General features: G+C 70.3%; 54 protein-coding genes (1 of these 54 only partly in view). 23 read left to right on the top strand and 31 right to left on the bottom strand.

What is annotated here, in order from left to right; genetic code table 11:
• Positions 1–246, bottom strand: partial view of a YidC/Oxa1 family membrane protein insertase gene (locus ACWEFB_RS31735; RefSeq protein ID WP_452291332.1) — the beginning only. Its footprint begins 507 nt before the window's first position; 246 of the gene's 753 nt are visible here — the first part of the coding sequence; it begins with the start codon at positions 244–246; its stop codon lies beyond the left edge, outside the window.
• A gap of 139 nt (positions 247–385) precedes the next feature.
• On the bottom strand, positions 386–682 hold the full coding sequence (locus ACWEFB_RS31730) for a DUF6412 domain-containing protein (RefSeq protein WP_452291330.1): 297 nt from the start codon (positions 680–682) through the stop codon (positions 386–388).
• Positions 683–862: 180 nt separating this feature from the next.
• Here ACWEFB_RS31730 and ACWEFB_RS31725 point away from each other — a divergent pair, with 180 nt between their 5' ends.
• From ACWEFB_RS31725 to ACWEFB_RS31700, 6 genes are all read left to right on the top strand, one after another.
• Entirely contained in the window at positions 863–2,755 is a 1,893-nt protein-coding gene (locus ACWEFB_RS31725) for a DUF1800 domain-containing protein (RefSeq protein ID WP_452291328.1), read from the top strand.
• Positions 2,756–2,764: 9 nt separating this feature from the next.
• Positions 2,765–4,138, top strand: a complete 1,374-nt coding sequence (locus tag ACWEFB_RS31720; protein ID WP_452291326.1) for a DUF1501 domain-containing protein — start codon at positions 2,765–2,767, stop codon at positions 4,136–4,138.
• A gap of 384 nt (positions 4,139–4,522) precedes the next feature.
• Positions 4,523–5,830, top strand: coding sequence for a carboxylate-amine ligase (locus tag ACWEFB_RS31715; protein WP_452291324.1), 1,308 nt, complete (start codon positions 4,523–4,525; stop codon positions 5,828–5,830).
• 9 nt (positions 5,831–5,839) lie between these two features.
• A complete protein-coding gene (locus ACWEFB_RS31710; RefSeq protein WP_452291322.1) occupies positions 5,840–7,216 on the top strand; it encodes an FAD-dependent oxidoreductase in 1,377 nt (458 codons plus the stop codon).
• A 91-nt stretch (positions 7,217–7,307) separates the two neighbouring features.
• Complete coding sequence (locus ACWEFB_RS31705) at positions 7,308–8,732, top strand: WGR domain-containing protein (protein WP_452291320.1); 1,425 nt, start codon at positions 7,308–7,310, stop codon at positions 8,730–8,732.
• A 101-nt stretch (positions 8,733–8,833) separates the two neighbouring features.
• Positions 8,834–10,024, top strand: coding sequence for a low temperature requirement protein A (locus tag ACWEFB_RS31700; RefSeq protein ID WP_452291318.1), 1,191 nt, complete (start codon positions 8,834–8,836; stop codon positions 10,022–10,024).
• Here ACWEFB_RS31700 and ACWEFB_RS31695 read toward each other — a convergent pair.
• From ACWEFB_RS31695 to ACWEFB_RS31685, 3 genes are all read right to left on the bottom strand, one after another.
• Complete coding sequence (locus ACWEFB_RS31695; protein WP_452291316.1) at positions 9,975–11,174, bottom strand: low temperature requirement protein A; 1,200 nt, start codon at positions 11,172–11,174, stop codon at positions 9,975–9,977. The genes ACWEFB_RS31700 and ACWEFB_RS31695 overlap by 50 nt on opposite strands.
• Before the next feature lie 110 nt (positions 11,175–11,284).
• On the bottom strand, positions 11,285–12,094 hold the full coding sequence (locus ACWEFB_RS31690) for an Fpg/Nei family DNA glycosylase (RefSeq protein ID WP_452291314.1): 810 nt from the start codon (positions 12,092–12,094) through the stop codon (positions 11,285–11,287).
• A 201-nt stretch (positions 12,095–12,295) separates the two neighbouring features.
• On the bottom strand, positions 12,296–12,919 hold the full coding sequence (locus ACWEFB_RS31685; protein WP_452291312.1) for a TetR/AcrR family transcriptional regulator: 624 nt from the start codon (positions 12,917–12,919) through the stop codon (positions 12,296–12,298).
• 271 nt (positions 12,920–13,190) lie between these two features.
• Between ACWEFB_RS31685 and ACWEFB_RS31680 the strand changes: the two genes are divergently transcribed.
• Together ACWEFB_RS31680 and ACWEFB_RS31675 are read left to right on the top strand one after the other, a co-directional pair.
• Positions 13,191–13,580: a hypothetical protein gene (locus ACWEFB_RS31680; protein WP_452291310.1), complete on the top strand. Its 390-nt coding sequence runs from the start codon at positions 13,191–13,193 to the stop codon at positions 13,578–13,580.
• Positions 13,581–13,628: 48 nt separating this feature from the next.
• Positions 13,629–14,480 (top strand): DUF4262 domain-containing protein, encoded by an 852-nt coding sequence (locus ACWEFB_RS31675; protein ID WP_452291308.1) that lies wholly within the window; start codon positions 13,629–13,631, stop codon positions 14,478–14,480.
• A 39-nt stretch (positions 14,481–14,519) separates the two neighbouring features.
• On the opposite strand, the gene ACWEFB_RS31670 is transcribed toward ACWEFB_RS31675, so the two are convergent.
• Positions 14,520–14,891, bottom strand: a complete 372-nt coding sequence (locus ACWEFB_RS31670) for an MmcQ/YjbR family DNA-binding protein (protein WP_452291306.1) — start codon at positions 14,889–14,891, stop codon at positions 14,520–14,522.
• A 100-nt stretch (positions 14,892–14,991) separates the two neighbouring features.
• Here ACWEFB_RS31670 and ACWEFB_RS31665 point away from each other — a divergent pair, with 100 nt between their 5' ends.
• The 3 genes from ACWEFB_RS31665 to ACWEFB_RS31655 all read left to right on the top strand — a co-directional run bounded on the left by ACWEFB_RS31665 (position 14,992) and on the right by ACWEFB_RS31655 (position 17,121).
• Positions 14,992–15,519 carry a DinB family protein gene (locus tag ACWEFB_RS31665; RefSeq protein WP_452291305.1) on the top strand — a complete coding sequence of 176 codons (528 nt, stop codon included), beginning with the start codon at positions 14,992–14,994 and terminating at the stop codon, positions 15,517–15,519.
• Between the two features lie 37 nt (positions 15,520–15,556).
• Positions 15,557–16,045: an isochorismatase family protein gene (locus ACWEFB_RS31660; protein WP_326562775.1), complete on the top strand. Its 489-nt coding sequence runs from the start codon at positions 15,557–15,559 to the stop codon at positions 16,043–16,045.
• Positions 16,046–16,365: 320 nt separating this feature from the next.
• Positions 16,366–17,121 (top strand): hypothetical protein, encoded by a 756-nt coding sequence (locus ACWEFB_RS31655; RefSeq protein WP_452291303.1) that lies wholly within the window; start codon positions 16,366–16,368, stop codon positions 17,119–17,121.
• Positions 17,122–17,153: 32 nt separating this feature from the next.
• On the opposite strand, the gene ACWEFB_RS31650 is transcribed toward ACWEFB_RS31655, so the two are convergent.
• Positions 17,154–17,822: a YceI family protein gene (locus tag ACWEFB_RS31650; RefSeq protein ID WP_326562773.1), complete on the bottom strand. Its 669-nt coding sequence runs from the start codon at positions 17,820–17,822 to the stop codon at positions 17,154–17,156.
• 441 nt (positions 17,823–18,263) lie between these two features.
• Between ACWEFB_RS31650 and ACWEFB_RS31645 the strand changes: the two genes are divergently transcribed.
• Together ACWEFB_RS31645 and ACWEFB_RS31640 are read left to right on the top strand one after the other, a co-directional pair.
• Complete coding sequence (locus tag ACWEFB_RS31645) at positions 18,264–19,238, top strand: sigma-70 family RNA polymerase sigma factor (protein ID WP_452291300.1); 975 nt, start codon at positions 18,264–18,266, stop codon at positions 19,236–19,238.
• Between the two features lie 65 nt (positions 19,239–19,303).
• The gene (locus tag ACWEFB_RS31640; protein WP_452291298.1) at positions 19,304–20,071 is read left to right on the top strand and encodes an alpha/beta fold hydrolase; all 768 of its coding nucleotides are present in this window, start codon (positions 19,304–19,306) and stop codon (positions 20,069–20,071) included.
• Between the two features lie 74 nt (positions 20,072–20,145).
• On the opposite strand, the gene ACWEFB_RS31635 is transcribed toward ACWEFB_RS31640, so the two are convergent.
• Positions 20,146–21,339, bottom strand: a complete 1,194-nt coding sequence (locus ACWEFB_RS31635; protein WP_452291296.1) for a low temperature requirement protein A — start codon at positions 21,337–21,339, stop codon at positions 20,146–20,148.
• Positions 21,340–21,595: 256 nt separating this feature from the next.
• On the opposite strand from ACWEFB_RS31635, the gene ACWEFB_RS31630 reads away from it, so the two are divergent.
• The 3 genes from ACWEFB_RS31630 to rocD all read left to right on the top strand — a co-directional run bounded on the left by ACWEFB_RS31630 (position 21,596) and on the right by rocD (position 24,724).
• On the top strand, positions 21,596–22,366 hold the full coding sequence (locus ACWEFB_RS31630) for a thrombospondin (RefSeq protein ID WP_452291294.1): 771 nt from the start codon (positions 21,596–21,598) through the stop codon (positions 22,364–22,366).
• A gap of 325 nt (positions 22,367–22,691) precedes the next feature.
• Positions 22,692–23,513 carry a dimethylargininase gene (ddaH, locus tag ACWEFB_RS31625; RefSeq protein ID WP_452291292.1) on the top strand — a complete coding sequence of 274 codons (822 nt, stop codon included), beginning with the start codon at positions 22,692–22,694 and terminating at the stop codon, positions 23,511–23,513.
• Between the two features lie 11 nt (positions 23,514–23,524).
• Positions 23,525–24,724, top strand: a complete 1,200-nt coding sequence (rocD, locus tag ACWEFB_RS31620) for an ornithine--oxo-acid transaminase (RefSeq protein WP_442792170.1) — start codon at positions 23,525–23,527, stop codon at positions 24,722–24,724.
• 138 nt (positions 24,725–24,862) lie between these two features.
• On the opposite strand, the gene ACWEFB_RS31615 is transcribed toward rocD, so the two are convergent.
• The 11 genes from ACWEFB_RS31615 to ACWEFB_RS31565 all read right to left on the bottom strand — a co-directional run bounded on the left by ACWEFB_RS31615 (position 24,863) and on the right by ACWEFB_RS31565 (position 36,685).
• Complete coding sequence (locus ACWEFB_RS31615; RefSeq protein WP_452291290.1) at positions 24,863–26,020, bottom strand: FHA domain-containing protein; 1,158 nt, start codon at positions 26,018–26,020, stop codon at positions 24,863–24,865.
• Positions 26,017–26,310, bottom strand: a complete 294-nt coding sequence (locus ACWEFB_RS31610; RefSeq protein WP_452291288.1) for a 4a-hydroxytetrahydrobiopterin dehydratase — start codon at positions 26,308–26,310, stop codon at positions 26,017–26,019. The genes ACWEFB_RS31615 and ACWEFB_RS31610 overlap by 4 nt, the downstream gene beginning before the upstream one ends.
• Before the next feature lie 75 nt (positions 26,311–26,385).
• On the bottom strand, positions 26,386–27,417 hold the full coding sequence (locus ACWEFB_RS31605) for a fatty acid desaturase family protein (protein ID WP_452291286.1): 1,032 nt from the start codon (positions 27,415–27,417) through the stop codon (positions 26,386–26,388).
• A gap of 169 nt (positions 27,418–27,586) precedes the next feature.
• The gene (locus ACWEFB_RS31600; protein WP_452291284.1) at positions 27,587–31,324 is read right to left on the bottom strand and encodes an SCO7613 C-terminal domain-containing membrane protein; all 3,738 of its coding nucleotides are present in this window, start codon (positions 31,322–31,324) and stop codon (positions 27,587–27,589) included.
• A gap of 104 nt (positions 31,325–31,428) precedes the next feature.
• Positions 31,429–31,749, bottom strand: a complete 321-nt coding sequence (gene cutA, locus ACWEFB_RS31595; protein WP_326562763.1) for a divalent-cation tolerance protein CutA — start codon at positions 31,747–31,749, stop codon at positions 31,429–31,431.
• 10 nt (positions 31,750–31,759) lie between these two features.
• Positions 31,760–32,806, bottom strand: coding sequence for a 1-acyl-sn-glycerol-3-phosphate acyltransferase (locus ACWEFB_RS31590; RefSeq protein WP_452291282.1), 1,047 nt, complete (start codon positions 32,804–32,806; stop codon positions 31,760–31,762).
• Positions 32,806–33,642, bottom strand: coding sequence for a patatin-like phospholipase family protein (locus ACWEFB_RS31585; protein WP_326562761.1), 837 nt, complete (start codon positions 33,640–33,642; stop codon positions 32,806–32,808). The genes ACWEFB_RS31590 and ACWEFB_RS31585 overlap by 1 nt, the downstream gene beginning before the upstream one ends.
• A gap of 74 nt (positions 33,643–33,716) precedes the next feature.
• Positions 33,717–34,460: an SDR family NAD(P)-dependent oxidoreductase gene (locus ACWEFB_RS31580; protein WP_452291279.1), complete on the bottom strand. Its 744-nt coding sequence runs from the start codon at positions 34,458–34,460 to the stop codon at positions 33,717–33,719.
• Between the two features lie 128 nt (positions 34,461–34,588).
• A complete protein-coding gene (locus ACWEFB_RS31575; protein WP_452291277.1) occupies positions 34,589–34,846 on the bottom strand; it encodes a helix-turn-helix transcriptional regulator in 258 nt (85 codons plus the stop codon).
• A 13-nt stretch (positions 34,847–34,859) separates the two neighbouring features.
• Positions 34,860–35,717, bottom strand: coding sequence for an ABC transporter permease (locus tag ACWEFB_RS31570; RefSeq protein WP_452291275.1), 858 nt, complete (start codon positions 35,715–35,717; stop codon positions 34,860–34,862).
• Positions 35,714–36,685, bottom strand: coding sequence for an ABC transporter ATP-binding protein (locus ACWEFB_RS31565; protein ID WP_452291273.1), 972 nt, complete (start codon positions 36,683–36,685; stop codon positions 35,714–35,716). The genes ACWEFB_RS31570 and ACWEFB_RS31565 overlap by 4 nt, the downstream gene beginning before the upstream one ends.
• Positions 36,686–36,920: 235 nt before the next feature.
• Here ACWEFB_RS31565 and ACWEFB_RS31560 point away from each other — a divergent pair, with 235 nt between their 5' ends.
• Positions 36,921–38,102, top strand: coding sequence for a hypothetical protein (locus ACWEFB_RS31560; RefSeq protein ID WP_452291271.1), 1,182 nt, complete (start codon positions 36,921–36,923; stop codon positions 38,100–38,102).
• 135 nt (positions 38,103–38,237) lie between these two features.
• Entirely contained in the window at positions 38,238–39,800 is a 1,563-nt protein-coding gene (locus tag ACWEFB_RS31555) for a protein kinase domain-containing protein (RefSeq protein ID WP_452291269.1), read from the top strand.
• Between the two features lie 153 nt (positions 39,801–39,953).
• Here the strand turns inward: ACWEFB_RS31555 and ACWEFB_RS31550 are convergent, their stop codons facing one another.
• From ACWEFB_RS31550 to ACWEFB_RS31535, 4 genes are all read right to left on the bottom strand, one after another.
• On the bottom strand, positions 39,954–40,535 hold the full coding sequence (locus tag ACWEFB_RS31550; protein WP_452291267.1) for a hypothetical protein: 582 nt from the start codon (positions 40,533–40,535) through the stop codon (positions 39,954–39,956).
• 101 nt (positions 40,536–40,636) lie between these two features.
• Positions 40,637–41,236 carry a matrixin family metalloprotease gene (locus ACWEFB_RS31545; protein WP_452291265.1) on the bottom strand — a complete coding sequence of 200 codons (600 nt, stop codon included), beginning with the start codon at positions 41,234–41,236 and terminating at the stop codon, positions 40,637–40,639.
• Positions 41,237–41,362: 126 nt separating this feature from the next.
• Complete coding sequence (locus ACWEFB_RS31540; RefSeq protein WP_452291263.1) at positions 41,363–41,674, bottom strand: hypothetical protein; 312 nt, start codon at positions 41,672–41,674, stop codon at positions 41,363–41,365.
• Entirely contained in the window at positions 41,671–41,964 is a 294-nt protein-coding gene (locus ACWEFB_RS31535) for a hypothetical protein (protein ID WP_452291261.1), read from the bottom strand. The genes ACWEFB_RS31540 and ACWEFB_RS31535 overlap by 4 nt, the downstream gene beginning before the upstream one ends.
• A 456-nt stretch (positions 41,965–42,420) precedes the next feature.
• Between ACWEFB_RS31535 and ACWEFB_RS31530 the strand changes: the two genes are divergently transcribed.
• The 4 genes from ACWEFB_RS31530 to ACWEFB_RS31515 all read left to right on the top strand — a co-directional run bounded on the left by ACWEFB_RS31530 (position 42,421) and on the right by ACWEFB_RS31515 (position 44,384).
• Positions 42,421–43,287 carry a helix-turn-helix domain-containing protein gene (locus tag ACWEFB_RS31530; RefSeq protein ID WP_452291259.1) on the top strand — a complete coding sequence of 289 codons (867 nt, stop codon included), beginning with the start codon at positions 42,421–42,423 and terminating at the stop codon, positions 43,285–43,287.
• Positions 43,284–43,478: a DUF397 domain-containing protein gene (locus ACWEFB_RS31525; RefSeq protein ID WP_452291257.1), complete on the top strand. Its 195-nt coding sequence runs from the start codon at positions 43,284–43,286 to the stop codon at positions 43,476–43,478. Before ACWEFB_RS31530 ends, ACWEFB_RS31525 begins: the two co-directional genes overlap by 4 nt.
• A 263-nt stretch (positions 43,479–43,741) precedes the next feature.
• The gene (gene cutA / locus ACWEFB_RS31520) at positions 43,742–44,077 is read left to right on the top strand and encodes a divalent-cation tolerance protein CutA (protein WP_452291255.1); all 336 of its coding nucleotides are present in this window, start codon (positions 43,742–43,744) and stop codon (positions 44,075–44,077) included.
• Positions 44,078–44,216: 139 nt separating this feature from the next.
• Positions 44,217–44,384 (top strand): DUF397 domain-containing protein, encoded by a 168-nt coding sequence (locus ACWEFB_RS31515; RefSeq protein ID WP_452291253.1) that lies wholly within the window; start codon positions 44,217–44,219, stop codon positions 44,382–44,384.
• A gap of 136 nt (positions 44,385–44,520) precedes the next feature.
• Here the strand turns inward: ACWEFB_RS31515 and ACWEFB_RS31510 are convergent, their stop codons facing one another.
• Positions 44,521–46,101 (bottom strand): chitinase, encoded by a 1,581-nt coding sequence (locus ACWEFB_RS31510; RefSeq protein ID WP_452291251.1) that lies wholly within the window; start codon positions 46,099–46,101, stop codon positions 44,521–44,523.
• A 239-nt stretch (positions 46,102–46,340) separates the two neighbouring features.
• Between ACWEFB_RS31510 and ACWEFB_RS31505 the strand changes: the two genes are divergently transcribed.
• Positions 46,341–47,555 carry a hypothetical protein gene (locus tag ACWEFB_RS31505; protein ID WP_452291249.1) on the top strand — a complete coding sequence of 405 codons (1,215 nt, stop codon included), beginning with the start codon at positions 46,341–46,343 and terminating at the stop codon, positions 47,553–47,555.
• 17 nt (positions 47,556–47,572) lie between these two features.
• Here the strand turns inward: ACWEFB_RS31505 and ACWEFB_RS31500 are convergent, their stop codons facing one another.
• From ACWEFB_RS31500 to ACWEFB_RS31470, 7 genes are all read right to left on the bottom strand, one after another.
• Entirely contained in the window at positions 47,573–48,910 is a 1,338-nt protein-coding gene (locus ACWEFB_RS31500) for an ABC transporter ATP-binding protein (protein WP_452291247.1), read from the bottom strand.
• A 103-nt stretch (positions 48,911–49,013) separates the two neighbouring features.
• On the bottom strand, positions 49,014–50,120 hold the full coding sequence (locus ACWEFB_RS31495; protein WP_452291245.1) for a glycosyltransferase family 4 protein: 1,107 nt from the start codon (positions 50,118–50,120) through the stop codon (positions 49,014–49,016).
• A gap of 220 nt (positions 50,121–50,340) precedes the next feature.
• Positions 50,341–52,065 carry a trypsin-like peptidase domain-containing protein gene (locus ACWEFB_RS31490; RefSeq protein ID WP_452291243.1) on the bottom strand — a complete coding sequence of 575 codons (1,725 nt, stop codon included), beginning with the start codon at positions 52,063–52,065 and terminating at the stop codon, positions 50,341–50,343.
• Positions 52,066–52,156: 91 nt separating this feature from the next.
• Positions 52,157–53,725 carry a sensor histidine kinase gene (locus tag ACWEFB_RS31485; RefSeq protein WP_452291241.1) on the bottom strand — a complete coding sequence of 523 codons (1,569 nt, stop codon included), beginning with the start codon at positions 53,723–53,725 and terminating at the stop codon, positions 52,157–52,159.
• Positions 53,722–54,420: a response regulator transcription factor gene (locus tag ACWEFB_RS31480; RefSeq protein ID WP_326562744.1), complete on the bottom strand. Its 699-nt coding sequence runs from the start codon at positions 54,418–54,420 to the stop codon at positions 53,722–53,724. Before ACWEFB_RS31480 ends, ACWEFB_RS31485 begins: the two co-directional genes overlap by 4 nt.
• Before the next feature lie 119 nt (positions 54,421–54,539).
• Entirely contained in the window at positions 54,540–55,145 is a 606-nt protein-coding gene (locus ACWEFB_RS31475; protein ID WP_452291239.1) for a PadR family transcriptional regulator, read from the bottom strand.
• Positions 55,142–55,984 (bottom strand): DUF4097 family beta strand repeat-containing protein, encoded by an 843-nt coding sequence (locus ACWEFB_RS31470; protein WP_452291237.1) that lies wholly within the window; start codon positions 55,982–55,984, stop codon positions 55,142–55,144. The genes ACWEFB_RS31475 and ACWEFB_RS31470 overlap by 4 nt, the downstream gene beginning before the upstream one ends.
• Positions 55,985–56,202 lie beyond the last annotated feature (218 nt).

Raw genomic sequence — 56,202 nt, 5'->3', positions numbered from 1 at the left:
GGCCCGGTCCTTGCCGTAGCGCCGCTGGAGTTCACGAATCTGCGGGGCGAGTTCGGCCCGGCGCCGCTCGCCGCGTACCTGGGCCCAGGTCAGGGGCGTGATCAGCAGCCGTACGGCGATGGTGAACAGCACAACGGCGGCGGCGGTCGCAGCGGTGCCGGCCAGTGGCGCGACCGCCGTGGCGAGCGCGTCGAGGACGGTGGCGGCGACGCCGACGGCGCCGTCGAGTGGTGCGAAGGCAAACATGGTGAACCCCTCGGTCCGATTCCGGGAAGGCACGGCACCGGGTGCGTGTGGTCAGCACCGGGTGCGGAGCCTGGAGACAACGTCCGATGTGGACGGTGAAGGACGGAACCGGCCGCGTGGCGGCGGGGAGGTGAAGCCGCTACGCGGCCGAGAGGAGCACCGTCGGTGCTCGGGGACGGGGCCGACCGGCCGCGTCCGGGTCGAGCTGGCGGGGAACACGCGCCCGGCGCGCCCGGTCCCGGATGGTCAGCCCACGGGTGGCCGCACCGGCCGTCCCGGGTGGGCCGTTGACCAGGTGCAGGGCGATCGCGACCGCCAGCAGGGTGGCCACCGCCACCGCACCGGCGAGCAGCTCGGACGGGCGGGTGGCCACCGTGGCGACGTGCGCTAGGGCGTACGCCCACCAGCTCACGACAACCATCAGCGACTCCGGCACCGGCCCAGTGTAGCCACCCGCGCCACCCCATCGGACGTGTCCCGCCACGGTTCCTTTGGTACGGCTTAACAATCCGCCTCGATGGTTGAGCGACAACTCAGAGGCTGGCTAGGGTGCGCCTGGGGCGCTGGCTGCCGGACGCCCGACCGACCCCCGGATCGACGAAGAGGTGCGCCCAGAATGGCCGAGCGGGAACAGCCGGGCCCGGCGGAGCGCGACGGCCGGGCGGCCGGAGTGGGAGCCCCCAACGGGGAGTCCCGGCACCGGGCACCGTCGCGGCGGGACACCGGCACCGGCGAACGCCGGGGCGCGACCAACCGCCTGGCCCCGGTGCTCGGCACGATGGCCCGGGCCGCCCGAGCCGGCGAACCGGCCCTGTTCAACCTGCTGCGCAACCGCCGCCAGGTGGTCATCGGGCTCGGCGCCGCCGCGGTCGCCACCGGCGCGGTCGGCTCGGCTGCCGCCGTACTCGGTGGGGGTGGTGGGATCGCCGCGGCCGTGAGCGACCAGGCGACCTCGACCCGGTCGCCCCGGGACGCGGGCTCCTTCGCCGACCGCGACGCCAGCTACAGCCAGTCGCTCGGGGAGTCGATCAACTTCGGCGCCTCCGGGCTGGCCGAGACCCCGGCCAAGGCCGCCGAGGCGGCCCTGAAGGCGACCCCGGTCTTCCCCAACCCGCTCAGCCGCGATCCGGTCCTGCACCTGCTGCGCCGGGCCTCCTTCGGACCGACCCGGACCGAGGCGGACGCGGTCCGAGCCGTCGGCATCGACGCCTGGATCGACCGGCAGCTCGAACCGGGCAGGGTCGAGGACCCGATCGGCGACCAGGTGCTCGCCTCGTTCCCCACCGTCGGCATGTCGACCGCGCAGATCCGGCGTGCGGTCAAGGAGTTCGACTGGGCCGCCCAGTACGAGCTGGGGCACGCCACCCTGGCCCGCCAGTTCTGGAGCAGCCGCCAGCTCTTCGAGGTGATGGTCGACTTCTGGTCCAACCACCTGAACGTGACCAACCCGTTCGACGGCGGCTGGGACGTACGGACCTCGTTCGACAGTCAGGTGATCCGCAAGCACGCCCTCGGCAAGTTCTCCGACATGCTCGCCGCCAGCGCCCGCAACCCGGCGATGCTGCGCTACCTGAACAACAACGAGTCGCACCGCAGGTCGGTCAACGAGAACTACGGCCGGGAGTTGCTGGAGCTGCACACGGTCGGGATCGACGGCGGCTACACCGAATCCGACGTACGCAACAGCGCGTACATCATGACGGGCCGGACCGTGACGAACGAGGGCGAGTTCCGGTACGAGAACGACCGGCACTGGATCGACCCGGTCAAGGTCCTCGGCTTCACCGACAAGAACCCGTCCCGCCCCAAGGGACTCGCACTCGGCGACCGCTACCTGCAGTACCTGGCCACCCACGAGGCGACGGCGAAGAACATCGCCCGCAAACTGGCGGTCCGGTTCGTCGCCGACACCCCGCCGCACCACCTGGTGCAGCGGCTGGCCGAGGCGTACCTGGCCAACGGGACGGCGATCGCCCCGGTGCTGCGGGTGCTGTTCCGCTCGCAGGAGTTCTGGATCTCCACCGGGCTCAAGGCCCGCCGCCCGCTGGAGAACTTCGTCGCCACCGCCCGCTCGCTCGGCGTGGCACCCGGCGCGGACACCCGGGCCGGGATCGAGGGGCTCTACCGGCTCACCCAGCGGTTCGGGCAGCCGCCGCTGGGCTGGGTGCCGCCGAACGGCTACCCCGACGTGGCGGCGGCCTGGCGCTCGGCGCACGCCACCCTGGCCATCTGGAACAGCCACCGGGCCCTGGTGCAGGGCGCGCAGAAGGGGTTGTCGTACCCGAAGCCGGAGGGGCTGGTGGGCAAACGGCCGCCCACCACCGGCCAGTACCTGGACGCCCTCGCCGCCCGGTTGCTGCAACAGCCGCTCACCGCCAAGGACAAGCAGGCGATGCTGACCTTCCTCGGCTCGAAGGAGGGTACGGCGGTCAAGAACGCCACCCTGGGCGGCAAGATCGAACACCTGGCCCCGCTGTTCCTCGACTCGATCTACCACGCGCTGCGCTGAGGAGAGACCATGACGCAGGACAACTCTCCCGGTACGCGCGACGACGTCGCGCCGCGTCCGCGTACGGCCGAGGAACTGCGCCGGCACGGGCCGAACCTGCCCGAGGCGGCGATCCGGGTGCACGCCGAGGCGGTCACCGAGGAACTCGCCGGGCAACGCGACCGCTGGCGGCACGGCTTCACCCGGCGTCGGGTGATGGCCGGTGCGGGTGCGGTCGGCGTGGCCAGTCTCGCCGGCCAGATCGCCACCACCCGGGTCGCGTTCGGTGCGCCGGCCACCACCAACCGCACCCTGGTGGTGGTCTTCCTGCGCGGCGGCATGGACGGCCTCTCCGTGGTGGTGCCGCGCGGTGACCGGAACTACCTCAACGCCCGCCGCAACATCGCGGTGCAACCCGGCGCCCTGATCGCCGGGGACGACCGGTTCGGCCTGCACCCGGCCCTCGCGCCACTGGAACCGTTCTGGAAATCGGGCAAGATGGCCGCCGTCCACGCGGTCGCCTCGCCCGACGCCAGCCGCAGCCACTTCCAGGCGCAGGACTGCCTGGAACGCGGCGCCGCCTCGACCGGCGTACACACCGGCTGGCTGGACCGGGTCCTGACCGCACTCGGTCCGGGCACCACGTTCCGGGCCATCGCCGAGGGCGCGGCGCTGCCCCGCTCGCTGGTCGGCGGCGAGAACAAGCTGGTGCTCCAGGGCATCCGCGAGTTCGACCTGCAGGGCTTCAGCGGCGTACGGGCAAGCACGCTCACCGCGTTGAAGGCGCTCTACACCGGTCTGGACGACCACCCGCTGGCGACCCAGGCCACCGAGACCCTGGCGTCGATCGCGGCGGCACGCAAGATCGCCAGCAAGGACTACAAATCGACGGCACAGTGGCCGGGCGGTGGCTTCGCCGACCAGCTACGCGACGTGGCCCGGCTGATCAAGGCGAAGGTGGGGTTGCGGGTGGCGGCGGTCGACATCGGCGGCTGGGACATGCACACCAACATCGGCGGGCCGGACGGCGGCGACATGCGCAACCGGTTGAACGAGCTGGCGGGCGCACTCGGTGCCTTCGCCACCGACCTCGGGCCGGCGCTGGACGACGTCTCGGTGGTCACCATGAGCGAGTTCGGCCGCCGGGTCGAGGCGAACGGCAGTTCCGGCACCGACCACGGGCACGGCGGGCTGATGCTGATGCTCGGCGGCGGGATGAACGGCGGCAAGGTGCACGGCCGGTGGCCGGGGCTCGCCACCTCGGCCCTGGACCAGGGCGACCTGGCCGGCGCCAACGACTACCGCGACGTGCTGACCGAGCTGCTCAAGACCCGGATGGGCGTGGCCGACCCGAAGACCATCTTCCCCGGCCTCAAGCCCCGGGAGATCGGGGTCTTCCGCTAGCCGACCGAGCGCCGGTGCGCCCCCGGTCCTGCGCCGCTGCTCCTGCGCCCCGCCCATGCACCCCGGTCCTGCGCCCCCGGCCGCCCTCGCAATGCGGCCACTTCCCTACGGTGCGTAATGCCACTGAAAGTGGTAACGCAATTTTTCTCTACATACCCAGACGGGTATTCACATCATCTTTGATGTACGTCCTGATCGACTATCCGCTCCGGGCCGGCTACTTACGCCCGAATTGAACCTTTCACGCCTGCGGGTGGTCGGTCCACACCCCGATCGTGCCCGGAGACCCGCTGGTCGGGTGCGGAGTGGGTGGCGCCACGCCAATTCGGCGTTTTCCGGAATGACTCCGCTGGGTAACGAGGTTCGGTAGGCGCCGATCTCGGCGTGACGGCAACCGATGGACGGCGGGTGGTGGCGATGGCCGGCAGCGTGGCGATGGCCCAGGGCGCAACGGTTCCCGAGGGCACGGCCAGTCAGGGCACGACGGTTTCCCAGGGCAGCCGGGGCACGGCGGACCGGGAGGGCGCGGCAGCCCGGGGCGGTGCCGTCCCGGAGACGGCCGGACAACCGGCACCGGTCGGGGTGGCCGGACTGCGTACGGTCGGAGTCGAAGAGGAGTTCCTGCTCGTCGACCCGGAGACCGGGCAGGGCGTACCCGCGGTGGACCGGGTGTTCGAGCACGTGCCGGACGACCTGCGGGGGCAGGTGCAGCACGAGTTCCAGACCAGCCAGATCGAGATCGGCAGCCCGCCTGGACTGGAACTGGGCGCGCTGCGGCACTCGCTCGGGCTGCTCCGCGCAGGGCTCGCCAACGCGGCCGACGCGGCCGGCGTACGCCTGGTCGCGGTCGGCGCCGGGCTGGTCGACGGACCGATACCACCGGTGTTCGACAACCCCCGGTTCCACCGGATGGTGGAGCAGTTCGGTCCGCTGGTCGACGGTCCCGGCAACAACGGGATGCACGTGCACGTCGGCATCCCCGACCCCGAGACCGGGGTGCAGGTGCTCAACCACCTGCGGCCGTGGCTGCCGATCCTGCACGCCGTGACCACCAACTCGCCGTTCCACAACGGCCAGGACACCGGGTACGCGAGCTGGCGTTCGGTGCTCTGGGAGCGCTGGCCCTCGGTCGCGCCCACCCCCTGGCTGGAGTCGTACGCGCACTACCAGTGGCTGGTCGACCAGCTCGTGGCGACCGGCATGCTCCTCGACGAGGGAATGGTCTACTGGTACGCCCGCCTCTCCGCCCACTATCCGACGGTGGAGATCCGGATCGGTGACGTGTGCCCGAGTCTGGACGACACCATCCTGGTGGCGGGGCTGGTCCGGTCGCTGGTCGGCACCGCGCTGACCGACATCGAACAGGGCCGGGAACCGATCCGGATCGATCACCACCTGCTCACCGCCGCGCACTGGCGGGCGGCGCACGACGGACTGGACGGCCTCGCCGTCGACCCGGTACGCGGCGGCACCCTGCCTGCCTGGCAACTCCTGGACAGGCTGGTCGAGAAGGTCACCCCGGAACTGGAGCGGCACGGTGACCTGTCGGAGATCTCCGACCTGCTGGACCGGCTGCGCAAGGAGGGTACCGGCGCGACCCGGCAGCGGGCGGCGTACGCGCGCCGGGGTGAACTCTCCGACGTTGTCGCCGACCTTGCGCGGCAGACCCGCGGCGACGCCTTCGAGCGGTGACAATAAGCCATGGCTGATCGGCTGATCGTGATCGGTGGGGATGCGGCAGGGATGTCCGCCGCATCCCAGGCACGGCGTCGGCGGGACCGGGACGACCTGGAGATCATCGCGTTCGAGCGGGGACACTTCACGTCGTACTCGGCCTGCGGCATCCCGTACTGGATCAGCGGGTTGGTCGACTACGAGGAGTTGATCACCCGCGATCCGGAGACGCACCGCAGGGACCACCAGATCGACGTCCGGATCCGGCACGAGGTCACCCGGATCGACCTGGAGCGCCGCGAGGTGGTCGCGCGGGACCTGGAGAACGGCGGGCGCGAGGTCCGGGAGGGCTTCGACGACCTGGTGTACGCGGCCGGGGCGGTGCCGACCGTTCCCCACTGGGCGCGTACCGAAGCGGGCGGGGTGTTCGGGGTGCAGACCCTGGACGACGGCAAGGCCCTGCGCCACTGGCTGGACGGTGACCCGAAACCGAAGCGGGCCGTGGTCGTCGGCGGCGGCTACATCGGGGTCGAGATGGCCGAGGCGATGATCGAACGCGGGCTCTCGGTGATCCTGGTCGAGCGGGGCGAGCAGCCGATGTCGACCGTCGACCCGGACATGGGCCGGCTGGTCCGCGACGCCCTGGTCGGGCTCGGGATCGACGTCCGTACCGGGGTGGGCATCACCGGGCTCAGCACCGAACAGGGCCGGGTCACCGGCGTACGGACCGACGACACCACGATCCCGGCGGACGTGGTCGTGCTCGGCACCGGCGTACGGCCGAACGTCCGGCTCGCCGCCGATGCCGGGCTGCCGATCGGCCCGACCGGCGGAATCCGTACCGACCTGCGGATGCGGGTCATCGGCGTACCCGGGGTCTGGGCGGCCGGCGACTGCGTCGAGACGCTGCACAAGACGACCGGCCAACCGGTCTACGTCCCGCTGGGCACCCACGCCAACAAGCAGGGCCGGGTGGCCGGCATCAACATCGGCGGCGGGTACGCCACCTTCCTCGGGGTGGTCGGCACCGCCGTGACCAGGGTGTGCGACCTGGAGGTGGCCCGGACCGGCCTGCTGGAGCCGGAGGCCCGGATCGCCGGGTTCGAGTTCATCACGGTCACCGTGGAGTCGACCAACACCGCCGGCTACTTTCCCGACGCCGCCCCGATGACGGTCAAGCTGACCGCGGAGCGGGGCACCGGACGGCTGCTCGGCGCGCAGATCGTCGGCCGGTCCGGGTCGGCGAAGCGGATCGACACCCTGGCCGTGGCGCTGTGGAACAAGATGACGGTGGACGAGATGTCGATGCTCGACCTCGGTTACGCACCGCCGTACTCCCCGGTCTGGGACCCCGTCCTGGTCGCGGCCCGCAAGGCGGTCGACAAGCTGCACCCCCTGCGCTGACTTTGTCGGTCCCCGTCTCTACGGTGTGGTCGGTCGATGCGCCCGGTGCCCCCGCCGGCGCCAGTCACGCCACCCCCGGAGGTAACGGCCGATGCCGCAGGAGACGACGTATCTCGAGCTGTCCGAGACCGACGGCGCCTCGCACAAGTTCTACGAGGTGACCGTCGACGGACCGGACCTGACGATCCGGTACGGCCGGATCGGCGACACCGGGCAGGTCAAGCGGAGCAGTTTCGCCAGTGCCGAGCGGGCCCGCCTGGAGGCGTCCCGCAAGGTCGGCGAGAAGGTACGCAAGGGTTACGCCCCGGCCGTCCCGGGGCAGCGGCAGAAGCGCAGCGTCTCGCGCCGCCAGATCGCCAGTGTCCGGTCCACCGCCCGGCGGGCCCCGGTGCTGTGGCGTTACGACTCCGGCGCACCGGCGTTCGGCATCTTCGTCGACCGGTACGGCTGCCTGGTCGGCAACGAGCACGGGGTGATCACCGCGTTGAACCACGACGCCGAGGTGATGCAGCAGTACCGGCTGCCGGACGGGGTGAAGTGCATCGTCGCCGACGACGACTGGCGGTACGCCGGCTGCGACGACGGCAACGTGTACGACATCTCCGGCAAGGTGCCCCGGTTGGCGTACCGGATCGCCGACGACATCGACATCTACTGGCTGGACATCCACGACGGGGTGCTCGGTGTCTCCGATTCCGGCGGCGGGATCGCCAGCATCGACCACGAGGACGAGTTCCTCTGGCGGCGGCAGGGCAACGGGTCGTCCGGTTGGATGGTCCGCTGCGACGCGGACGCCGTACATCACGGGCACTCCCGCGGGGTGACCAGCTACGACTGGCGTACCGGGCGCGAGGTGTGGCACCAGTCCACCGGGGCGGTGCTGTTCGGCTGGCAGGAGCCGGACAGCCTCTACGCGGGCACCGCCACCAACCAGGTGGCCCGGTTGAGCAAGACCGGCCGGTTCGAGCGGACCTACCGCTGCGACGCCCCGGTCTACTCCTGCGCCACCTCGGCCGACGGCGAGTTCGTCTTCGCCGGGGACAGCCACTCGTCGATCTACTGCTTCGACGCCGCCGGCAACCGGCTGTGGAAGCTCGGCACCGGGTGCGGGTCGGCCTACTCGATGCAGTACCACGAGCAGCGGCTCTACCTGGTCACCACCAGCGGGACGCTGGCCTGCGTCGACGCGAGCGAGGCGGCGATCCGGGCGGCCGAGCAGGGCACCGTGCCGACCGTGGTGGACGTGAAGGCGCCGCCCCGGATGCCCGCCGTGGCGGTGTCGACCACGGTCGAGGTGACCCACGACGCGGGCGACGGGGTCCTGGTGGAGTGCGTCGAGGAGGGCGGGCGGCTGCGTATCCACGTACTCTCGCCGGGTTTCCGGCGGGACTGGCTGGTGCAGTTCCCGAAGGGCATCCGGGAGCCGCGGGCCCGCTATCTGGTCCCGGAGGTCCGGGAGTCCGGCCGGGGCGGCTTCTACCGGGCGTACGGAGACATCCGCCGCCTGGGCGACTAGCCGATCCCCCAGCCCGGACCGGTTCGCCCCACACCGACACTCTTCTCCCCTTATCGTCGGGTTGCTGGGACGGCGGCGGACCGGACGGGCGGGGGTGGTCGATGGCGACGGATGGCAGCACCGAGGCGGAGACGTCCGCGCAGGAAGCGGAACGGCCGGCGTTCCTGGAACTCTTCTTCGACCTGGTCTACGTCTTCGCGCTGCTCTCGCTCGCCGACAAGCTGGTGCACCGGATGACCTGGGCGGTGGCCGGTCAGGTCCTGGTGCTGCTGCTGGCGTTCGCGCTGATCTGGGTGCTGACCGCGTGGACGGGCAGCACGGCCGATTTGAGCCGGCCGATGGCACAGCCGCAGGTGATCTGGGCGATGGCCGGCAGCCTGCTGCTGGCGGCCACGGTGCCCGACGCGTACGGCAGCCGTGGTCTGTTGTTCGCGATCACCTACGTGCTTATCCACCTCGGGTCGATCCTCTACAACCTGAGCACGGGCGCGCCCGGCCCGGAGCTGAGGGATTCCCGTCGCTGGATCCTTCTCTGGGAGGGCGTCGCCGGGATCGGCTGGATCATCGGCGGTCTGCTCACCGGTACGGCCCGAGCGGTGCTCTGGGCGGTCGCGGTCGGAATCGAGTACACCGGTGTCGTGCTCGGCTGGCCCGGCCTCACGTCGCGCACCCGTCGCCACCGGAGACGGCGGCTGGCCGGGGAGCGGCTGGCCGAGCGCTACCGGAGGTTCGTCATCATCGCCCTCGGAACATCGATCTTCGTGGCCGGAGCCTCCTTCAGCGAGCCGAGGACGCAAAGCATCGACCAGGCATGGTCGCTCGTGGTCGTCTTCGTGATCACGGTGCTCCTGTGGCGGATCTACATCTACCGCGCCGGTGAGATGATGACCGTCGCCATCGCCCGGTCGGACGACCCCTCACGGCTGAGCCAGTTCACCGCGGTCGCGCACCTGATCATGGTGGCCGGCATCGTCGGTACGGCCGCCGCCGGGCAGTTCGTCATCGAGCACCCCTTCGAGGAGACCCCGGCGCCCTGGGCGGCGTCCATCCTCGGCGGTTCGGCCCTGTTCCTGATCGGCCGCGGGATGCTCGACTACATCGTGTTCCGGCGGGTGTCCCGGTCCCGGCCGGTCGGCCTGGTCCTGCTCGTCGCGGCGGCCCCCGTGGTCCAGTTGCTGTCGATGATCGAGACGGCCCTCCTCGTCATGGTCATCCTGTCCCTGATCGCGGTGGCGAACCTCGTCATGAACCGGGCCCACCCCCGCTCCCCGACGCCGCCGGTACTGGGCTGACCCGCCGGGCCACCGTCTCGACGAGCAGCGTCAGCAGCAGGACCAGGTTGGCCACGATGGTGATGGCGAGCGGCGGCAGGAGCGGCATCGCCGGCCCGACGGCGCCGAGTACGACTATCGCGATCGCACGGGACCAGAGGATCGCGCCGGTCACCACGAAATCGAACAGACAGCCGCCGAGCAGGAACAACGCGGGTCCGCTGAGGATCATGACGATCCAGCTCGTGGGGGCTTCGCCGAACGGGCGTCCGATGACGAGGATGTTGCCGGCCGAGATGACCACGACCCCCGCCACCATGACCAGGTGGGTGTACGAGGTGGAGGTGCCGGACCGGACCCGCTCCACCAGGCCGACGTTGCGCGGCGCCAGGAGCTGCCGGACGCGGTGGAAGTACATCTGGAACAGCAGCACCGCGGTGGCGAACGCCACCGCGCAGGCCACCACACGGCCGACCTCGTAGTCGCTGGCCGAGAGCTCTATCCCGATGCTCAGGATCAGCTCACCGAGCGCGATGATGCAGATCTCCCGGTGCCGCTCGGCGAGGTGGGTGCCGGTGAAGATCTGGCTGGCCAGTTCCGTCCGCCCGAGTCTCGGCGTCGGCCAGCCGATCCGGGCCGAGCCGAGATCCAGCGCCACCGCGACGGCCCAGAGCACCAGTCGGGCCGTACCGTCGACCAGCACCCCTGCCACCCAGAGCGGGCCGGTGACGCCGAACCAGAAGAACACCCGGATGCTCCGGGCCTGGATCGCCCGGTTCACCCGGGTGCCGGGGATCAGCACCGCGTCCCGCACGATGTGGATGCCGAAGTAGCCGATAACGAAGATCCATCCCTGCTCGCCGAACGCGCGCGGTGTGGTGACCGCCATGACCAGGGTGCCGAACATGACCAGCAGGACGGTGGCCTGGATGATCGGCAACTGCGGGTTGAACAGGTCGGTCAGCCACGCGGTCAGCACCCAGACCCACCACACGGCGAGCAGCACCACCGCCATCTGCGCCCCGGTGGTCGGGGTGGGATCGGCGGCCAGGGCTCCCGCGATCCGGGAAAAGATGAAGATGTAGACCAGGTCGAAGAAGAGTTCCAGGAACGTCGGGTACTTGGGCTCGTCACCCTTGCGGAGGATCCGGGGTAGCGGGCTCGACGTCACGGCGTACGCCTCCTAGGCACGCCGGACCGGAAGAGGAGGCGCTGGCACCCTGGCTGTCTTGGTATCACCTCATAACATACAAAATCCGGCGTGATCAGACAGCCGAACGGCTAGCCGGGCTGGCAGGTCGGGCACCAGTACAGGTTGCGACCGACCAGTTCGGCCTGGTGGACGGGCGTACCGCAGACGTGGCAGGGCTGGCCGGCGCGGCGGTAGACGTACACCTCGCCACCGTGCCGGTCGACCCGGGGCGGGCGGCCCATCGCCTCCGGCAGGTGCCGGTCGTGCACGGTGTCGATCCGGCCGGTGCCCACCGCCGTACGCATCAGCCGGCCGAGGTCGGTCCAGAGCGCCGCCCAGCCGGTAGGGGTCAACTGCCGGCCCGGCGTACGCGGATGTGTCCCGGCCCGGAAGAGCGCCTCGGTCACGAAGATCAGCCCGGTGCCGGCCACGATCGTCTGGTCCAGCAGCAGCGCGGCGAGTGGCGTCGGGCTCCGAGCGATCCGCGCGTACGCCGGATCCGGGTCGGCGTCGGCCCGCAGCGGGTCGGCGCCGAGCCGGTGTCGCAGCGCGTCGACCTCGGGCGGGGTGAGCAGTTCGCAGGCGGTCGGACCACGAAGTTCCAGCCAGTGCCGGTCGGTGGTCAGCCGGAGCCGGACCTGCCCCACCGGTGCCGGCGGCTCACCGTCGCCGTCGGCGAACTTGCCGTAGAGCCCCAGGTGCACGTGCAGGCTGACGCCGCTTGCGTAGTGGTGCAGCAGGTGCTTGCCGTACGCCTCGGTCTCGTCCAGGACCGTGCCGGAGAGCAGGGCCGCGCCCTCGGCGAACCGCCCCTGAGGGCTGTCGACCAGCACCTTGTCGCCCGCGAAGAGCGTCCGGTGACGCGCCGCGAGCCGGTGGATCGTGTGTCCCTCGGGCATGACCAGCAAGCCTAGACGCCTGGTGCCGGACCCGGCCCATCCCCCGGGTCGGGACGAACCAGTGTCCCCCCGGCCATGGCGGAGGCGCGAGGGGACACTGGGGTTCATCGACTTTGACTGTACGTCCGTCCAGTCCATTGTCGACTCGACCCTACGAGCCTGATCATCAGCTAGTCAACAACCCGTTGGCAAGTCCACTGCTCAGCCGGGGGCGCGCAACCGCTCCCCGCCCCGGAAAGCGTTTGGCGGCAACGGTAGTGGACCGGGCTCCCCGAGCTGGTAGATCGCGTACAGCCGGCTCCGGACCTCGGCCAGCGGATAGGTGTCCTCGTATACGGCGAGCTTGTAGATCGCACCTTCGAGCAGGCTGCGCAACAGCACCTCCTCGACCGCCGGGTCGGCCGCCCCGCGAGCCGCGAAGATCGCCCGCAGCCGGTCCTCGAACGCCCGTACGGCGACCTCCCGCGACCGCTCCACCCGGGCGAAGACCTCTCGGGTGCCGGGCTGGAGCATCAGGCAGAGCATCAGCCGCTGGGTGTCGAGGCTGCCCCGGGCGCCGTACACCGCCCGGTCGATCACCGTGGCGAGCAGCTCGTCGGGCGACGCCTCGGGACCCTGGTCGTCCAGCATCCCGAGGGTGGCGTCCAGCCAACGGCCGAGCACCGCCTCCAGCAGGTCGCGTTTCGAGGCGAAATAGTAGGAGATCAACCCTCGGGACACCGCCGCACGCTCGGTGATCTGCGAGATGGTCGCGCCCTCGTACCCGTGCGCGGCGAAGACCTCCAACGCCGCGCCGATGATCCGCTCCTGGGACCGATGACGCATCTGTACGTTCACCCGGGGGGAACGAGGGGACACCGGTGACCTCCAGTTGGGAGCGCGCAACAACATAGGCATCATTGCGTACCCCGCGGTAACGGCTGCTCGGCGGTGCTCCGGTGCCGTATGAAACTCGTCGTAGTATCCGGCTCGCCCGCCACCCGCGACAGGTACGTACGGTCAGAGCCGGGGCACGCGAGAGCTCGGACCCGGTCGCCCCCACCCACGCCGAAACCCGACGTAGCCCTTTGCCGACCCGATCGGGCAGGATGCGTTCATGCCAGTGATCGAAGGCGCACAGAACGTACGCGAGATCGACGTGATCGCGGTCCGCCTCGACCGCGACGCGCACTGGGGCGGGTGGGACGAGGTTCCCGGCGACATCATCGGCACCTGGGACGACGAGCGGGTCAACGAGGTGCTCGGACTCGTGGCGGCCCTGCCCGAGTCGGATCAGATGCGGTGTTTCATGCCCGTGTACGGGATCCGCCTGCGCCGGGGGCGGACCGTGCTCGCCGAGGCGGCGTTCTGCTTCCAGTGCCACAACGGGCTGCTGCTCTCCCCGGCCGTGGCCGACACCGAAATGTTCACCTTCGACCCGGACAGCAAGCCCGCGCAGGAACTGCTCCGCCGGTTCCAGTCGCTCAACCCACCGGCCGGCACCTGACAAGCGGTCGCGGGGCGGCGACCTGCCGGCCATCGGTAGAGTCGGCCGGTGCTCGAATCCCCGTGCCCCTGCCTGATCTGCGCCGACGATCCCGCGGCCGGGGACGGTCGGATCCTCGACACGATCCGCAAGCACGGCTGGTCGGCGCTGCGGATCGGCGGTGGCGCGGTCGAGTTCGCGTACACGGTCGGGCTGTGGCACACGTTCCGGCGGCCCGAGATCGTGATGTTCGGCCTCGACGGCGAGGGCATGCAGCACTGGCTCAACGCCTGCGTGGCGCTGGGGCGGGACCGGGGCTGGCCGGAGCCGGGAGAACCCTTCGAAGGTGTGCTGGAGGGCTTCGCCACCCAGTTGCGGCCGGTCGACGACTCGTGGCGGGATTCGCTGTTCGGCACCGCACACCGCTTCTACGGCGGCGTCGCCGTGCCCGTACAGCAGTTGGTCTGGCCGGACCGGGAGGGACGGTGGCCGTGGGACGACCGGGCGACCCCGAGCAGCCGCAACCGGCAGGCGTTCGCGTGGCTGCCCGTCTCCGAACACCCGGCCGGGGCGTGGCGGCTGGTCGGCGAGTTGGAACCGGGATTCCCCTTCCCCGTCGGCCCGGACTCGTGGGCGTTGACCACCAGGGCGGTCCTGGACGGGGTACGGCCGGTGGCCCGGGTCAGCCTGGACGAGGGCGCCTACGACGTGCTGGACGGGCGCGGCTACGACGCCGACGATCTCTGCCTGGCCTTCCTCGGTGACCTGGTGATCGCGTATCCGGATCTGGCCATGTGCGCCGATCTCGGCGAGGGGCAGGTGGCGATCACCGGCGACGACCGGGTCTGGCTCCGGGCGCAGCTCGCCGAGCACGAACGCCGGGAGAGCAGCCGGGTCTGGGAGTCCGCCAAGCCCCGGTAGTCGCAGCCCAGATGGGTTGCGTCTGCCGTGTGGAGGAGGTCAGACGGTGGTCGGACGTTCGATGCGAGGGAGCTTCGCGACCACCACGTCGTAGGAGGCGTCGATCGCCTCGAACAGCTCGTCGCAGGGGATCACACCGCCGATCCGCAGGCTGTTCCAGCCGTACCGCCCGATGTACGGCATGACGGTCGCGTCGTGCGGGTAGCGCAGCAGCCACTCGTCGGCCACCTCCCGGTTGGGGCCGCACTTCACCCCGACGGTCGATCCCGACTCCCCGCCGAGAAACGCGAAGATCTTGGAGCCGACCTTCGCCACCACGTCGGTCTCCCACGGCTCGTCCCGCCACGCGCCCGGCTTGGCCAGGCAGTAGTCGAGCACGTCATCCCACTTCACCCGGAACCCCACTGTCATCCGAACCCCACTTCCGGCGACCAGGCTCTCCCCCTGGTACGACATTACGTGCGAACGGAACCCGTTCGACCGGCGCTCACGTTGGTGCAACGATCGCCGGGTGCCGGTAACCCGTGTTGGTCTTCTACGTTGGCAGTTCGACCTGACCTGGTCGCTGTTCGAATACCACCTGGAACGGCTGGAGCCGGCGGACTTCCTCTGGGAGCCCGCCGCACACTGCTGGACGGTTCGGCCGACCGTCGACGGCCGCTGGGTGCCGGACTGGGCGGACGCCGAGCCGGATCCGATCCCGGTCCCGACGATCGGCTGGCTCACCTGGCACATCGGCTGGTGGTGGACCACGGCCATCGGACACGCCCGAGGCGACACCCCACCCGACCGCACCGAGATCCACTGGCCCGGCGCGGGCGAGCCGACGGTGACGTGGTTGCGCGATCTGCGTACGGAGTGGCTGTCCGTACTCGACGGGCTCACCGAGGCCGACCTCGACCACACCGCACCGTTTCCCTGGCAGCACGACCCCGAGCACACCCTCGCCCACATGCTCGCCTGGCTCAACGCCGAACTCATGAAAAACGCCGCCGAGATCGGTCAACTCCGACTCCTCCGCGCCGCCGTCCCACGGTGACGCCGGACGAACGGCGGCAGGTGGAAAGATCTACTCCATGACGTCCGCGTTGGTGCTGATCGACCTGATGCCACGAATCGTCGCGCTGCCCGTGGCGCCGCACACGGGTGAGGAGGTGCTGGCCCGCTGCCGTCGGCTGGCCGACGTTTTCCGGGCCAACGGACTTCCGGTGGCGCTGGTACGGGTTGAACGGCCGAACGTGGCCGAGCAGCCGCCGGGCAGCGACCTGGTGGACGGGCTGGTACAGGACGGCGACATCGTGGTGGTCAAGCGCACCGTCGGCGCGTTCCACAACACCGACCTGGACGCGCAGTTGCGGGGCCGTGGCGTCGACACGTTGGTGTTCGCCGGACTGGTCACGACGATGGGGGTGGAGTCCACCGCGCGGGCGGCCAGCGATCACGGATACGAGGTGGAATTCGTCGCCGACGCGATGTCCGCCCTCGACGCCGACGAGCACAACTTCACCGTCGAGAGGATCTTCCCTCGGTTCGGCAAGGTACAGAACACCGACGCCTACAACTGATCACCGGTCGGGTCGCTCGTCGGGTCGCGGGTTGTGTCCACTGTCTGACTACAAGCGGTGACCGTAAGGGCCATTGACCGATGTGGCATGCCCCTGACCTGGACAAACGTCCGGCGGGAGGTACCGTCTAGTTAAGGCACGGCTCCTGGTCCCATACGACCGACCCACGGAACAGCCCCGGCTCGCCGGGCGCGCTTCGCGATGGCGGTCTCCACGGTCGATCGCCAGCAGCCGAGGTACCTCGATCAGCACGACGGTGCCATCGGCCGGCACGTAACGACGTGCCGGCCCATGCGTTCATCGGCCTCTTAGGAGAAGTCATGTCCGTACTACCGAACTCGTTGACCTACTGGCCGGGCCCCGCCACCACCGGCGTCCCCGCCGGCACCGCACTCATGCCCTCGGGCCCGCTGGATCTGACCGTGGACGGTCAGATCCTGTCGAACCTCGATATCACCGGGCCGGTGAACGTCCACGCGAACGATGTCGTGATCCGGCGATCGAGGATCACCTGCACGGGACGTCCGGCGATTCGAACCTTCGGCGGGGCCACGAACCTCCTGGTCGAGGACGTCGAGATCGACGGCCAGGGACAGGGTGGGGGCAGCACCTACGGCGACAACTACACCCTCCATCGGGTCGACGTCCACGACGTGGTCGACGGGCCCAAGCTCGGATCCCAGACCACCGTGGTCGACTCCTGGATCCATGACCTGGCGAAACTACCGGGCTCCCACAACGACACCCTGGCGACCACCGGAGGGTCAGGGATCCTCGTACGACACAACCGCTTGGACGCCTATCGGGAAAGCAGGGACGACGCGATGAACGCCTGCCTGTCCCTCAGTTCCACGAGTGGGCCGGTGAGCGACCTGCTCTTCGAGGACAACTACTGCAACGGCGGAAACTACGCCATCGACGTGCCCCCCGACCTGGACGCGGAGAACATCGTGTTCCGTCGGAACAGCTTCGGCCGCGACAGCGTCTTTGGCGTCATCGCACGACTCGACCACCGAGGGCTGACCTGGGAGCGGAGCAACGTGTGGATCGACACCGGCCAGGCGGTGTTCGAGTAGCACGGGTCGGTGCGGCGACCGAGTCGGGCGGTTCAGGACTGGCGGATGGCCTCGCCGGCGATTTCGATCCGTACGGTCTTGCCGACCAGAACTCCACCACTTTCGAGTGCCACATTCCACAGCAGGCCGTAGTCTTCGCGGTTGATTTCCGCGGTCGCGCTGAATCCGAAGATGTCCTGCCCGTACGGATCACGACGGGCACCGCCGAACTCCACCTGGAGATCGACCGCACGAGTGATTCCCTTGACCGTCAACTCGCCGGTGAGCCCGAACCGTCCGGGTGTGTTCGCGGACTGCTGCGGTACGTTCTGGGTTCTGCCCCGCTGGCCCAGCCGGTGGTTTCTCAATCGGGCCCATTGGAAGATCGGATCCTCGTTGCCCTGCCACCTGATGCCCGTACTCCGGTATTCGAGCGTCGGGTAGCGCTCCACGTCGAGAAAATCGGCACTACTCAGGTGCGTGTCCCGGTCGACGCTCCCGGTGGTGATGCTCGCCGCCCGGATGGTCGCCGTCACGGAGGAGGTCAACGGGTCGTCGCCCACGAAAATCTGCGCGGTCGCCTCGCTGAACTCACCGCGTACGGGGCTCACCATCATGTGTCGGGCCAGGAAACCGATCCGCTTGTGCGCCTGATCGAGTAGATAGGTGCCGGCAACCGGGATGGTCATGCCGTCCCAGGTACGTGTGGCGAAATCGGTCATCGTGTTGCCTTTCCCCCCGGATGGTGCCCGGGTGTTTACCAGTGTGCTGCTGGAGCGCGCGGAGTCTGCGCAGCAGTCGCCCGCCCGCACTCCCGCCCCAGCATAGGGACGCTGCGGGGCCGCTCCCCGACCTCCACCGTACGGTGGATCTTGACTGACCGCTCGCCGACGAGGTGGGTGCGTACGGTGATGATCTTGTGCCGCATTTCGGTCATTCCCCCACTGGAGTCGACCCTTTCGGGAAGTGACTCGGTCCCTAATTCGACAGGACTCGATCGCGAGTCGACGCGGGCACGACGGATGATCCCCGTGACAACGCTCACCATTCGGCGAATGGTTCGAAGTCCACGCCCGGACATTCCGCCCGCCGGAACCGCCTACCGGGGTGTAGGACCATCGATCGGATTTCGCAGCCGGGGGTGCTGGTCTATTGTCGCCAAGGTGCGGACCGGACCGGAACCGATGACCGTCGAGCTGCGGCTGGAGCAGTTCCGGGTGCCCCTGACCGGCTACTGCTACCGGATGCTGGGCTCGGCGTTCGAGGCCGAGGACGCCGTGCAGGAGACCCTGCTGCGGGCCTGGCAACACCGTGACCGGTACGACGAGGATCGCGCACCCCTGCGGTCGTGGCTCTACACCATCGCCACCAACGTGTGCCTGGACATGCAACGCAGCAGCCAGCGCCGGGCCCGTGCGATGGACCTCAACCCCCCGGCGTACGCGGGCGCCCCGCTCGGCGTACCGCTGCCGGAGCAGGCGTGGGTGCAGCCGGTGCCCGACCACCGGGTACTGCCGGACGGGGGCGATCCGGCCGAGGTGGCCGTCGGGCGGGAGACGATCCGGCTGGCCTTCGTCGCCGCCCTGCAACGGCTTCCGCCCCGGCAGCGGGCGGTGCTGATCCTGCGCGACGTGCTCTGCTGGAGGGCCGACGAGGTCGCCCACCTGCTCGACAGCAGTGTCGCCTCGGTCAACAGCGCCCTGCAACGGGCCCGTACGACCCTGGCCGGGCAGACGGCACCGCCACGTCCCGCCGACCCGGCGGACCGGGACCTGCTCGCCCGCTACTGCGCCGCCTTCGAACGGTATGACGTGGAAACCCTGGTCGCGCTCCTGCACGAGGACGCGACCATGTCGATGCCGCCGTTCGCCTGGTGGCTGCGTGGTCGGGACGAGATCCGTCGGGTGCTGCTCGCCGCCGGTGCGCCCTGTGCCGGCGCACGACTGGTGCCGACGGTGGCGAACGGGTCACCGGCCTTCGGCCAGTACCAGCCGACCGACCCGGATGGCGCGTACCGGCCGTTCGCCCTGCTCGTCCTCGAGGTCTCCGCCGGGCTGATCACCGAGACCACGACCTACCTCGACCCAGACCGGCTGTTCCCGCTGTTCGGCCTGCCCGGACAACCGTCCGCGCGCTGACCGATGAATCCCGCCCCGCCGCGTCGTACTACCCGGTGAATCGACAGTAGGAGAGGCGGCACCCGATGGCGAACCACGCGGACTGCAACGGCGTCAAGACCTGGTACGACGAGCGCGGCAACGGTGAACCGGTGCTGCTCCTGCACGGTGGGCTGACCGACAGCCGGAGCTTCACCGGCAACCTCGACGCCCTGGCCTCGCGGTTCCACCTCTTCCTGCCCGATCGCCGGGGGCACGGCCACACGGCGGACGTGCTCGGCCCGATCACCGCCGAGCTGATGGCGCAGGACATGATCGCCTTCCTCGACCGGGTGGTGGGTGGCCCGGCCCGGCTGGTCGGGTACAGCGCCGGGGCGAGCGTCGCGCTGCTGGTCGCGCTGAGGCGCCCGGATCTGGTCGAGCGGCTGGTGCTGGTCAGCGCCGCCTTCCACGCCGACGGGCTGATCTTCCGGCCGACCGCCGGTGGCGAACCGCCGGCGCAGCTCGTCGAGGCGTACGCCGAGGTTTCCCCCGACGGCGCGGACCACTTCCCGGTGGTGATCGACAAGATCGCGCGGGCGGTGGCCGACGAACCCGGCCTGACCGTCGCCGACCTGGGTGAGGTGACGTGCCGGACCCTGGTGCTGGCCGGTGACGACGACCTGGTGACCCTGGACCACACCGTCGAGTTGTACCGGGGGCTGCGCCACGGCGAGTTGGCGATCGTCCCGGCCGCCTCGCACCTGCTCCTGTTCGAACACCCCGACCTGTGCCTGCGCCTGATCACCGGCTTCCTGACCACCGATCGGCCGCCGACCTTCATGCCGATCCGCCGCGCCGACAACCAGCCCTGAGCGGACGGTTCACGGCGCCGGTGCCTGCGCGTGGGCGCTGCGGCGCTCAGGTGGTCGCGGGGGCGCTGCGGCGCTCAGGTGGTCGCGGGGGCGTGGTGGGCCGGCAGGAGCGAGTCCCAGACCCCGACGCCCGCCACGACCAGGGTGGCGAGCAGGGACAGGACCAGGGGCGGAACCACCAGGCCCACCGGCACCAGGGCCGCCAGCACAGCGAACGCGACCACCCGGGGCTTCGACACCCCGCCGAAGACGGAGTGTTTGAACAACGCGTGACCGGCGAGGAACAGGGCCGGTCCGCCGAGCACGGTGACGATCGTGGCCCACCCGGAATGGCCGTCCGGGTGGGCGATCACCAGCTCGTCCCCGACCGCCGCGACGATGATGCCGGCGACCATCGGCAACTGGAAGTAGGTGAACGCGGATCGGCCGATCCGCCCCGGATCCTCGGATTGGTCGATCGCCGCACTGGCCGCCTCGGCGCTGCGGTCGAAATAGAGCCACCAGAGCGCCACGCTGCCGAGGAACGACACGACAAAGGCAAGCAGGTGCGGCGCCACGGCGGGCCGTTCGCCGAATACCGTACCGGTGATCAGAATGGATTCGCCGAGCGCGATCAGGATGAACAGTTGGCCGCGTTCGGCCAGGTGCCGACCGCTGATGGGCCAGTCGGCCGGGGTGGATCTGCCCAGCCGGGGAACGTAGAAACCGGCGGCGGCGCCACAGTATTCGATCACCACCGCGATCGCCCAGAACATGAGTCGCACCGAGCCGTGCGAAAGACCGCCCGCCACCCAGAGCGCGCTGGACACCGACTTCCACAACAGCAGGCGCTCGAAGTTCAGCCGTAGTCCGAGTCGCTGGCTTCTCTGCTCGGGCGACTCGTTCGCCCCCGCGCGGCCGAGCGCGAGTACGACAAAAACGTTCCGCCCCACCTGGATCGCCGCGTACGCCCCGGCGACCCAGATGCCCCGCTCTCCGTACGCCTCCGGCACCGACGCCGAGATGATCAGGCTGAGCAGCATCAGGACCACCAGCATCAGCCGTACGCCGAGCTGGTTCGGGTCGAACCAGTTGGTCACCCAGGAGGTGTCCACCCAGGCGAACCAGAGCGCGAGCAACAGCAGCAGGGTCTGCAACACCCCGAGCGGGGTCAGGTGCGTGATGAGCAGGTGGGTCAACTGCGTGACCCCGAGTACGTAGATCAGGTCGAAGAACAACTCCACGAACGTGACCTGCCCACGCCCCGCCGCCCCCCGCAAAACCCGCACACTCTCCCCAACATCCCCCACCCACCCCACCCCCCAAACAACCCCACCCTCCCCCACCCACCCCTCCCCACCCTCCAATTTGGTGCGTTGATCATGAAGTTAGCGACGAATTCACGCAAGAAAATGGTCGCTAACTTCATGATCAACGGGCTGGTGGGGTTGGGGGGTTGGGGGTTGGGGTAATTCGAGTGACGTAGACCGCGTGGGTGCCGGGCTGATGGGTTTGGGTAGCCGCGCTACGACCAGGAGGTGTGTTGTGGTCAGAATTCCTTCGCTCTCGCGGCGCGCGGAGAAGGCACCCGAACCGGTGACCGTACCGACGCGGGACGAGAACGCAGACGGCCGGATCGACGAACGCGATACCGCGCCGCTCGGCACCGATCGACCGACGGATCGGGCGGTCGCACACAGCGACGCCGTCCTGCCGGCGAGCGAGCGGGCGCGTACCGGTGAGGTGACTCCGCCGAGCGAGCGGGCGACGTACCGCAGCTCGTCCGCCGGGACGGCCACCGCGCCGGTGCTCGACCGCCCGCGCGGCGACGACACCACGGTCGACGGCCGCCCGGTCCGCGACGACCTCGACCGGACCGACATCAGGACCGACCGGACCGACGGCCGGACCGGGGACAAGATCGATGACGGTACGACAACCGACACCGAACGGACCGACCGCGAACCGCCGGTGGTGGTGCCCGCAGGGCCCCGCCCGCGCGCCAGCCTGCTCGCCACCCTCAGCCTCGTCCTCGGCGTCGCCTCCGTCCTCTTCGTGCTCACCGGCACCCTCGCCGGGTACGGCATCGCGGTCGGCGCCCTCGGCGCGCTGCTCGGTGTCGGCGGCATCTCGGCCACCAGCCGGCGGCACGTGGCCGGCAAGTCCGACGCGCTGCTCGGCCTGGGGCTCGGCCTCACCGCGGTGGTCATCGGCATCCTTGCGATGACCGGCCAGTTCACCTGGCCGACCACGGACGGCGACTGGGTCCTGCGCTTCCGGGAGTGGCTTGACGCACAGTTTGTGGACCGGTTCTAGGGGGCACATATGACGCCGGAGCGGTGGTTCACCGCTCCGGCCTGGCTCACCGGCGGTGGTTCACCGCCAGGGCTCATTCGGTGACGGGGGCGGCGATGCGCCGCCCCCGCAACGGTGCACCACCAACCCGCATCCGGGCGACCTCGGGCGGCGGCGATCACAGGACGCAACGAATCGCCGCTCGTACCCCGTCCAGACGCAACGATCGACGGTACGACGCAAGTTCCACCAGTGGTTTCCGCCGGGTCCTGCCGCATAGCGTTGGGTATCGCGCCAGCCCGTGAGCCGACCTTGGCCGGGCGCGCCCGACCACTGGGAGCAGGGCATGACGCTGGATGCCACCCGCCGCCACTACCTGATGTGCCGGCCCACATATTTTGCCGTCGAGTACGCGATCAACCCATGGATGGACCCGAGCGCCCCGGTCGACCCGGCGCTCGCCATCGCGCAGTGGGAGACGCTCCGCCGAACGTTCCTCGATCTCGGGCACACGGTCGAGGAGATCGAGCCGGTGCCCGGCCTGCCCGACATGGTCTTCGCCGCGAACGGGGCGACCGTGGTGGACGGGGAGGTTCTCGCCGTACAGTTCCGTGACCCGCAGCGGGCCGATGAGGCGCCGGCGTACCGGTCGTGGTTCGAGCGGGCCGGGTATCCGGTGCACGAGGCCAAGTACGTCAACGAGGGCGAGGGCGACATCCTCCTCGTCAACGGGATACTCCTGGCCGGCACCGGGTTCCGTACGGCGCATGCCGCGCACGCCCAGTTGCAGGAGGTGTTCGGCCGGCCGGTGGTGACGCTGCAACTGGTCGACCCGCGCTTCTATCACCTGGACACCGCGCTCTGCGTACTCGACGACCGGACCGTGGCGTACCTGCCGGAGGCGTTCTCGCCGGGGAGTCGGGCCGTACTGCGTCGGCTCTTTCCGGACGCGGTCCTGGCCGACCTCGCGGACGCCGAGGTGTTCGGTCTGAACGCGGTCAGCGACGGTCGGAATGTCGTGCTTCCGGCCCAGGCCACCGGCCTGGCAACTAAGCTGCGCGAGCGCGGATACACCACAATTGGTGTTGATTTGTCGGAGCTGCTCAAGGCAGGTGGCGGGCCGAAGTGCTGCACGCTGGTGCTGCGGGAACGAGAGGCAAGCAAGTGATCGTGGACGACATGCTGCTGACCCCCGGTGCGGTACGCGACGCGGAACGCTGGACCGCGCACAACTACCACCCGCTGCCGGTGGTGATCTCCTCCGCCGAGGGCGCCTGGGTGACCGACATCGACGGCAAGCGTTACCTCGACTGCCTGGCCGGCTACTCCGCGCTCAACTTCGGCCACCGCCACCCCAAGCTGATCGCCACCGCGCACGAACAGCTCGACCGGCTCACCCTGACCAGCCGCGCCTTCGTCCACGACCAGTTCGCCACCTTCTGCCACGAACTGGCCGACCTCTGCGGCACCGAACTCGTCCTGCCGATGAACACCGGCGCCGAGGCGGTCGAGACCGCGATCAAGGTCGCCCGCAAGTGGGGCTACCAGGTCAAGGGCGTACCGGCGGGCAAGGCCACCATCGTGGTCGCCGACGGTAACTTCCACGGCCGGACCACCACCATCATCAGCTTCTCCACCGACCCGGACGCCCGCAACGACTTCGGGCCGTACACGCCCGGTTTCAAGATCGTGCCGTACGGGGACCTGACCGCGCTCGCCGAGGCGATCGACGAGAACACCGTCGCCGTACTGCTCGAACCGATCCAGGGTGAGCAGGGCGTGGTCGTGCCGCCGGTCGGCTACCTGCCCGGCGTACGTCAGCTCTGCACCGAGCAGAACGTGCTCTTCCTCGCCGACGAGATCCAGTCCGGGCTGGGCCGTACCGGCACCACGTTCGCCCTCGACCACGAGGGTGTCCGGCCGGACATGTACCTGCTCGGCAAGGCGCTCGGGGGCGGCATCGTGCCGGTCTCCGCGGTCGCCGCGGACAGGTCCGTACTCGGTGTGCTGCGCCCCGGTGAGCACGGCTCGACCTTCGGCGGGAACCCGCTGGCCTGCGCGGTCGCCACCGAGGTCGTACGCCTGCTCGCCACCGGCGAGTTCCAGCGCCGCTCGGCCGAGCTGGGCGCCCGGCTGCACGCCTCCCTCAACGGGCTGATCGGCGAGGGCCTGGTCGCCGTACGCGGTCGCGGGCTCTGGGCGGGGATCGACATCGACCCGTCCCTGATGACCGGGCGGCAGGCGTGCGAGCGGCTGGCCGAGCGCGGTGTCCTGGCCAAGGACACCCACGGCTCCACCCTCCGCCTGGCCCCGCCCCTGGTGGTGGAACCCGAAGAACTCGACTTCGCCGTCACCCAACTCCGCGAGATCCTCGCCTGACCCGAGGCGCCTCTTCTTCGAGACACCTGTTGTAGAGAAAGAGTGGTTATCCGTAGCCGGATAACCACTCTTTCTCTACAACTGTGGCATGCGACCCGCAGGTGCGGGATGGAGTCCGCGGGGAGGGCGGGCGGGGAGTCAGGGGCGTTCTATGACGCGCATGGCCATGGTGGGGGCTTCGGCCATGACGGAGGTCGGGTTGATTACGCCGCCGGAGGTCCAGTTGCCGGAGGAGCCCACCTGGACGCCGGGGTAGAGCTCGACGAAGTCGCCGCCGCGCATCACCCGGTTGGCCTGCTGGGTGAGCGCGATCCGCTCGTCCTCGTCCATCGAACCGCCCGGCCGGATCCCCGAGCCGTTGGTGCTCACGTCGTAGGCGACCAGGTCACCGCCGCGCAGTTCGAACCGGACGTGGCTGCGGCTGATCCAGCGCCGGGCCTCCTCGCTCAACCACTGGCCGAGCATGATGCCGCCGCTCTCCTCCGGTGCCCGTCCGACCACCACCGGGCGGTCGGCGGAGACCACGAACCGGCGGCGTACCTGGCCGCCGACCCGGACCGACAGGACCTCGGTGTCCGGCCGGGGGCCGGCGTCGGTGAGCCGCCGGTCGTGCCGGGGGCAGCTCGGTGCGCCGGACCGCAGCGTCGGTGGCGGCTGTCCGCCCGGCTCGCGGTCGGAGCGGGCCAGGTCGGCGAAGGATCCGCCGCCACCGCCACCGTCGCCGAACAACACGCAGCCGGGCTCGGGGCAGCGCCAGAGCCGGGCCAGGAGCTTCGCCCCGGTCGGGGACGGGCCGGGTGAGGTCCAGACCGCGTTGCCACCGGACTGCGGCACCAGGGTCGGTCCGTTGGCGCCGCTCACCGGGGCGAGCAGGCGGCCGGGCTGCGAGTTCAGCCACGGGTAGCGCCCGAGCATGCCGTCGAACCGCATCCGGCTGAGCACCGGCAGGCCGAGCAGGTCGGCCAGTTCCAGCATCCGCTCCACCGGATTGGGCAGCACCTCGACCAGGCCGTCGTCGGCCCAGCGGCGGACCACCATCCGCTCGTTCGAGGTCAGGTCGGCGTCCGAGAGCAGAGCCCGGTGGACCACCGGGTAGACCGGGACGCTGTCCTCCTCCAGTTGCCGGCTGAGCGCGTCGATGACGATGCCGAGCCGGAGCATGCTGGCCGGACGGCCGCCGTCGAAGTCCGTGTAGCGGACCACCTCGGCCAGGTCGAGTACGGCCCGAGCGAGCGACGGATCGGTGCAGACCCGGCCTTCGATCGCGTCGAGGACCTTGCTGATCTCGAATCTCACGCCGTTCCCCCGAGGATCTGGTCAATACGCTGGGCAAGTTGGAAGTCGCGCCGGGTCACTCCGCCAACCGAGTGGGTGGCGCACCGGAAGGTCACGGTGCGCCACCTGATGTCGATGTCGGGGTGGTGGTCGAGTTCCTCGGCCACCGCCGCCACCCGGTTCACCACATCGATCGCCTCGGGAAAGCTGCCCAGCTCGGCCGTACGGGATATCACCGCCGGGTCGCCGGACCAGCCGTCCAACTTCTCCAGCTCACCGCGCACCGCGTCGGCGTCCAGCACCTCTGCCATGGGGCAGACCTTACCGTCGTCGTTCCCGACCGGGGAGGGCAACCGTGGTCGGCCCACCCACCGAGCGGGGTCGCGTCACCGAGCGGCGCGCAGTTCGGCGCCCACGCTGTGCAGGTGCCGCAGGGCCTGGGCGTACGAGTCGACGAGTCCGGTCTCCTCGTACGGGATGCCCTGTTCGGCGCAGTACGCCTTGACGATCGGCTGCGCCTTGCGCAGGTTCGACCGCGCCATGCTCGGGAAGAGGTGGTGCTCGATCTGGTAGTTGAGCCCGCCGAGGGTGAAGTCGACCAGCCGGCTGCCCCGTACGTTGCGCGAGGTGAGCACCTGCTTGCGCAGGAAGTCCAGGTCGTCCTCCGCGGTCAGCATCGGCATGCCCTTGTGGTTCGGCGCGAACGAGCAGCCCATGTAGACACCCCACAACCCCTGGTGTACGGCGATGAAGACCAGGGCCTTCACCGGCGACAGGACGGTGAACAGTACGCCGAAGTACGCGGCCACGTGCACGACCAGCAGTACCGCCTCGATCGCCCGGTACCGCATCGGCGAACGGAACAGCCCCTTGAAGCTGTCGACGTGCAGGCTCAGTCCCTCCAGCGTCAGCATCGGGAAGAACAGGTACGCCTGACGCTGGGCCAGCCAGCGGCTGAACCCCTTGGTTTCCCGCGCCTGCTCGTCGGTCCAGACCAGGGCGCCGGCGCCAACGTCGGGGTCGTGGTCCTCGTGGTTCGGGTTGGCGTGGTGCCGGTTGTGCTTGTCGATCCACCAGCCGTAGCTGATCCCGGTGGCGAGGTTCGCGGCGAGCAGTCCGGCGACCTGGCTGGCCCGGCGGCTGCGGAACATCTGCCGGTGCCCGGCGTCGTGGCCGAGGAAGGCGACCTGGGTGCTGGCGATCGCGAGTCCGACCGCTACCAGCAGTTGCCACCAGGAGTCGCCGACGAGGAACACCGCCACCCAGCCGGCGACGAACAGACCGGCGGTGATCGCGATCTTCGCCGCGTACCAACCGGGGCGACGCTCCAGGAGGCCCGCCTGGTTGATCCGTCGAGATAACTTGGCGTAGTCACTACCCCGACGAAGAGCAGGCTCAACCACCGCGCCGACCGTCATCGTTTCTCCTAGGAGCTGGGATTTTATGACGCCCCGGGCGAGACGTGCTTACTCAAGTGTCACGGCTCAGCTTGCGCTGAGTAACCCTGGATACCCCCTAATGCGGGGTAGGGCCAGCACTACCTCATTCGTCCGCCCACCTTGTACCCAACCTCACCGGACAGAACACCTAACTCATCCGGCCGACGGCGGCGCGCCAGCGGGCGAGGTCGCGGCGGCGGCGTTCGTAGGTGATGGCGAGTCCGATCAGGGCGAGGCCGCCGAGGGCCAGGAAGATCCAGCGGGGCAGCCGGTCCCAGGCGCCGACCACCTCGTACAGCGCGGCGATGGCCAGGGTGGCGCCGCCGAGCACCGCCGGTGCCTGCCGCCGCCAGTGCGCACCGGCGAGCACCACCACGAGTGCACCGACCCCGAGCAGCAGCCGCCGCCACGGCTGGTCCCCGGCGACCAGGATCGAGGCGAGGCTCGGCAGCAGCGCGGCCGTCAGCCCCGGCCCGTACGTCACCCAGCTACTCAGCGCCGGTCGGGCCCGCAGGGCGAGCGCGCCGACGATCAGCGCACAGAGCGCCGCCGGCAGGGTGTACGCCTCCAGCAGCGCGACCTGCGCGGAGGTGAGCAGCAGCCAGACCGCGAGCAGTTCACAGCCGACGGCCACGGCGGCGAGGACCGCCCGGCGTCGGGCGGGTTCACCGGGACGCAGGGCGCGCAGGCCCACCGCCACTCCCCAGAGGGTGGCGACCGCGGCCGCGTACCGGATCGCACCGGTGGTGAGCAGCAGCGCGACGACCGCACCGGCGTGCGCTGCCGCCTCGACCGCTACCGACTCAACCGGCCGCCGGCCGCGCAGGACGGCACCTCCGGCGAGCGCGACCGCAGCGACCCCGAGGACCGCGAACGCGGCGAGCCGCAGCGGCAGGTCGGCTGCGCGGGACGCGGCGACCGCGAAGGCCAGTCCGGCGCCGATCGCGGCCAGCCAGCCGGCGACCCGCGCCACCGGTGCCCGGCCCGTCACCAGGTCGGCCGCACCGGCGCCGATCGCCGAGCCGGTCAGGACGACCAGGCCCAGCGCGACCAGGGTGGTGGCCTCGGTCGGCAGCGCGCCCGCCAGGCCCGCTCCGGCAAGCACCACCCCCAGCGGTACGAGCACCAGCCCGCCACCAACACCGGCGAGCAACGCTGTCCCGGCACCGCCGAGCAGCGCCGTCCCGGAACCACCGGGCCCCTCCGTGCGGCCCGCTGGCCCGGCTCCGGTGGACGCTGCCGTCCGGCGCGTCGGGACGGTGGCGACGAGCAGGGCGGCGAGACCGCCGAGCAGGGCCACCGCCGGTACGACCGGCCACCGGGCACCCGCCCCGGCGAGCACCACCAGCAGGGCCGTGGCAGCCAGCGGGAGCCCGGCCAGGGTCGCCCCGGTGATCGTCCGGTACCACCCCCAGCCGGCCAGTGTCGCGGTGACGGCGAGTACCACCAGTGCCGCCCCGGACGGGCCGTCGACCGGCCACCCGGTCGGGGCGAGTCCCACCCCGGCGGGCGCCCCGGACCAGCTCCGCCCCAGCCACCCGTACGGGCCGAGCAGGACCGCCCCGATCGCGGGCGCCACCCCCAGGACGGCCGCGAACGCCAGCACCGGCACCCCGAACAGACCGGGCGAGATCACCCCCACCACCTCGCGCCCGGCTGCCCCGCGCCCCGCCGCCTCGTGCACTGCTGGCTCGTGCACTGCTGTCCGGTCGGCGCCGAGCAGGCCGGTGAGGTACAGCCCGCCGACCGGCAGGAGCAGGCCGACCGCCGAGTAGAGCCCGACGGGTTCACCGGTCCGGCTGAACAGCGGCGACAGCCCGGTCACCAGTGCGGTGACGGCGAGCGCGGTGTCGGCGTACGGCAGGAGATAGGGGCGGCGGCGACGCAGTACGGCAACCGCCCCGAGCAGCAGTACGCCGCTGGCGAGGGCTGCCCGCGACTGCCACCACGGCTCCACCCCGGCGGCGAACAGTCCCACGGTCACCACGCCCGGTACGGCGAGCAGCCCGACGCCGAGTGCGGTCCCGCCGATCGCCCGCCGTACGCCCGCCAGCCGCTCCTGCGACCCGTTCCCGGCGAGTACGGCGACACCCACCCCGATCACCAGGATCGCGCCGAGTACGGCCGCCGCGCTTCCCGGTCGGGCGAGGCCGAGCAGGAACGCGTGCCCGACCAGCACGGTTCCCGTACCGGCTCGGACCAGCAGCGTCGGCGCACCCGGAGCCGGGACGCGTACGGCGGTGGCCAGCAGGACCGCCGCCACGGTCAGCTCCACGGCGGCCAGCGCCCACCAGGGCAGTGCCACCCCGGCCGGGATCGCGAGCACGGCGAGGCCGATCCCGAGCACGCCGATCGGTTCCCGGGCCGGTCGGGGCAGCAGGACCGCCAGCGCGACCGCGACCAGCAGCGCGGTGACCGACACCTGCCAGTCGAGGATGCTGACCGGACCGGTGCCGGTGCCCCGCCACACCGGCAGTGACCGGGTTGCCGCCTCGTACGCGATCGACAGCGTCATCGTCCCGACCACCAGGGCGAGTACGCCGCCGAGCAGCAGCCCGCCGACGCGGGGGCCGCCCCGTACCCCGGCCGGCAGGCGCGGCCCGGTCAGTGCGACCGCGACGGCCAGCCCGGCGACGACCAGGCCGCTCGCGAGCAGCAGGAACGATCCCGCCCACTCGCTGACCGGCCGCAGGACCGTACCGGCGAGACCGATGACGACCACCAGTCCGGCGGCGGCCTGGAAGCCGGCGTTGCGCGTCAGCACCGCGCCCGCCACCAGGACCGCCACCGCGACCAGCAGCGGGCCGCCGGCCAGTGCCGGCATTCCGGGACCGTCGGCCACCAGCAGCGCCACCAGGCCGCAGAGCCCGGCAGCGGCCAGTGCGGCGGCGTACGCCACCCAGCCGAGCACCTGACGAGCCAGCGCCACCCCTCCGGGCGCCGTCCCGTCAGCTCCCCCATCGCCGACACGTACGCCGGCCCCATCCGGTTCACCCGGACCCGCATCAACCGGCCGGGCCGTGTTCCGCCCGGCGGTGCGGGTGGTGTGGACGACCGCCAGGTTGAACGCGGCCAGCGCGGCGAACACCAGCGCCCAACCGGCGGCGTCGGGCTCCCACCTCGACGCGAGCAGCGGCAGCACCGGCTGGGCGAACACCAGTGCGGTGAACCAGGGCGCCCAGAGCCGGGTGAGCCGCCGGTAGCCGGTCGCCGCCGCGGCGCTGACCCCCCAGACCAGCGCCGCGTAGGAGGCGCCCGGCCAGCCGGCGACCCCGAACAGGTTCACCGACCAGGCGGCGTAGCCGTCGAGTGCCACCAGCAGCAGCCCGACCACCGAGAACGTCTCCGCGGTGGCGGTGAGCCCGCGCCGCTTCGCCAGCGGGGGCGCGGCCAGCACCAGGCCGGTGATGCCGGCCAGGATCGCCGCCCGCCCGGCCACGCCGACAACCGACCAGGTGACCACCATGAAGACGACCGCGGCGGTGCAGAGCAACAGTCCACCGAGGACGAAGAGCAGATTCTGTACGGCCCGGGTGGACGCCTCCGGGCGTACCGGTGGAACCTGCGGGGCGGCGGCGACCGGGGCGACCCGAGGGACCGGCGCGGCGGCCACCGGGGCGACGGTACGGCTGGCGAACATCGCCGCCCGCACCTGGGCGGCGAGGTCGGCCCGCCGTCGCCGCAGGTCGTCGAGGGCGGCGTTCAGCGCCGTGTACGCCTGCCGGGCCTGCTCGACCCGTCCGGTCAGCGCGACGATCTCGCCGTCCAACCGGACCACCTCGGCGGCGACCGGATCCGGTGCCCGACCGCAGCGCGGGCAGCCGGTGCTCAGATTGGCCCCGGCCCCGCATGCGGGGCAGGGATACAGACTCGGCGGAGTGCTCACCCTGGCATGGTGGCCCCGCCGATCGGACCCGGCCCAGAGTCCGCGTACTCATCAATGGTCCGGCGGTCGGCTTCTGTACTCAGGCCGACGGGTGAGTGCCGGTGTCAGGTCCGGGTCTGTTCGTGCACCCAGGCGGTGTAGTCCGGGTTTCCGCCCTCGACCCAGTGCACCAGAACCTCCGGCACCTCGTACGGATGTGCGCTGCGCAGGTGCTCGACCAGCGCCTCCACCCGGTCCGGTGCGGTTTTGAACTGCACCGACCATTCCCGGGTGGTTTCCATTCGGGACTGCCACCAGTAGGTGCTGTCCATCGGGCCGCCGACCTGGGCGCAGGCCGCCAGCCGGCCGGCGACCGCCGCGGCGGCGAGCAGATCCGCCACCGACCGGGCATCCACCACGGTCGTTACGATGCAGAGCTGGTCCACGCCGCGCACCCTACGCGTTGGTGCGGTGGATATCGACCCATTCGTCGATTCGTTTCCACCAGTCGTAGAGCCAGTCGATCCGCTCCTGCCGCCCGGCAGGGATTTCCTCCGGCGGAACCGACCAGAACCGCATCACAATTTTCTTGTCCATCGGGAGTTCGCGCCAGACATCCGCCACCGTGAGCATCCGATCCAGACCGGTGTGGGCGACGAAGATGACCCCCGCGTCCGGCGCCGCGTCCAACGCCGCGAGTACGCCACCCGGCTGCGGCGCCAGGACGTGTTGCATCCCCTCCGCCCGTACGGCCATCTTCTCCAGCCCTCGGGCCCGCAGCCGCTCGATGGCCCGGATCCGGCGGCGCGGGGTGAAGTTCCCGCCCTCCGGAAAGATCACGAACGCGTCGTTGCTGTCCAGCCCGACGGCCAGGTGACCGACCTGATCGGTCAGGGTCCTGCCCGGTTGCCGGCTGTCGGCACCGACCACCGGATCCTGCGCCCGGCCCGGCGCGATGAACCGGTTCGGCAACCGGTTGAGCAGTACGTCGACCGCCGGATCCCACTGCAGGGTCTCCTTCAGCACGATCCGCGGCTCCCGGTCGAACCAGTTGACCAGCGCGTGGATCAGGATGAACGAGTCACCGGGACCGGCGTGCCGGCAGAGCACCAGCTCCGGACGACCGGGCAGCGCGGTGTCCGGGTCGGCGCCGACCACCTCGATGGTCAACCGCAGCGCCCACTGGGCCTGCCAGAAGAGGAAGTTGAGGAACCAGCCGGTCAGCACGTAGTGCGCCCGCTGGAACCGGGGCGAACGCTTCTTCCAACCGAAGCCGGAGGCGATCCAGAGCCCGAACAGGGCGATCAGCGCGCTGGCGTCCCAGGCCAGGTAGATGATCGCCATCCAGAGCACCCGCAGCGGGCGCAGGTAGCCCGGCACCAGCGGCGAGGCTGCCGCGGCGAGCAGCAACCAGATCGGGAGCGCGCTGACGAACAGGGCCGCGAGCAGCACCACCGCCGGGCCGAACAGCACCCGTCGCAGCCACCGGGGCGGCAACCGCATCAGACGCCCTCGACGTGCGAGTGCAGGTAACGCCGGGAGGCCGTGTACGCCCGACTGATCCGCCGACCGACCGCCGCCATGTCCCGGTACGCCCACGGGGTGTCGTCGCGCGGCTGGGACCCGCCGGTCGGCAGCACGTGTACGTCCACGTCGTCGGGCAACGCGGCCATCTCCCGGGCGAACCGGTGCCGGCGGGCGATCTCGAACGCGACCTGGGCGATCTCCCAGGGTCTTCGCGGTGGTGTCAGCGGCCGTTCGATCCGGCCCACCTGGAGTACGAAGATCTGCTTGGCGCCGCTCTCCACCGCCTCGCCGATCGGGATCGAGTTGACGATCCCCCCGTCGACGAAGTGCTCGCCGCCGATCTCGGCCGGCGGCAGCAGGCCCGGTACGGAGGCGGAGGCGAGCACCGCCTCGACCAGCGGCCCGGTGGAGAACCAGTGTTCGGCGGCCCGCTCGATGCTCGCCGCGCAGCACCGGAACGGCACCTTCAGGTCGGCGAAGGTGGTCCGCTCGCCGAGTTCCGCCTCCAGCAGCCGGCGCAGCGGGCGCGGCGAGTGCAGGTGCGTACGGGCGGCGAACCGGCGGAGTTGACGGGCGACCGAGTCGCCGTACACCTCGCTGGCCTCGGGGGACGCCCAGAGGCGTACCAGCCGGTCGGTCACCGCCTCGGTCGGGTCGGCGGCGACCAGGGCACCGTTGACCGCACCGATCGACGTGCCGATGACGAGGTCGGGGCGGATGCCGGCGCGGAACAGCGCCCGGAGCATGCCGACCTCGACCGCGCCGAGTACGCCTCCGCCGCCGAGCACAAACGCGACCGGACCTTTGACCATGCCTTTCATCGTGGCACGACCGGTCACGGTCGCACCCGGCGCGCCCGGTCATGACCTCCGGCTGCCGGCTGCGGTCAGTCGGGGTAGATGCCGCCGTCGAGGGTGATCACCTTGTTGGTCAGGTACGAGTTGGTCAGCATCGCCAGCACCATCGCGGCCACGTCGTCGGCGGAGCCCAGCCGCCCGACCGGCACCGGCGTTCCCAGATTGTCCGGGTTGACGGCGGTGAAGCCGGTGCCGGCGATCAGCGCCGGGGCGATCGTGTTGACGGTGACGCCGTTGCCGGCGACCCGGCCGGCGAGGTGGTGCATCAGTCCGTGCAGACCGGCCTTACTGGCCGCGTAGTGCGGGCCGATGACTCCGCCGTTGAGCGCCGCGATCGACGACAGGAAGAGGATCCGACCGAACCCTCGGCTGATCATGTGCGGAAGTACGGCTCGGGTCATCAGCCACGGGGCGCGCAGGTTGACCGCCATCGTCTCGTCCCACAGGTCCAGTTCCACCTGGTCCCAGGAGAGCTGCTGCCCGACCCCGGCGTTGGCCACCAGCACGTCGACGCTGCCGAGTTCGGCTCGGGTGGCCTCGACCGTGGCCGCCGCCACCTCCGGCTGGCGCAGGTCGGCGGGGAGGACGAGGGCCCGCTGCCCCAGGGCCCGGATCTGGTCGGCGATCCCCTCGGCGGGGGCGCGATGACCGGCGTAGGTCAGGGCGACGTCCGCACCGGCGGCGGCCAGGCTGAGCGAGATCGCCCCACCGATCCCACCGGAGCCGCCGGTGACCAGCGCGCACCGACCGTACAGATCCTCGCCCTCAGCCACGTTGCCGCCCTTCGCCACCGGGGATGGTGCACCGAATCAGGACAAACCTAACTCGGCGGCGGTCCGGGCATGCCGGTTTCGGCCGCGCCCGTCGCTCCCGATCGGCAATCGACCCGGCGCGGGGTGGGTCAGGCGGACTGTTGTTCGGCGGCGGCGGTGGGACCGCTCCCGATTCGGGGGAAGGGCTCGGTGGAGAAGACGACCTCCACCGGCACCTCGAAGTACGCCGCGATCCGCAACGCCAGGTGCAGGCTGGGCCGGAACTCGCCCCGCTCCAGGTAGCCGACCGTCTGGTAGTGCACCCCGAGCGCCTCGGCGAGCTGGCGGCGGGAGATTCCCCGTTCCACCCGGAGCACCGCGATCCGGTCGTAGATCACTTCGTTCATGGTGTTCCCCCGCTCACGGGTTGACCCGTTGCAGGGCCTTCTCCCGGCGGGCGGCGACCCGCGACCCGGACTCGCGGCGGGCCATCCGGCGCAGCACGATCGGCGCGGCGACCAGGCCGACCACAGCCCACGCGCCGAGTACGCCGAGCGTCTCCAGGTGCCGCCACGATTGTCCGATCTCGACGGCCGACAGGTTGTCCGGGAGCATTGCCGAACGCATCCCCAACCCCAGCCAGTAGATCGGGAACACCTGCGCGATCCCCTGCAACCAGGCCGGGAAGTTGGTGGTCGGATAGAAGATACCGGAGGTGGCGACGAGTCCCATGATCGGCAACATGATCAGCCCCATGTTGCGCGGGTTGTCGAACAGGGAGCCGAGAATCGCGCCGATCGGCATGGTGGCGACCAGTCCGAGCAGCAGCACCCAGGCCAGCGTCGACCAGCCGCCGAGGCCGTTCATGGTCAACCCGTCGAGCAGGAACAGCCCGGGTACGAGCTGAATGGCGATACTGACCAGGGTGATCCCGGAAATCAGTACGATCTTGCCGATCAGGTAGCCCAGCATCCCGTTCGGGACCGCCTTGGCCCGCAGCAGGGTGCCGTCCTCGCGTTCGACGATGAGCTGCTGGGCCAGGTTCACCAGCCCGCCGAAGGCGATGCCCATGCCGAGCGCGCTCGGCAGTGTCCGCGCTCCCAGCGAGAAGTCCGTACCCGGCACGGTGACGCTTCGGGTGAAGAACATGACCACCGCCAGAATGATCGCGGGGAAGAAGTAGGTCCAGAGGTCCTGCGCGGTGGTGAAGGTCTGGCGCAGTTCGATCCCGCCCCGCGCCACCCCGGACCGGGTCGCCGTGAGCATGGACGACGTCATCGGACTACCTCCTCGAAGGTCTGTGCCGCAGGCCCGGCCCGGCCCGACTCGGCCTCCCGCACCATGGCCATGTACGTGTCCTCCAGGCTGGCCCGGCGTACTTCCAGGTCGGCGATGGCGTCGCCGTGCTGCTGGAACAGCTCGCGGACGAACCGGGTGGCGTCGGTGCTGCTGTGCACGAACCGCCCGTTGCCCTGGCTCCAGCGCACCTCGGCCTCGGTCGACATCCGTCGGGACAGTTCGTCGGCCGAACCGTCGGCGATGATCCGCCCACCGGCCAGGATCAGGATCCGGTCGGCCAGTTTCTCCGCCTCGTCCAGGTCGTGGGTGGTCAGCAGGATCGTGGTCTCGTCGGTGTCGGAGAGCCGGTGCACCAGGTCGTGGAACTCACGCCGGGCAGCCGGGTCGAAACCCACCGTGGGCTCGTCGAGGAAGAGCAACTCGGGGCGGCCGACGATGCCGATCGCTACGTCGAGCCGGCGGCGCTGGCCACCGGAGAGCCGGTTGATCCGCTTGCCGGCGTGCTCGGTCAGGCCGACCACCTCGACCAGTTCGTCGATGTCCCAGGGGCGGCGCAGCCTCGGGGTGGAGTAGGGGACGTAGTAGGAGCCGAGGTGGGCGAGGAGTTCGCGTACCTGCCATTTGCCGTGGTCACGCCAGGATTGCAGGACCACGCCGAGCCGGGCCCGCCACCGCTCGTCGCCGCGTCCGGGATCCACCCCGAGTACGGAGACGTCTCCGGCGGAACGCATCCGGAAGCCTTCGAGGATCTCGATCGTGGTGGTCTTGCCCGCACCGTTGGGCCCCAGCAGCGCCAGCACCTCGCCCCGGTGCGCGGTGAACGTGACCCCGTCGAGCACGTCCGTTGTGCCGTAACGCATCCGCAGGTCGCGTACGTCCAGCACGGTTGGATCGTCGGTCCGGCCGGGTGCGCCGGCGGGTGCGCTCAGCTCCCGCAACGTTGTCACAGACCTTCACCTCCCCGTCTAACTGGTCCGGCAGACCATAGCAGGTGTACTACATTTCGCGGCACCCTCTTGTCGGGTAACTGAATTTCTTGCGCCCGCCCGCGCTTCGGTAACATGAGCCGCCCGCACTGACCACCGCGAGTGCTTCGGCCGACGTGTCGGGACCGGACGGCCGGACCAATCGCGCAACGCCCCTTCGGGGTAGCCCCGAACCGGTGGTTGAGGAGACCAGGAAGTGCCCCTATCGCCCGGCTCTGACGCCCTCGCCCGGCTCCGGCGCACGATCTTCCGTGCGCCCGGTCCACTGCGGTGGGTCGCCATCGGCACGCTCATCGGACTGGTCGGGATCATCGTGCTGGTCGGAGTCGTGGTCAGTACCGGGCTCGGCCGCGTACCCGTGGTGGACGCCCGTCCCCTGGACGGCGACGGCGGCAACCGGGGCGTCGCGGCGGCACCGCTCGGCGTGGCCCCGAGTCCGGGCACCGCGCCGAAACCGGTGCCGGACACCTACGTACCGCTGGTGGTAACCGCCGGAAAGGTGTGCCCGGAGGTCCCGGCGGCCCGGATCGCGGCGCAGCTCATGGCCGCCTCCGGCTTCGAAACCGACGTGCTCGGCGAGGACGGCGCGGAGGGCGTCGCGCAGTTCCGGCCCGAGCTGTGGCAGGTGTACGCACCGTCCCCCACCGCCTCACCGTCCGACCCCAACCAGGCCGTGCCCGCTCTCGGGCGGGCGATGTGCGCGCTGGTGGACGACTTCGAACCGCTCGCCGGGGAGGCGTACCCGGTCGCGTTGGCCGCGTTCCAGTGGGGAACCGAGGCGGTACGCAAGGCCGGCGGGGTGCCGGACGCCCCGAGCCTGCGTACGTTCAACGAGATGGTGTCGGACTACACCGCGTACTACGAGCAGGACCCACGGCTGGAGCCGAAGACGGTCGCCCCGACCCGACGGGCTCCCTCGTCGGCGGGTGCGAACCCCAACCCGACCCCCAGCCGTACGCCCACCGCGAGCCCGACCGCACCCGCCTCGAACTCCACGAACTCCTCACCGGCGCCGACCTCCGCCGCGCCGTCACCCACGCCGGTGTGGCAGGAGCGGGTGGTCCGGTCGACCGCCGTGCTGCGCGAAGGTCAGTCGTGGACCTCGAACCGGCTGCGCCTCACCCTCACCGACAACGGCGACGTCACCCTCCAGGACCAGGGACAAGCGGTCTGGAGGACGAACACCGGTGGCCGGGGTGGCGAACTGCTGGTCTTCCAGGGCGACGGGAACCTGGTCCTCTACTCCCGTAACGGGTCGACGGTGTGGAGCACGCGCACATCGGGCCACAACGGGGCGACGCTGGTCCTGCGGGCCGACGGCAACGTGATCATCTCCTCGAACGGCCGGACGCTCTGGCAGACCGGCACCGCGAAATGACCCGCCGGAGGTCACGGGGGTAGGGGTTCGACCAGCGGTTGGCGGCAAATGCCGGGTCGGGCCATTGATCGTTGACAGAATGGTTACATTCGCGCAACCTGATACGACCCCCTCCCCAGGCAGGTGCTGCGAACGATGGCTGCGATGTACGCGGGCGGCCTGCTCGCCCGCAGGTACCGTCTCATCGACCGAATTGGTGCCGGGGGCATGTCGGTCATCTGGCGTGCCCGCGACGAGGTGCTGGACCGGGTGATCGCGATCAAGGTCCTCTCCGCGTCCCTGGCCGCCGACGCCAAGTTCCGCGACATGGTCCGCGAGGAGGCCCGCGCCGCCGCCCAGCTCGTCCATCCGCACGTGACCGCCGTGCACGACTACGGCGAGGAGGTCTCGCCGGACGGGACCGTCACCGCCTTCGTGGTGATGGAGCTGCTCACCGGCGAGGAGTTGGAGACCCGGCTGCTGGACGGGCCGCTGCCCTGGGTCGAGGCGGTGGAGATCTGCGCCCAGGTCGCCGAGGCGCTGGCCGCCGCGCACGAACTCGGCATCGTCCACCGGGACATCACCCCGTCCAACATCATGATGACCTCGGTCGGCGCGAAGGTGCTCGACTTCGGCATTGCCACCCAGATCGGAGCGCCGGACGAGGACGAGGACGGCGAGACGTTCGGGACGCCCGCGTACGTGGCGCCGGAGCGGCTCGACGGCACCCCGGCGCAACCCGCCACCGACACGTACTCGCTGGGCGTGCTGCTCTACGAGACGCTGACCGGACGGGTGCCCTATCCGGCCGAGACGTGGGACGACCTGACGGAGGCGCTGCGTACCGGCAGTCCGGTGCCGCCGCTGACCGGCGTACCCGATCTGCCGCCGAAGGTGGCCGACGCCTGCCTGCGTTGCCTGGCCCGCGCCCCGGCGGACCGGCCGACCGCGCAGGAGGTCGGTGAACTGCTCCGGGACGAGCTGATCGCCGCAGAATCGCCGGGACCGCCGACCACCCGGCCGACGTTCATCACCCTGCCACCACTGGCACCGGCTGCGGTGGCACAGGCCCGGGAAAGAGCAACCGCAGGCGTACGGGTGCTGCCGCCGCGCCCCGACCACGTCGGGCCGTTCGGGGCGGGCGAGCCCACCCCGGCGCCTCGCGCCTTCTCCCCCGGCACCGGGACACCCGCCGGGCCGCCAAACCGGCAGGGTGGGCGGCCCCGGATGGCGACGATCGGCCTCGCCTTCGGCGCGGTCGCCGTGCTCGGCCTGGCCGTCCTCGCCGGTATCTTCCTCAGCGAGTCACCCCCGGCCCGGCAGGTCGGCCTACCCACCGCACCGACCCCGACCAGCTCGGAATTCCGGTCGTCCGCCGCCCCCGCACCGCCGCCGGCCGGCACCCCGTCGACCGGTCCGGGTACGAGCGCTCCGGGCCTCGTCGCCTCACCCACGGTCAGCGAGGCGGTGGACCAGTTCGAGCAACTCGTCGGTGAGGGTCTCGCCGACGGCGCGATCCGCGAGGACGTCGGTCTCGACCTGCGCAACCAGATGCGCAACCTTGAGGCGTCGATGATCGACGGACCGGTCGAACTGACCGGACCGGTGGACCGGATGCGCAGAGCCGTCGCCGTCCGGGTACGCGACGGCACCATCACGGTCGACTACGCCGAGCAACTCGACACCGCCCTGACCCGCCTCGCCTCCGCCGCAGGCTGAGCAACCACCAGGTGGGGGCACCCCTCAAGGGCACCCCCACCTGCTCCCCCTACCCCCATGGGCGGGCACGGGCTTCCACCGAGAGCGTTGCCGGCGCTCCGGTTGCCCTGCCCTGCGGGTGTCGACCGACAGGGGTGGGGTGTCTCGATGCCGCTATCTCAGGAAGGCGCCCGAGTCGACGTCGGCCGTTGTCAGCTCCCGGCCGAACGGTGCCGAGCTGACACCCGCGTAGACCCACCGGGCCGCACCCGACAGGGGCGTGGTCAGCCGGTAGACGCCCTGGTTGCCGGTGAGCGCCCAGGACTGCTCGCCGGGCTCGCCGGGCCACATCTCCCAGGGATGCGTCCACATCAGATATTCGCCGCCCAGCTCCAGGAGCGGGGCAAAGTCGTCACTGCTCGCCTTTGCGGTGCCGATCTGCTTGACCAGCAGCGTTTCCGGTGCCTTGCCCGCGTAGGTCCGAAGAACCTGGACCTTGGTGAGCGTGGCAGGAATGGCGGTGTCGGGGTTCAGGTCGTCAGCCCAGACCCGGCCCTCGGCGTTGCTGATCGCCTTCACCCGTACGACGGCCTCAGCCTTGGCGCGAAGGTCGGCGCGGGTCCAGTCCTTCACCCGGTCGGCGTGCATCGCCGGCTGGTTGCTGACGCCGGTCGTCGCGGTCTGACCGGACGCCCCGGCCGTCGCCCCGCCGTTCGTGTCGCCCGCGCCGCAGGCGGTGATGCCGACGATCAGCATTGGTCCGGCGATTGCGAATGCGATTCTGCTTACTTTCCCACTCATGAATCCAGCCTCTCAGTTCATTGAATTGATCGCATCTATCCGGTGTGTCGATCTCCTCAGAAAATGGCGTTGATCCCGTTGATGTCGTCGGCCTTCGGCGCGTAGATGCCGCACGCTCCGTATCGGGTTCCGTAGCCACTGAGCATCAGCGGCCAACTGATACACGGCCCGACTCCCGTGTGCCCCAGGCCGAGGAAGTGTCCGATCTCGTGCGCGTACACGGACTGCTTGCCCTGAGCCGGGTACGCATCGGTGTACGCACGGTTCAGGAATGCGGCGATCTTCGATGACCAGGCCGCTCCTGTGCCACTGCACGTAGGGAGGGTGGTGCCGGGAGTCTTGTAGATGATGCCCGCGAAGTCACTGGTTGGACCGAAGGTTGCCTGGGTGACCGAGAGGTGGTGCGAACCGTCTCCGACCAGCGTGAACGAGATCGGCGTAGCGGTCGCGTCCCAGGATGCGATGGCCGCGTGAGCCGGGGAGCCGTAGGCGCCGCCGCCGGTCGCGTCCGACCACCTGACCGCCGTGCTCGGAGCCTCGCACCCGCCGGGCGCTCGGACCCATGACAGGGCCGGAGATTGAGGAAGGATAACGACCGCTGCGACAGTCGCCAGGGACAGGATTGCCGTCAACAGACGGCGAAGGATTTTCGTCATGGCGGTCAAGTCCTCAAGTCAAAAGATGTTGGTCGATGTAATATCCGAAGCAAATGGAGCGCGAACAGCAGCCATTAGGGGCAGCAGGCAGCCGCCCGCGAGGGTTGGTCGGCGCTGTTGCTTTAGTCAGATGGAGCGGCGATTCCTCCGCCGCTTGGCGTCCTGTACGGCCACCCAGCCGAGGATGCGCGAATGGAGGGTTTGGGGATCCGGGCGTTCACCCGCGTCCACCACGATGGTGTCGAGTTCGGCCAGGGCCGTGACGAACTGGGCGCCGAGGTACAGGTACAGCTCGATGCGGCGGGCGGGGTAGTAACCGGCCAGCAGGTTGAGCCGTACGTCCGCGCACGGCCAGGGGTGGGCGTCGACCCGGCAGATCCAGAGTGGCCGCAGCGGCGTATGCTCGGCCAGTTCGGGGACGATCGGGTCGCCGGTCACAATTCCCCGCGTCCGGGCAGCGGGGACACGAAGTGAGGCTCGGCCAGGCGCAGGTGGGGGTGGCCGTCGGGCAGCCCCCGGCGGTGCACCGCGAGTTCCAGCTTCTCGCCGTCGCCTTCGTCCAGGACTTCGACGCCGACGAGGGCCACCCACTGCGCGACGACCAGGCCGAGGCGGTCGGGAATGTGCATCACCCGCATGCGCAGCGGACGTTTGTCGTCCCGGTCCTCGCCCTCGCGCTTGTAGTCCGAGGGCTGAAGATCGAGCACGTCTCCCACCTGGAGCATCATCGCCTGTCGCTCCTTCCCGTGGTCCCGTAGCAGGTCCGTTGGCCCAGGGTCCATGGGCGCTCTTGGAAAAGAGTGGTCTCCTCCGTGGCCCACGCCGGCAGCCCCGAGCGTGGGGGCGGCGGTGGGGGCGGGGCCGGCGGTGGGGGCGGCGCAAGCAGTCTCAATATCCAGTCGCACCAGACGGGCCAGGCAAACATTCCGCACCTCCTCGACGTTGGAAGCGGGGCTGCCCCGCAGGGAGTTGGGACAGCCCCGCGCGGTCCTACCCGTCCTGAAGAGGGGCGAATAGATGGATGGATCCGGGCAGTTCCGCTGCTGACACTCTCTGTTGCCAAACCCGCGGGTGCAACCATCTACGCTGACACATGTCACGATGGTTGTCCCGGTCTCGCAGATCGGCGAGAATCAGTCCCAGGCTCAACGCATGAACTGCTTCATCCTGAGACAGGAGCCAGAATGCCCAACGTTGGATCATCCATACCGCGCAGGCAGCTTGGGCGGTATCTGAAGCAGGGACGCGAAGAGGCTGGGCTGTCCCTTGAGGCTGCCGGCGAGGCGTTGGAGTGGTCGCGGTCCACGATGTACCGAATCGAGGGCGGGGGGTCGCCGGTCAAGTCGCGCGATGTGGCGGCCATGTGTCTGCTGTACGGCACGTCCCCCGAGATGACCCAGGTTCTCATCAAGCTGGCCGCAGAGACGAAGGCGAACGGGTGGTGGCACGCCTACGGCGACACCTTGCCGGCCTGGTTCGAGCTGTATGTCGGGATGGAGGCGGCGGCCTCCCGGCTGCGTCACTGGGAGCCGAACTCGCTGCCTGGACTGCTGCAAACCAGGGAGTACGCCGAACGCCTACTGCGATCGCATCCGGGCCTTCCCGCGCGGGAGGCCGACCGCCTGGTCGAGGTCCGTATGGAACGCCAGAAGATCCTGAAGCGGAAGAAGCCGGAACCTCCGCGCCTAGAGGTCATTGTGGATGAGAACGTGCTGCGCCGGCCGTTCCCCGGCATGGCGAACCAGCTCGTTCACCTCCACAACCAGGTGGCCGCCGAGGTGGCATCTATCCGCGTCGTGCCTCGGGCCACGCCACCCAACTACGCCCTGACCGGCGACGGCTTCGTCATCCTGGAATTCCCCACGATCGGAATCCGCACCCCCGAGCCCACTACTGTCTACCGTGAGTCACTGACAGGTGCCCTCTATCTCGACAGGCCGACGGAAGTTGCGTCGTACTCTGTGACTTGGAAGGCGCTTGAAGGTCTGGCGCTCGACGCAGACCGATCGGCCGACCTACTAGCCGTGATAGCCAAGGAGATGCAGCAATGAGCAACCTAACCGGTGCCGTGTGGCGGAAGTCGAGCCGCAGTAACGGCGCGGGCGGGCAGTGCGTAGAGGTCGCCGACAACCTGCCCGGCCGCGTGCTCGTGCGGGACACCAAGGACCGTGACGGCGGCACGCTGACCTTCGGCCCGGCCGAGTGGTCGGCGTTCGTCGGTTTCGCGAAGAGTGCCAACTAGTCCCCGAGCAACGGCGGTACTTCGGTCCCCTGTTACGGGATCCCAGCCAAGAGAGCCCCAGCGCGATGCTGGGGTTCTCTTCGTATCTCGCCCAAATCGACTCCCACCTGCCCCCGGTGCTGTCCGACCGCCCGCAGCGCGTCCCGGATCATCTGCTCCGCCTCGCTGCTCACCTCGATCGCCATATAGCCGCGCCCGCGTTCACCGCATCGACAGGAGATCCACCGAGTTCAACCCGTCCTGGACGGCGTTAGGCTCCGCTGATGACCGACTTCCTCCAGGTGGCGACGGCGACCGAGACCCGTGCGGCAGCTCTTGAGCTTGCGCAGTCTGCGGTAGCTGAACGGCTCGCCGGCAACGCGCAGATCATCGGTCCGGTGGGAAGCGTGTTCTGGCACCTCGGCGAGTTGGGCACCGGGGAGGAGTGGCGCCTGCTGCTCTACACGTCATCCGACCGGTACGCGGAACTGGAGGCGCACCTGTTGGAGCACCACCCCTGGCGCAATCCGCAGGTGATCGCGACGCCGATCGTTGCCGGCGCTACTGGATGCTTGGAGTGGCTTCGCCAATCAGTAGCCGCTGCCGAGTCCACTCCGTAGCCACGGCCCGCAGTTCTCACCAATCGGTGGCAGATCACCAACGGATAGTGTTGCTACCCTCACTCCGTGGTCGGATGCTCCTGCACCATGAGGCACCACACGCGATCACACTCTGGATCTCCTCAAGGAGGCGGCAGACATGGACGCGCCCGGCGCCCAGTGGCGCAAATCCAGCCGTAGCGGCCAGAGCGGCGGGAACTGCGCCGAGGTTGCCGACAACCTCCCCGGCCGCGTGCTCGTGCGGGACACCAAGGACCGCAACGGCGGCACCCTGACCTTCTCCCCAGCCACGTGGACGGCCCGCTAGTCGCGCAACGATCTTGCAGTTGTGGCGGTACACAAATCCGGGTGAACCTCGCTTATCCGGGCGCCACAACTGCAAGATCGTCGGGGAGAGCGGGGTTGGAGCCCCCTTCTTCTGTGTCTGGCGTACGGGTGCAGGGTCAGGGCAGGGCGTTGAGGAAGGGTTCGTGGCTGTTCTTGAACTCCCAGTTGTAGAACCGGTCCCAGTTGATGGACCAGGTCATCAGGCCACGGAAGTTCGGGTTGGTGCCGCTGCGCGGGGTGTAGCCACCGCAGTTGGTGCCCCGGACCAGGCAGTTCACCGCCTGCTGTACGCCAGCGGGTGCGACGTACCCGTTGCCGGCACTGCTGCCTGCGGGCGTACCGAAAGCGACCTGGTCCTCACGTAGGGCGGGGAAAACGTTGGCGGTGGCGCCGGCGACCGGGAAGCCGGCGAGCAGCATGTCGGTCATGGCGATGTGGAAGTCCGCGCCGCCCATGGTGTGGTACTGGTTGTCCAGCCCCATGATCGGACCCGAGTTGTAGTCCTGCACGTGCAGGATGGTGATGTCGTTGCGCAGCGCGTGGATGACCGGCAGGTACGACCCGGCGCGCGGATCCTGACCGCCCCACGGCCCCGAGCCGTAGTACTGGTATCCGAGCTGCACGAAGAAGGTCTCCGGCGCCATCGTGAGGACGAAACCGGCGCCGTAGCGGGCCTTGAGCGTACGGATCGCGGAGATCAGGTTGACGATCACCGGGGTGGTCGGGTTCCGGAAGTCGGTGTCGCCGGTGTTCAGCGACAGCGAGTGCCCCTCGAAGTCGATGTCGAGCCCGTTGAGGCCGTACCGGTCGATGATGGCGCTGACCGAGTTGACGAACGCGTCCCGGGCGGCGGTGGTGGTGAGCTGCACCTGCCCGTTCTGGCCGCCGATCGAGATGAGCACCTTCTTGCCCTGCTGCTGCTTGGCCCGGATGGCGGCGGTGAACTGCGCCTCGGTCTCGACGCCGGGGCACTCCGCGACCGGGCAGAGCTGGAACCGGATGTCACCGGAGGTGACCGACGTCGGTTCGCCGAAGGCGAGGTTGATGATGTCCCACTCGGCCGGTACGTCGGCCATCCTCACGTAGCCGGAGCCGTTGGCGAAGCTGCTGTGCAGGTACCCGATGAGCGCGTGCTTCGGCAGCCCGGTGTTCGGGGGCGGGCCGGTGGTCGGCGGTGGCGTGGTCGGCGGGGCGGTGGTGGGTGGCGGCGTGGTCGGCGGGCGGGTCGTCGGCGGCGGAGTTGTCGGCGGCCGGGTGGTCGGCGGGGCGGTGGTGGCCGGTGGGGTGGTCGGGGTGGTCCCGCCGCCGCACGCTGCCCCGTTCAGGGTGCAGTTGGCCGGGGTGCCCGGACCGGTGGCGTTGAAGCCGAACGACGCCGACGCGCCCGGAGCGAGGTTGCCGTTCCAGGACCGGTTGGTGAAGGTGAACCGTTGACCGGAGGAGGTCATCGAGGCGTCCCAGAACGTCCCGACGGTGCTCCCCGACGGCAGGTCGAAGGCCACGCTCCAGGAGGCGAGTGTTGTCGTACCGCCGTTGGTGACGGTGTACTTGCCCTCCCAGCCGGAGCCCCAGTCGGAGACCTTGACGAAGGTCGCCGTCGGACCGGCGGCGAAGGCGGGCACCGCCACCGCGATCGCGCCGACCCCGGCCGCCAGCGCGGCGACCACACCGATGAACAACGATCTGGAGCGTCTCATCCAGTCCTCCCGACCGGTCGTGGCGCGGGCGGCCATCGACAGTTGGCCAATTATTAGGACTGTTAACTGTTTCTGTAAAGCCCTGGTCGCCATCGATGGACCGGATCGACGCCCACCGAAGGATGGTCACCGTCGGGTAAACAGCAGACGAAGTCGATCGAGGTTCGTTGACACCCGGCGCGGGCGCGGCCAGAGTTCCGTACCAAACGGGCACAACGCTGCGTCCAAGGAGGATCCTGGTGAAAGCACGGACATCGCTCGTCACGGCGCTGGTTGCGGGGCTGCTCGTCACCGTCGCCGGGCCGGTCACCGCCGCACCGGGCGGCGATCCGACCGGCACCGCCGTCGAGAGCGACGGCGTCGCCGCCGCCGCCGCGGTCACCCTGAACGCGGCCAACTTCCGGTTACAGGCCAGCGGGTACGGCGGCCTCATCGACGACCTGGACGCCGCGTTGCCGAACGTCAGCGTGCCGACCATCGTCGGTGACGGGAACCGGGTGGCGACCGCCTGCTCCCCCGCCGCCGCCAACCGGGTCGCCTCGTTCTGCTGGAACAGCGGCGACAACAACGTCACGTACTGGATCCCGCAGGCGATCACCACCACCGCGGACGCGTACGAGGTCGGCACCTACGAGGGCGCCACCGCCATCCTGGTGAGCTGGTACGACGACGCCTCCGACGGGATCGACCGGGGCGTCCGGGTGTCCTTCGTGGACTACTCCACCCCGAGCGCGCCGACCTACCGGCACGTCCTCCTGGTCGAGCCGTACGCCCGCAGCGACGGCAAGGCCTCGTTCCGCCCGGTGAACGTGCACGCGGGCGGCATGTTCTGGTACGGCTACTACCTCTACGTCGCCTCCACCAGCGCCGGGTTCCGGGTCTTCGACATGCGGCACCTGTGGCAGACCGCCACCAGCAACGACGCCGTGATCGGCCTCCAGACCGACGGCAGCTACCAGGCGTACGGCTACAAGTACGTGCTGCCGCAGGCGTTGACGTACACCCGGTCGACCACCGGCGGTTACACCAACCTGACGTACTCGTTTGTTGCCCTGGACCGGACCAGCACCCCGGACAGCGTTGTCGTCGGCGAGTACGCCAACCCCGGCACCGGCACCCGGCTGGTCCGCTTCCCGATCGACTACACCACCCGCATGCTCACCACCGGCAGCGACGGATACGCCCACGGTTCCGAGGCGTACGACGTCTCGGTCACCAGCATGCAGGGCGCGACCGCGATCAACGGGAAGTTCTACCTGTCCACCAGCGACGGCAGCGGTAACAAGGGTGACCTGGCCACGTTCAGTCCCGGCGGTTCGGTGGTCATGCACACCGATGCCCTGCCGATCGGCCCGGAGGACCTGTCCTACTGGCCGGCGAAGAACCAGCTCTGGTCGCTGACCGAGTACGCCGGCAGCCGGTCGGTGTTCGCGGTCCGCGCGTCGGCGTACTGAGCCGCTTTACGGGCCGGTCAGTCGAGTCTGATCCGGTGACCGGCCCGGTCGAACAGGAGCAGCCGGTCCAGGTCGACGGCGAGCGCCATCGGGGCACCGGGCCGGGGCGGGGTCAGCGCGGGGACCCGTACCACGAGGTCACCGGCGGGCGGGTGCTCGTCGCCGGACGCAGGGTCGTACACGGGGTAGAAGCCGTACTCGGTCCGGGCGGTGGCGGGCGGTTCGGCCGTACGTTGGTGCGGGATCATCCGGGCGATGGTGTGCCGGAACGGGTGCCCGGTCGGCGGGTCCTCGGCGAGTACGTCGGCCAGGTGCTGACCGGTGTCCGGGTGCTCCAGCCGGGACTCGGCGACCGAGGTCGGCACCCCGCCGATGTCGACGTGCACCAGGGCCTCGTGGCCGAGCTGCTCCACCGAACGTACGCGGCCCCGCAGGACCGCCCCCGACTCGGTGTCGCCGACGACCGGGGTGAGCGCGTCCGGGCGTACGGCCAGGGTCACCCGCTCGGTGTGCCGGTCGAGCAGCGTCCGGGTACGCGGGTCGTCGCGGGACAGTTCCAGGAGCTGTGACCCGAGGTCGATCAGGACCCGCTCGGTGTCGACGTAGACCGCGCCCTGGAACAGGCTGGGGCGCGGGGTGCCGAGGAAGGCGGCGACGAACAGGCTGACCGGGTCGCCGTACACCTCGGCCGGCGTACCGACCTGTTGCAGGCTGCCCCGGCGCAGCACCGCCACCCGATCCGCCATCGTCATCGCCTCGACCTGGTCGTGGGTGACGTATACGGTGGTGACCCCGAGGCGGCGGGACAACCCGGCGATCTCCGTACGCAGCTCGGCCCGTACGCCCGCGTCCAGGTTGGACAGTGGCTCGTCCAGGAGGAAGGCGTGCGGTCGGCGGACGAGCGCCCGGGCCATCGCCACCCGCTGCTTCTGGCCCCCGGAGAGGCGACCGGGGCGACGCGGCAACAGGTCGGTGATGCCGAGCTGCGCCGCCGCCTCGGCGACCCGGGCGGCGAGGGCACCTTCCGGCTCGGCACCGAGCCGCAGCGGGAAGCCGATGTTCTGGGCCACGGTCAGGTTCGGGTAGAGGGCGTAGTCCTGGAAGACCATGGCGACCCGGCGCTGGTGTGCGGCCCGCTCGTCGGGCACCTCACCGTCGAACAGCACCCGTCCGGCGGTCGGCTCCTCCAGTCCGGCGACCAACCGCAGGATGGTCGACTTGCCGCACCCGGTCGGCCCGAGCAGGGCCACGAACTCCCCGGTCGCGACCTCCAGGCTCAGGTCATCGACCGCGACGATCCCGCCGTCGAAGACCTTCGTCAGCCGGTCGATGGTGATGGTGACCAATACGACCACCTCCTGCCCCCATCGTCCGGGCCGTACGGCAACCGCGCTACCCCCGTGACGCCGTTGCGCCCGACGCCCGGCCCACTGCGCCCGACGGGAGGCCACGGCCGGGTTACCAGGCGCCGGTGGGGGTGAGGGCGGCGTGGGCCGGGCGCTCGCGGGCGGTGTTGGCCCACTGCCGGTAGACCCGCTCGTACCCCTCGGCCATCATCTCGGCGGAGAAGGCGTTGCGTACGTGGGTCACGCAGGCGGCCGGGTCGAGATCACCCGCGTCGAGCAGGGCCTGCGGCAGGTCGTCCGGGTCGACGCAGATCAGGCCCGTCTCCCCCGACCGGACCAGCTCCGGTACGGCACCCCGGTCGAGTGCGACCACCGGCGTACCGGTGGCCATCGCCTCGACCATCACCATGCCGAACGGCTCCTCCCACCGAATCGGCATGATCAGGCAGCGGGCGTCGAGCATGAGCTGGAAACAGGTGGCCCGGTCCGGGTTGCGCAGCACGGTCAGGTCCGGACCCTGCAACGGTTCGATCACCTCGGCCAGGTAACGCTGCTCCTCCGGCTCGTCGCACTTGCCCGCCAGCACCAGCGACAGCCCGGCCGCCCGGCAGGCGCGTACGGCCAGGTCCGGACCCTTGTCGGGGCTGAACCTGGCCAGCCAGAGGACCGGTCCGGTGCCGGGCTGCGACTTGTGCGGTACGTCGTCCAGCGCCAACCCGTTGTGCACCGTCGCCGCCCACGGCAGGTACGGGCGCAGCCGCCGCTGGGCGTGCGAGATCGCCACCAGTCCCACCGAGCGGTCGACGTCGGCCAGGATGTCCCCGAGTTCACCGGTTGGTCTGTTGTGGACGGTCGCGACCGTCGGCACCGAGCGCCGGGGCGCCACGAACGGGCCGATCGTGGTGTGGTCGTGCACCACGTCGAAGACGTCCGGGTTGATCATCTGGTCGGCCCGCGCCAGGTGGGCCAGTTCGGGCAACGACTGCCCGAGACGCTCGTGTTGCAGCTCGGGCATCGTCCCGACGAAACGGGCAGCGGTGCCGGAACCCGTCCCGGCGCCGAAGAGGGTCACTTCGTGCCCACGGGCGGCCAACGCGTCCACCAGTGCCGCGCAGACCTGTTCGACCCCGCCGTACCCCTTCGGCGGCAGCTCGTACCAGGGCGGTACGACCATGGCGATCCGCAACGGTACGGTCTGGTCGAATCGGTCGATCGGCATGTGGTTCACGACGTCGAGCCCTCCCCACTGCTCCGGCTGACCCGCCGGATACTTCGGGTTTCCCTGCTCGGCCGGGGATAACCGGCCGAACCGACGGGCGGGAAATAAGGTGCGGCGGGCGACGTGACCAACCCCCTTGGTCACATCGCCCGCCGCTTGGGGAGGAGGCGCACTTCCGGGTTACGGAAGAACCGCCTTCAGGTACGAACGGGTCCTCCTGCTATGACGTCTCAGCCAGCGTCACGGTTGCCGTCTTCTCCACACCATTTCGGGTGAAGGTCAACTGCACCTTGTCGCCCACCTTGCCCGTCTGCACGGCCCCGACCAGATCGTTGGAGTCGTTGATCACCTTGTCGCCGAACCGGCTGATGACATCGCCCTGCTGGAGACCGGCCTGGGCGGCCGGGCTGCCCTCGGTCACGCCGCCGACCACGGCACCGCCGTCGTCCGCCGCGGTGACACTCACCCCGAGGTACGGGTGGCTGACCTTCTGACCCTGCTGGAGCTTGCCGGCCACGTCCTTGGCCTTGTTGCTCGGGATCGCGAAGCCGACACCGATGTTGCCGTTGCTCCCGGCGGTGGCGATGGCGGTGTTGATGCCGATCACCTCGCCCTTGGTGTTGATCAGGGCACCGCCGGAGTTCCCCGGGTTGATCGGGGCGTCGGTCTGGAGCAGCCCGGAGATCGAGCTGGCCGCCTGCTGCGGCTGCTGCTGCTGGAACGGGTTCTGCGGCTGCTGCTCGTCCTCGCCACCGGCCTGGATGGTCCGGTCCTTGGCGCTGAGGATGCCGGCGGTCACCGAGCCCTGCAGGCCCAGCGGGCTGCCCAGGGCGAGCACCGTGTCACCGACCTGCATCGCGTCGCTGTCACCGAGCTTCGCCGGGCTCAGGTCGCTGACCCCCTGCGCCTTGACCACCGCGAGGTCGGTCTTCGGGTCGGTGCCGATGATCTTCGCCTGGGCGGTCTTGCCGTCCGCGAAGACCACCTTGACCGTGTCCCCGGTGGCGCTGGCCACCACGTGGTTGTTGGTCAGGACGTAGCCGTCGGCGCTGAGCACCACACCCGACCCCTCACCGCTGCCGGTGGTGATCGAGACGACGCTGTTCTCCACCGAGGCGGCGATCTTGGGCAGGTCGGCGCTGTTGATGATCGGGGCGGCGGTGTACGTCCGGGTCGGGCCGGAGGAACCGTCGTCGAGAGCCAACGCGACCGCGCCACCGGCGATGCCCGAACCGGCCATCAGGACCAGGGTTGCCGCGCCGATCGCGGCGAACCGGCCCAGCCGGCTCGGCCGGGGCTGGTGACCCGGTCCGCCCGGGCCCTGGGCCCAGATCGGCGGCGGGTTGCCACCGAGGTGCGGCGGCTGCGGCGGCATCGGGGCACCGGGCGCGTGCTGTCCGGCGTAGCTGGGGTTGCCCGTCCAGCCCGGCTGGTTCTGGGCGGCCGGGTGCCAGGGGCTCGGCGGGTAGGAGGCCGGGACGGCGGAACCGGGCTGGGCGCCGCCGTACTGGCCGGCGTAGGGGTCGGTCGGCCGCGGGTAACCGGCGTACGGCCCGGCCGCGTGCGGGGCGGGAGCGCCGTGCCCGGCGTACGGGTTGCCGTACGGGTCGGTCGTCGCTCCGGTCGGCCCGACCGGTCCACCGGTCGTCGGGGCGGTGCTCCCGTCCATGGTCGGCGTGGCGGTGCCGTCCGTGCTCGGTGCGGCGCTGCCGTCCGTGGTGGACGTGGCGGTGCCGTACGGGTTCGGCGCGGAGTAGGCGGTGGTCTGCTGCTCGGAGGCGGCGGCGGTCGGCTCGGTGCCGCCGACGGCCTGACCAGAGGCCGCGGGGGTGGAGTCGGCCGGCCCGCGCTCGACGGGCGACAACTCCGCGGTGGGATACGACGGCGTGGCGTCGGCGTCGGCGTTGGCCGAAGGCCGCTGCGGGTCGGTCTCGTACTCGCTCATGACACCTACCTTGCCCCGAAGCTCTGCGACCCACCTGGAATCGCACTGGATGTTCGCTGTGAATCGCGCGACCCGCAGCGGCACACGGCCGCTACTCGCCCTCGGTCGAATCGTCGGCCACGGTCGGGGCGAGCGGCACCTTGACCCGGAAGGTCGCGCCGCCACCCGGCGTCTCGAGCACTTCCACGCTGCCGTTGTGCGCCGCCACCAGCGCGGCCACGATCGCCAGCCCCAGACCCGTACCGGCGGCGCCGCCGACCCGGCGGGTACGGGCCGCGTCGGCCCGGTAGAACCGTTCGAAGACCCGTTCGGCCTGTTCCGGCGGAAGACCGGGGCCGGTGTCGGCGACCTCGACCACGGCCAGGTTGCCGGCCTCGGAACGCAGCCGCACGGTCACCGAGGCGTCCGGTGGGGTGTGCGTGAGCGCGTTGGTCACCAGGTTCCCGAGGACCTGACGCAGCCGCGCGTCGTCGGCCAGGACAACCAGGTCCCCGGCGCCCGGAGCGGTCTCCAGGGTGATGTTCCGTTCCGGCGCGATCGCCTGCGCCGCCTGCACCGCCTCGGTCGCCAGGACCGGCAGTTCCACCGGACCGAGCACCAGCGGGCGCTCCCGGTCCAGTCGGGCGAGCAGCAGCAGGTCCTCGACCAGCAACCCCATCCGGGCGGCCTCGTCCTCGATCCGGCGGACCAGACGGGCGGTCTCCTCCGGTGAGCCGGCCGCACCCTGCCGGTACAACTCCGCGAAGCCCCGGATCGTGGTCAGTGGCGTACGCAACTCGTGCGAGGCGTCCGCGACGAACTGCCGCATCCGCTCCTCGGAACGGCGGGCCCGAGCCTCGGACGCCTGCGCCGCGAACGCCGCGTCCCGCGCCCCCAGTTCGGCGTTGCGGGCGGCGGTCTCGGAGGCGGCGCGGGCGGTGAACGCCGCCTCGATCTGGGTGAGCATCGCGTTCAGGGCGCGGGAGAGCCGGCCCAGTTCGGTCTTCGGCTCCACCGCCCCCGGCTCGGGATCGGGCACCCGCCGGGTCAGGTCACCGTCGGCGATCGCCGCCGCAGTCTGCTCTATCTTGATCAGCGGCCGGAGGCTGGTCCGGACTATGGCCGCCCCCAACGAGGCGAGCAGGATCAGCACCGCGCCGCCGACCAGCAGATCGATCCAGACGAGCTGCTGCACCGCCTGGTCCACGTCGGTCAGGTGCTGCCCCACCGCCGCCATCTGGCCGCCGGGCAGCTCGGTGTAGAGCATCCGCCACCGGACGGTGCCGTCGTGCGCCTTGACCGTGAACGGGTCACCCTGCAACTTGGCGAAGCCATCCGGGTCGGACGGCCACGGCGGCAGGTCTTCGGGGGTGAACCGGTCGGTGTCGTACCGCAGGTCGGGCTGCTTGGGGTCGTCGGTGGTCAGCACCACTATGTAGTCGGCCAGCGGCAGCGAGATGGTCCCGCCGCGCGGCGAGGTGGACAGCGACTGGAGGCTGCGTACCGACGTGTGCAGTTCCGCGTCCACCTGGCTGACCAGGTAGCTGCGAAGGAAGAAGGTCGTCATCACGCTGATCACCAGCAGTGCGGCGGCGACCAGCGCGAGGACCGCGGTGACCAGCTTGAACCGCAGCGGGGTGCTCCGCAGCCGACCCTTCAGTGAGGAAACCGGACTGGTCACGCCGCGGGCTTACGCAGCACGTAGCCGACGCCCCGCAGGGTGTGGATCAGCCGGGGCTGACTCGTGTCGACCTTGCGCCGCAGGTAGGAGATGTACGACTCGACGATGTTGTCGTCGCCCCGGAAGTCGTAGTTCCACACGTGGTCGAGGATCTGCGCCTTGGAGAGCACCCGGTTCGCGTTGAGCATCAGGTAACGCAGCAACTTGAACTCGGTCGGCGAGAGCTGGACCCGCTGCCCGGCCCGGTGCACCTCGTGCGTCTCCTCGTCCAGCTCCAGGTCGGCGAAGCTGAGCCGGGACGGCGCCTGCTCCCCGGTCGCCGTACGCCGCAGCACGGCCCGGATCCGGGCGGTCAGCTCCTCCAGGCTGAACGGCTTGGTGACGTAGTCGTCACCGCCGAGGGTCAGCCCACGGATCTTGTCGTCGGTGGCGTCCCGTGCGGTCAGGAACACCACCGGCGTACGGGTGCCGCTCTCCCGCATCAGCCGGATGACCTCGAAGCCGTCCAGGTCGGGCAGCATGACGTCGAGTACGACCAGGTCGGGACGGCGGTCCTTGGCCGCGGTGACGGCGGCACTGCCGCTGGTCGCCGTGGCCACGTCGAAGCCGGCAAAACGCAGGCTCGCGGAGAGCAACTCCAGGATGTTGGGGTCGTCTTCCACCACGAGTAGTCGTGCCTCGGTCTGCGCAGCCATGACCACATCATCCGCCGCCCCGCTGCGCGCGGGCTGGAGGTAGCCTGAAAACTGCCTGGGAACAGCTCGGAGCAAGCTGGGAGCGGTCCGGGCGCCACGGGAGCGCCGGTCCGCCCGGTTCAGCGCAGCAGCCGGCGCAACCCGTCGAGCGCACCGTCCAGGGTCCGGATCAGCGTACGGAGCTGGGTGTCGGTGAGCCGCCGGTTGTGCACCAGGGCGCGTACCTCGCTGGTGAAGTCGGTGAGTCGACGGTCGAACTCCGCCCCGAGATCCGCGTCCGGGGGCGGCGGGGCGTGTCGGGTGCCGCCGGGAACCGTCCAGCCGCCGTACCGGGTTTCCCTGGTCGCGGCGCGGAGTTCCCGCTTCAGGTCCCGCACCGAGCCGCGTACCTCGGTCTGGATCTCCCCGGCCAGGCTGGAGAGATCGGCCACCGAGGCCTTGATGTCCGATTCGAGGTCGGCCAACTCGCCGTCGCGCTGGCCCAGCTCGGTCCGGCCGGCGTCGGTGATCTCGTACACCTTGCGCCCGCCCGCGGCGGTGTGGGTGACCAGGCCCTCGACCTCCAGCCGCTGGAGCCGGGGGTAGATCGTGCCGGCGCTGGGCGCGTAGTGGCCGAGGAACCTGTTCTCCAGCAGCCGAATCAGCTCGTACCCGTGCTTCGGTCCGTCATCGAGCAGCTTCAGCAGGTAGAGCCGCAGCCGCCCGTGGCTGAACACCCCGGTCACGCCGCCCCCTCCCGGTCGTCGTCGACGAACTCGTCGTCGGTGTCCGCCGGGCGGGCCAGCAGCGCGATGCTGCCCGAGGTGGAGTTGGCCCAGAGCTTGCCCTCACCAGCGCCCAGCACCCCGTGGCTGTCCGTCGACCAGTACGTGCTGCCCGCCTTGAGCTGCGGAAACGCGCTGGTGATCCGGCCGGAGGTGCTGTGCAGGTGCACCGCCATGTCGCTGTCCGCCCGGACCCGTACGGTCACGCTCCCGGAGGTGGTGCTGAGCCGGATCTCGCTGCGCCTGGGGTTGTCGAGGTCGCAGGTGATCGACCCGGAGACGGTGGTGGCGCGTACGCGGGCGGCGGAACCGTCGGCGAGGACCAGTTCCCCGGAGACCGTCTCCATCACGAGTTCGCCGGCTACACCGAGTGCCTCGACCGGGCCGGAGACCACCTTGGCCCTGGTCTCGCCGGCCAGCCCCATCAGCGTGACCTGTCCGGAGGTGACGTCGACGTGGGTGTGCTCGCGGAGTCCGGAGACGAGCACCGCGCCGTCGACCAGTCGCAGGTCGGCGACGACGTGGGCGGGCACCGCGATCGACACGTCGACCCGGTAGCGGTGGCCGAGCCACCAGAACAGCCGCTGCCACTTCCGGGGCCAGTCCTGGCGTACGGAGAGCCGGCCGTCGTGGTGCTCCACGGTGATCAGGGGTCGGGTGCTGGCTCGGGTGATCTCCACCCGAGCAGGCCCGTCGGTGGCCATAACACTGAGCCGCCCACCGATCAGGCGGACCTCCAACCGCGTGACCGGTTCATCGAGCGCGATCCGCTGCGGCCCGTTGATCGTCCATCTAGCCATGATCACCCATCCCCTCACCCACACCCACACCCCAATCCTAACGCGATACATCGCGACACACCACCCCCTCCCCCGCCCCCTCCCCCCTCCCCGTCGATCTAGGGCAAATACGTGCTAGTTGATCGGCGGTTTCTAGGATTCAGTGCAACTGATCTTGGTTGTGCTGGAGGTGCTGGTGGCCAGGCCGGGTGTGGTGACGTTCGGGCATCGTCAGGTGT

The sequence above is a fragment of the Micromonospora sp. NPDC004704 genome (assembly GCF_053601675.1).
Note: the sequence above shows the minus strand (reverse complement) of the source record. Positions and strands in the feature narration are given on the sequence as shown.

What these genes read in the sequence shown, in the direction of transcription:
- ACWEFB_RS31605 (WP_452291286.1), bottom strand. Translation starts at nt 27,417, where the DNA reads ATGACGGTCGGCGCGGTGGTTGAGCCTGCTCTTCGTCGGGGTAGTGAC.
- ACWEFB_RS31495 (WP_452291245.1), bottom strand. Translation starts at nt 50,120, where the DNA reads ATGCCGATCGACCGATTCGACCAGACCGTACCGTTGCGGATCGCCATG.
- ACWEFB_RS31535 (WP_452291261.1), bottom strand. Translation starts at nt 41,964, where the DNA reads ATGATGCTCCAGGTGGGAGACGTGCTCGATCTTCAGCCCTCGGACTAC.
- ACWEFB_RS31490 (WP_452291243.1), bottom strand. Translation starts at nt 52,065, where the DNA reads ATGAGCGAGTACGAGACCGACCCGCAGCGGCCTTCGGCCAACGCCGAC.
- ACWEFB_RS31515 (WP_452291253.1), top strand. Translation starts at nt 44,217, where the DNA reads ATGGACGCGCCCGGCGCCCAGTGGCGCAAATCCAGCCGTAGCGGCCAG.
- ACWEFB_RS31710 (WP_452291322.1), top strand. Translation starts at nt 5,840, where the DNA reads ATGGCTGATCGGCTGATCGTGATCGGTGGGGATGCGGCAGGGATGTCC.
- ACWEFB_RS31725 (WP_452291328.1), top strand. Translation starts at nt 863, where the DNA reads ATGGCCGAGCGGGAACAGCCGGGCCCGGCGGAGCGCGACGGCCGGGCG.
- ACWEFB_RS31590 (WP_452291282.1), bottom strand. Translation starts at nt 32,806, where the DNA reads ATGCGGTTGCCGCCCCGGTGGCTGCGACGGGTGCTGTTCGGCCCGGCG.
- ACWEFB_RS31720 (WP_452291326.1), top strand. Translation starts at nt 2,765, where the DNA reads ATGACGCAGGACAACTCTCCCGGTACGCGCGACGACGTCGCGCCGCGT.
- ACWEFB_RS31680 (WP_452291310.1), top strand. Translation starts at nt 13,191, where the DNA reads ATGCCAGTGATCGAAGGCGCACAGAACGTACGCGAGATCGACGTGATC.
- ACWEFB_RS31610 (WP_452291288.1), bottom strand. Translation starts at nt 26,310, where the DNA reads ATGGCAGAGGTGCTGGACGCCGACGCGGTGCGCGGTGAGCTGGAGAAG.
- ACWEFB_RS31570 (WP_452291275.1), bottom strand. Translation starts at nt 35,717, where the DNA reads ATGACGTCGTCCATGCTCACGGCGACCCGGTCCGGGGTGGCGCGGGGC.
- ACWEFB_RS31650 (WP_326562773.1), bottom strand. Translation starts at nt 17,822, where the DNA reads ATGACCGATTTCGCCACACGTACCTGGGACGGCATGACCATCCCGGTT.
- ACWEFB_RS31690 (WP_452291314.1), bottom strand. Translation starts at nt 12,094, where the DNA reads ATGCCCGAGGGACACACGATCCACCGGCTCGCGGCGCGTCACCGGACG.
- ACWEFB_RS31575 (WP_452291277.1), bottom strand. Translation starts at nt 34,846, where the DNA reads ATGAACGAAGTGATCTACGACCGGATCGCGGTGCTCCGGGTGGAACGG.
- ACWEFB_RS31705 (WP_452291320.1), top strand. Translation starts at nt 7,308, where the DNA reads ATGCCGCAGGAGACGACGTATCTCGAGCTGTCCGAGACCGACGGCGCC.
- ddaH (WP_452291292.1), top strand. Translation starts at nt 22,692, where the DNA reads ATGACGCTGGATGCCACCCGCCGCCACTACCTGATGTGCCGGCCCACA.
- ACWEFB_RS31660 (WP_326562775.1), top strand. Translation starts at nt 15,557, where the DNA reads ATGACGTCCGCGTTGGTGCTGATCGACCTGATGCCACGAATCGTCGCG.
- ACWEFB_RS31470 (WP_452291237.1), bottom strand. Translation starts at nt 55,984, where the DNA reads ATGGCTAGATGGACGATCAACGGGCCGCAGCGGATCGCGCTCGATGAA.
- ACWEFB_RS31685 (WP_452291312.1), bottom strand. Translation starts at nt 12,919, where the DNA reads ATGCGTCATCGGTCCCAGGAGCGGATCATCGGCGCGGCGTTGGAGGTC.
- ACWEFB_RS31670 (WP_452291306.1), bottom strand. Translation starts at nt 14,891, where the DNA reads ATGACAGTGGGGTTCCGGGTGAAGTGGGATGACGTGCTCGACTACTGC.
- cutA (WP_452291255.1), top strand. Translation starts at nt 43,742, where the DNA reads ATGACCGACTTCCTCCAGGTGGCGACGGCGACCGAGACCCGTGCGGCA.
- ACWEFB_RS31555 (WP_452291269.1), top strand. Translation starts at nt 38,238, where the DNA reads ATGGCTGCGATGTACGCGGGCGGCCTGCTCGCCCGCAGGTACCGTCTC.
- ACWEFB_RS31480 (WP_326562744.1), bottom strand. Translation starts at nt 54,420, where the DNA reads ATGGCTGCGCAGACCGAGGCACGACTACTCGTGGTGGAAGACGACCCC.
- ACWEFB_RS31525 (WP_452291257.1), top strand. Translation starts at nt 43,284, where the DNA reads ATGAGCAACCTAACCGGTGCCGTGTGGCGGAAGTCGAGCCGCAGTAAC.
- ACWEFB_RS31700 (WP_452291318.1), top strand. Translation starts at nt 8,834, where the DNA reads ATGGCGACGGATGGCAGCACCGAGGCGGAGACGTCCGCGCAGGAAGCG.
- ACWEFB_RS31530 (WP_452291259.1), top strand. Translation starts at nt 42,421, where the DNA reads ATGCCCAACGTTGGATCATCCATACCGCGCAGGCAGCTTGGGCGGTAT.
- ACWEFB_RS31655 (WP_452291303.1), top strand. Translation starts at nt 16,366, where the DNA reads ATGTCCGTACTACCGAACTCGTTGACCTACTGGCCGGGCCCCGCCACC.
- ACWEFB_RS31640 (WP_452291298.1), top strand. Translation starts at nt 19,304, where the DNA reads ATGGCGAACCACGCGGACTGCAACGGCGTCAAGACCTGGTACGACGAG.
- ACWEFB_RS31510 (WP_452291251.1), bottom strand. Translation starts at nt 46,101, where the DNA reads ATGAGACGCTCCAGATCGTTGTTCATCGGTGTGGTCGCCGCGCTGGCG.
- rocD (WP_442792170.1), top strand. Translation starts at nt 23,525, where the DNA reads ATGCTGCTGACCCCCGGTGCGGTACGCGACGCGGAACGCTGGACCGCG.
- ACWEFB_RS31585 (WP_326562761.1), bottom strand. Translation starts at nt 33,642, where the DNA reads ATGGTCAAAGGTCCGGTCGCGTTTGTGCTCGGCGGCGGAGGCGTACTC.
- ACWEFB_RS31545 (WP_452291265.1), bottom strand. Translation starts at nt 41,236, where the DNA reads ATGACGAAAATCCTTCGCCGTCTGTTGACGGCAATCCTGTCCCTGGCG.
- ACWEFB_RS31550 (WP_452291267.1), bottom strand. Translation starts at nt 40,535, where the DNA reads ATGCTGATCGTCGGCATCACCGCCTGCGGCGCGGGCGACACGAACGGC.